This is a genomic window from Pseudarthrobacter sp. MDT1-22, assembly GCF_054511035.1.
On the sequence record NZ_JBTNDK010000025.1, the window covers coordinates 1 to 53,040 of the forward strand.

The 53,040-nt window shown below is 66.6% G+C and carries 41 protein-coding genes, 3 tRNA genes, 1 pseudogene and 1 riboswitch; of the genes and pseudogenes, 24 read left to right on the forward strand and 21 right to left on the reverse strand.

Translation table 11 applies throughout. The features are described 5' to 3' along the window. The 5 genes from ACX80M_RS16865 to ACX80M_RS16885 all read left to right on the forward strand — a co-directional run. The coding region (locus ACX80M_RS16865) for an HNH endonuclease signature motif containing protein (protein WP_459310017.1) at positions 1-1,189 on the forward strand (1,189 nt) is incomplete at its 5' end. Positions 1,190-1,384: 195 nt separating this feature from the next. Then, positions 1,385-2,416, forward strand: a complete 1,032-nt coding sequence (locus ACX80M_RS16870; RefSeq protein WP_252599832.1) for a dehydrogenase — start codon at positions 1,385-1,387, stop codon at positions 2,414-2,416. A 3-nt stretch (positions 2,417-2,419) separates the two neighbouring features. Next, positions 2,420-2,815 (forward strand): 6-pyruvoyl trahydropterin synthase family protein, encoded by a 396-nt coding sequence (locus tag ACX80M_RS16875; RefSeq protein WP_252599768.1) that lies wholly within the window; start codon positions 2,420-2,422, stop codon positions 2,813-2,815. A gap of 4 nt (positions 2,816-2,819) precedes the next feature. Further along, positions 2,820-4,061: a glycosyltransferase gene (locus ACX80M_RS16880; protein ID WP_459310018.1), complete on the forward strand. Its 1,242-nt coding sequence runs from the start codon at positions 2,820-2,822 to the stop codon at positions 4,059-4,061. 3 nt (positions 4,062-4,064) lie between these two features. After that, the gene (locus ACX80M_RS16885; RefSeq protein WP_459310019.1) at positions 4,065-5,363 is read left to right on the forward strand and encodes a DNA glycosylase AlkZ-like family protein; all 1,299 of its coding nucleotides are present in this window, start codon (positions 4,065-4,067) and stop codon (positions 5,361-5,363) included. A 65-nt stretch (positions 5,364-5,428) separates the two neighbouring features. Here the strand turns inward: ACX80M_RS16885 and tadA are convergent, their stop codons facing one another. Next, positions 5,429-5,935, reverse strand: coding sequence for a tRNA adenosine(34) deaminase TadA (gene tadA / locus ACX80M_RS16890; RefSeq protein WP_252599764.1), 507 nt, complete (start codon positions 5,933-5,935; stop codon positions 5,429-5,431). 122 nt (positions 5,936-6,057) lie between these two features. Here tadA and ACX80M_RS16895 point away from each other — a divergent pair, with 122 nt between their 5' ends. From ACX80M_RS16895 to ACX80M_RS16910, 4 genes and pseudogenes are all read left to right on the forward strand, one after another. Next, entirely contained in the window at positions 6,058-6,750 is a 693-nt protein-coding gene (locus tag ACX80M_RS16895; RefSeq protein WP_459310029.1) for a phosphatase PAP2 family protein, read from the forward strand. A gap of 42 nt (positions 6,751-6,792) precedes the next feature. Further along, positions 6,793-7,428 carry a uracil phosphoribosyltransferase gene (gene upp / locus ACX80M_RS16900; RefSeq protein ID WP_056342624.1) on the forward strand — a complete coding sequence of 212 codons (636 nt, stop codon included), beginning with the start codon at positions 6,793-6,795 and terminating at the stop codon, positions 7,426-7,428. 62 nt (positions 7,429-7,490) lie between these two features. Beyond that, a pseudogene (locus tag ACX80M_RS16905) lies at positions 7,491-7,865 on the forward strand (VOC family protein). Between the two features lie 30 nt (positions 7,866-7,895). After that, positions 7,896-8,576, forward strand: coding sequence for an HAD-IA family hydrolase (locus ACX80M_RS16910; RefSeq protein ID WP_459310020.1), 681 nt, complete (start codon positions 7,896-7,898; stop codon positions 8,574-8,576). Between the two features lie 70 nt (positions 8,577-8,646). Here ACX80M_RS16910 and ACX80M_RS16915 read toward each other — a convergent pair whose 3' ends face one another. The 3 genes from ACX80M_RS16915 to ACX80M_RS16925 all read right to left on the reverse strand — a co-directional run bounded on the left by ACX80M_RS16915 (position 8,647) and on the right by ACX80M_RS16925 (position 11,934). Continuing rightward, a complete protein-coding gene (locus ACX80M_RS16915; protein WP_252599761.1) occupies positions 8,647-9,375 on the reverse strand; it encodes an aggregation-promoting factor C-terminal-like domain-containing protein in 729 nt (242 codons plus the stop codon). A gap of 5 nt (positions 9,376-9,380) precedes the next feature. Continuing rightward, positions 9,381-9,533, reverse strand: a riboswitch (cyclic di-AMP (ydaO/yuaA leader). Positions 9,534-9,632: 99 nt separating this feature from the next. Further along, positions 9,633-11,186, reverse strand: a complete 1,554-nt coding sequence (locus tag ACX80M_RS16920) for a sensor histidine kinase (RefSeq protein WP_459310021.1) — start codon at positions 11,184-11,186, stop codon at positions 9,633-9,635. A 7-nt stretch (positions 11,187-11,193) separates the two neighbouring features. After that, complete coding sequence (locus tag ACX80M_RS16925; protein ID WP_459310022.1) at positions 11,194-11,934, reverse strand: response regulator transcription factor; 741 nt, start codon at positions 11,932-11,934, stop codon at positions 11,194-11,196. A 619-nt stretch (positions 11,935-12,553) separates the two neighbouring features. Between ACX80M_RS16925 and ACX80M_RS16930 the strand changes: the two genes are divergently transcribed. Together ACX80M_RS16930 and ACX80M_RS16935 are read left to right on the forward strand one after the other, a co-directional pair. Then, on the forward strand, positions 12,554-13,420 hold the full coding sequence (locus ACX80M_RS16930; protein ID WP_252599758.1) for a winged helix-turn-helix domain-containing protein: 867 nt from the start codon (positions 12,554-12,556) through the stop codon (positions 13,418-13,420). Positions 13,421-13,773: 353 nt separating this feature from the next. Then, entirely contained in the window at positions 13,774-14,301 is a 528-nt protein-coding gene (locus tag ACX80M_RS16935; RefSeq protein WP_056342603.1) for a SixA phosphatase family protein, read from the forward strand. Here the strand turns inward: ACX80M_RS16935 and ACX80M_RS16940 are convergent. Beyond that, positions 14,279-15,259 carry a LysR family transcriptional regulator gene (locus tag ACX80M_RS16940; protein WP_252599756.1) on the reverse strand — a complete coding sequence of 327 codons (981 nt, stop codon included), beginning with the start codon at positions 15,257-15,259 and terminating at the stop codon, positions 14,279-14,281. The two genes, ACX80M_RS16935 and ACX80M_RS16940, sit on opposite strands and share 23 nt — an antisense overlap. Before the next feature lie 72 nt (positions 15,260-15,331). Between ACX80M_RS16940 and ACX80M_RS16945 the strand changes: the two genes are divergently transcribed. Further along, on the forward strand, positions 15,332-16,360 hold the full coding sequence (locus ACX80M_RS16945; protein WP_252599754.1) for an EamA family transporter: 1,029 nt from the start codon (positions 15,332-15,334) through the stop codon (positions 16,358-16,360). Positions 16,361-16,904: 544 nt separating this feature from the next. Here ACX80M_RS16945 and ACX80M_RS16950 read toward each other — a convergent pair. The 5 genes from ACX80M_RS16950 to ACX80M_RS16970 all read right to left on the reverse strand — a co-directional run bounded on the left by ACX80M_RS16950 (position 16,905) and on the right by ACX80M_RS16970 (position 22,358). Further along, complete coding sequence (locus ACX80M_RS16950) at positions 16,905-17,519, reverse strand: TetR/AcrR family transcriptional regulator (protein WP_252599830.1); 615 nt, start codon at positions 17,517-17,519, stop codon at positions 16,905-16,907. 113 nt (positions 17,520-17,632) lie between these two features. Then, positions 17,633-19,669: a YhgE/Pip family protein gene (locus ACX80M_RS16955; protein ID WP_252599753.1), complete on the reverse strand. Its 2,037-nt coding sequence runs from the start codon at positions 19,667-19,669 to the stop codon at positions 17,633-17,635. After that, positions 19,666-20,373 carry a sugar ABC transporter ATP-binding protein gene (locus ACX80M_RS16960; protein WP_252599752.1) on the reverse strand — a complete coding sequence of 236 codons (708 nt, stop codon included), beginning with the start codon at positions 20,371-20,373 and terminating at the stop codon, positions 19,666-19,668. Before ACX80M_RS16960 ends, ACX80M_RS16955 begins: the two co-directional genes overlap by 4 nt. A gap of 124 nt (positions 20,374-20,497) precedes the next feature. After that, a complete protein-coding gene (locus ACX80M_RS16965) occupies positions 20,498-22,003 on the reverse strand; it encodes a dihydrolipoyl dehydrogenase family protein (protein WP_459310023.1) in 1,506 nt (501 codons plus the stop codon). A gap of 281 nt (positions 22,004-22,284) precedes the next feature. Beyond that, positions 22,285-22,358, reverse strand: a tRNA-Arg gene (locus tag ACX80M_RS16970). Positions 22,359-22,634: 276 nt separating this feature from the next. Here ACX80M_RS16970 and ACX80M_RS16975 point away from each other — a divergent pair. Then, positions 22,635-24,461, forward strand: a complete 1,827-nt coding sequence (locus ACX80M_RS16975; RefSeq protein WP_459310024.1) for a phosphoenolpyruvate carboxykinase (GTP) — start codon at positions 22,635-22,637, stop codon at positions 24,459-24,461. Positions 24,462-24,611: 150 nt separating this feature from the next. Here the strand turns inward: ACX80M_RS16975 and ACX80M_RS16980 are convergent, their stop codons facing one another. From ACX80M_RS16980 to ACX80M_RS16995, 4 genes are all read right to left on the reverse strand, one after another. Next, complete coding sequence (locus ACX80M_RS16980) at positions 24,612-25,772, reverse strand: globin domain-containing protein (protein WP_252599747.1); 1,161 nt, start codon at positions 25,770-25,772, stop codon at positions 24,612-24,614. A gap of 141 nt (positions 25,773-25,913) precedes the next feature. After that, positions 25,914-26,363, reverse strand: a complete 450-nt coding sequence (locus ACX80M_RS16985) for an RrF2 family transcriptional regulator (RefSeq protein WP_252599746.1) — start codon at positions 26,361-26,363, stop codon at positions 25,914-25,916. Positions 26,364-26,380: 17 nt separating this feature from the next. Next, positions 26,381-26,890 carry a hypothetical protein gene (locus ACX80M_RS16990; RefSeq protein ID WP_459310025.1) on the reverse strand — a complete coding sequence of 170 codons (510 nt, stop codon included), beginning with the start codon at positions 26,888-26,890 and terminating at the stop codon, positions 26,381-26,383. Beyond that, positions 26,877-28,295: a phosphomannomutase/phosphoglucomutase gene (locus ACX80M_RS16995; protein ID WP_459310026.1), complete on the reverse strand. Its 1,419-nt coding sequence runs from the start codon at positions 28,293-28,295 to the stop codon at positions 26,877-26,879. Before ACX80M_RS16995 ends, ACX80M_RS16990 begins: the two co-directional genes overlap by 14 nt. 96 nt (positions 28,296-28,391) lie before the next feature. Between ACX80M_RS16995 and ACX80M_RS17000 the strand changes: the two genes are divergently transcribed. Continuing rightward, positions 28,392-30,572, forward strand: a complete 2,181-nt coding sequence (locus ACX80M_RS17000) for a RecQ family ATP-dependent DNA helicase (protein WP_459310027.1) — start codon at positions 28,392-28,394, stop codon at positions 30,570-30,572. Here ACX80M_RS17000 and ACX80M_RS17005 read toward each other — a convergent pair. From ACX80M_RS17005 to ACX80M_RS17015, 3 genes are all read right to left on the reverse strand, one after another. Further along, complete coding sequence (locus ACX80M_RS17005; protein WP_459310028.1) at positions 30,496-31,977, reverse strand: MFS transporter; 1,482 nt, start codon at positions 31,975-31,977, stop codon at positions 30,496-30,498. The two genes, ACX80M_RS17000 and ACX80M_RS17005, sit on opposite strands and share 77 nt — an antisense overlap. A 271-nt stretch (positions 31,978-32,248) precedes the next feature. Continuing rightward, positions 32,249-32,336, reverse strand: a tRNA-Ser gene (locus tag ACX80M_RS17010). A 135-nt stretch (positions 32,337-32,471) separates the two neighbouring features. After that, entirely contained in the window at positions 32,472-34,742 is a 2,271-nt protein-coding gene (locus tag ACX80M_RS17015) for a prolyl oligopeptidase family serine peptidase (protein WP_252610818.1), read from the reverse strand. 75 nt (positions 34,743-34,817) lie between these two features. Between ACX80M_RS17015 and ACX80M_RS17020 the strand changes: the two genes are divergently transcribed. Beyond that, positions 34,818-36,854: an FAD/NAD(P)-binding protein gene (locus tag ACX80M_RS17020; protein WP_252610820.1), complete on the forward strand. Its 2,037-nt coding sequence runs from the start codon at positions 34,818-34,820 to the stop codon at positions 36,852-36,854. Positions 36,855-37,038: 184 nt separating this feature from the next. Here the strand turns inward: ACX80M_RS17020 and ACX80M_RS17025 are convergent, their stop codons facing one another. The 3 genes from ACX80M_RS17025 to ACX80M_RS17035 form a co-directional block, all read right to left on the reverse strand. Beyond that, positions 37,039-41,598, reverse strand: coding sequence for an ExeM/NucH family extracellular endonuclease (locus ACX80M_RS17025; RefSeq protein ID WP_252614965.1), 4,560 nt, complete (start codon positions 41,596-41,598; stop codon positions 37,039-37,041). 238 nt (positions 41,599-41,836) lie between these two features. Then, the gene (locus ACX80M_RS17030) at positions 41,837-42,604 is read right to left on the reverse strand and encodes a VOC family protein (protein WP_252610831.1); all 768 of its coding nucleotides are present in this window, start codon (positions 42,602-42,604) and stop codon (positions 41,837-41,839) included. Between the two features lie 148 nt (positions 42,605-42,752). Next, positions 42,753-42,840, reverse strand: a tRNA-Ser gene (locus ACX80M_RS17035). 109 nt (positions 42,841-42,949) lie between these two features. Between ACX80M_RS17035 and ACX80M_RS17040 the strand changes: the two genes are divergently transcribed. The 9 genes from ACX80M_RS17040 to ACX80M_RS17080 all read left to right on the forward strand — a co-directional run bounded on the left by ACX80M_RS17040 (position 42,950) and on the right by ACX80M_RS17080 (position 52,680). Further along, complete coding sequence (locus ACX80M_RS17040; protein ID WP_141139438.1) at positions 42,950-43,933, forward strand: NAD(P)H-quinone oxidoreductase; 984 nt, start codon at positions 42,950-42,952, stop codon at positions 43,931-43,933. A gap of 121 nt (positions 43,934-44,054) precedes the next feature. After that, positions 44,055-44,666, forward strand: a complete 612-nt coding sequence (locus ACX80M_RS17045; RefSeq protein WP_252599828.1) for a PadR family transcriptional regulator — start codon at positions 44,055-44,057, stop codon at positions 44,664-44,666. Then, complete coding sequence (locus ACX80M_RS17050) at positions 44,663-45,400, forward strand: ABC transporter ATP-binding protein (RefSeq protein WP_252610833.1); 738 nt, start codon at positions 44,663-44,665, stop codon at positions 45,398-45,400. The genes ACX80M_RS17045 and ACX80M_RS17050 overlap by 4 nt, the downstream gene beginning before the upstream one ends. 1 nt (position 45,401) lies before the next feature. Next, positions 45,402-48,296, forward strand: coding sequence for an FtsX-like permease family protein (locus ACX80M_RS17055; protein ID WP_252599734.1), 2,895 nt, complete (start codon positions 45,402-45,404; stop codon positions 48,294-48,296). A gap of 138 nt (positions 48,297-48,434) precedes the next feature. Continuing rightward, positions 48,435-48,719: a DUF1540 domain-containing protein gene (locus tag ACX80M_RS17060; RefSeq protein ID WP_252599732.1), complete on the forward strand. Its 285-nt coding sequence runs from the start codon at positions 48,435-48,437 to the stop codon at positions 48,717-48,719. Positions 48,720-48,919: 200 nt separating this feature from the next. Continuing rightward, positions 48,920-51,223, forward strand: a complete 2,304-nt coding sequence (locus ACX80M_RS17065) for a carbon starvation CstA family protein (RefSeq protein WP_252610835.1) — start codon at positions 48,920-48,922, stop codon at positions 51,221-51,223. Continuing rightward, positions 51,220-51,423 (forward strand): YbdD/YjiX family protein, encoded by a 204-nt coding sequence (locus tag ACX80M_RS17070; RefSeq protein WP_252599729.1) that lies wholly within the window; start codon positions 51,220-51,222, stop codon positions 51,421-51,423. Before ACX80M_RS17065 ends, ACX80M_RS17070 begins: the two co-directional genes overlap by 4 nt. A gap of 82 nt (positions 51,424-51,505) precedes the next feature. Next, on the forward strand, positions 51,506-52,192 hold the full coding sequence (locus tag ACX80M_RS17075) for a bacterial proteasome activator family protein (protein WP_252599728.1): 687 nt from the start codon (positions 51,506-51,508) through the stop codon (positions 52,190-52,192). 8 nt (positions 52,193-52,200) lie between these two features. Continuing rightward, entirely contained in the window at positions 52,201-52,680 is a 480-nt protein-coding gene (locus tag ACX80M_RS17080) for a hypothetical protein (protein WP_252614967.1), read from the forward strand. Between the two features lie 19 nt (positions 52,681-52,699). Here ACX80M_RS17080 and ACX80M_RS17085 read toward each other — a convergent pair whose 3' ends face one another. Further along, a complete protein-coding gene (locus tag ACX80M_RS17085; RefSeq protein WP_252614968.1) occupies positions 52,700-52,885 on the reverse strand; it encodes a hypothetical protein in 186 nt (61 codons plus the stop codon). Positions 52,886-53,040: the final 155 nt, after the last annotated feature.

A 53,040-nucleotide genomic window follows, 5' to 3' on the forward strand; every position in this document is an offset into this window, starting at 1 on the left:
CGCCGAAGCCCACGCCCTGACCACGGCCCTGCCGCTGACATTCTCCGCGCTGCAGGCAGGGACGATTTCGTGGCAGCACGCCCGGATCATGGTCGACGAAACCGTGAACCTGGACCCTGCCGGCGCCCAAGCCCTCGAAGCGCATTTCCTGGACCCAGACGCACCGAACCCGGCGAGGAGTGGCCCGGCCGGTGAGCTCATCCCCGGGCGGTTTCGGCACCAGGCCCGGACCTGGCGGGAACGCCAGCACCCGGTCAGCATCGAAAAACGCCACGCACGCAGCACCGCCGATCGGCGCCTGGAATATGCCCCGGACCGCGACGGCATGGCCTGGCTCTCCGCCTACCTCCCCGCCGATCAGGCTGCCGGAATCTGGAACCGCACCACCACCGCAGCCCGCGCCCTCCAAGGACCTCATGAGTGCCGGACCCTCACGCAGCTCCGCGCTGACAGCGTCGCCGCCTGGCTCCTCGGTGCCACAGATAATGCGGCCGGGGATGCAAATGGGAATGACCGTGTTCCGTCACCGCGGGCACAGGTCCTCGTTACCGTCCCGGTGTTCTCGCTCCTAGGCCTCACGGATGAACCGGCCATGCTCGACGGGTACGGGCCTATTCCGCCGTCCGTGGCCCGCCAGCTGGTCGCCGACGGCGCCGAATCCTTCCACCGCGTCCTCATCGACCCCCGCGACGGAGCACCCCTGGAGATCGGCAGAACCAGCTACCGCGTGACCAAAGCCCAGCGCCAATGGCTGCGGTTGCGCGACGGAAAGTGCCCGTTCCCCGGCTGCAGCAACCACTCCCTCGAGAACGAAGCAGACCACCTCCTCGCCTGGGCCCGGGGAGGATCCACCGGGATCAACAATCTCGGCCAACCGTGCCACAAACACCACAGACTCCGCCACACCACAGCTTGGAAACCCACCACCGCCACCAAGAACGAACCACCCGGCTGGATATCACCCACCGGACGCCACTACAAAAGCGAACACCCAGACTGGGAACCACCGGAGTGGCCAAAACATCTACCCGGCAATGAACTGCCCGACTGTGGGCTGCCATCGGACGACATCGTCCCAGACGACGCGCTGCCGGACGGGCCCGTGCCCGAAGACCCCTACCCGAGCTGGGACTTCACTGCTCACAGCACTGTCTGGCCGCCAGCGCCAAGCGACGCCAGCGCCAAGTGACGGCAGGGCCAACGTGGGCAGGGTTAGGGCACTGGCAGGGCCAAGACGGGCAGAACTGGGCTTCTCTCCCATCGGGCTCTCCTCTCATCAACGGCGCGAACGGACAGTTAGGGCCCGGATTTCAAGGGCCGCAAGTGTTCGTTCGCGCCGGGTGGGTGTCGCGGAGAGCCCTCACGGACTAGATTCATGAGCAAGATGACCAAGTCACGCAGAGAAGCGCAGGCGACCGCATACTGGACCACGGGCCCGGAACACGGCGAGCTCCGCAGCGAGGCCCTGCCCGCTCCCGGGCCCGGCGAAGTTTTGGTCCGCACGCTGTACTCAGGCATCAGCAAAGGCACGGAAATTGTGGTGCACAAAGGCTCCGTCCCGCCCCGCGTGGCTGCGGAAATGCGCGCCCCGCACCAGGAGGGTACCTTCCCGTCGCCCGTGAAGTTCGGATATCTCTCAGTGGGCGTTGTGGAGGAGGGGCCCGAAGGTTGGGCGGGCCAGAAGGTCTTCTGCCTCAATCCCCATCAGGACCGCTATGTCATTTCCGCCGACGCCCTCACCAGGATTCCCGACGGCGTCCCCGCCCGCCGCGCCGTCCTGACCGGCACCGTTGAAACGGCCATTAACGCCCTCTGGGAAGCCGGACCGAGGCTGGGGGACCGGGTCGCCGTCGTCGGCGCGGGTCTGGTGGGAGGCATGGTGGCGACACTGCTGCGGACTTTCCCGCTGGCCCGCCTCCAGCTCGTGGACCTGGACCCGGAACGTAAGCACTTGGCGGACAGGCTCGGCGTGGAATTCGCCCGCCCGGATGATGCCAAACCCGACTGCGACATCGTGTTCCACTGCTCCGCTTCCCCGGAAGGCCTCGAACGCAGCCTGCAGCTGGCCGGCGATGAGGGGGAGATCATCGAGATGTCCTGGTACGCCAACCGCAAGGTCACGCTGCCGCTGGGTGAAGACTTTCACGCACGCAGGCTCTCCATCCGGGCCAGCCAGGTGGGCGTGGTTGCCCGGGCACGGCGACACCGCCGGACCACGGCCGAGCGCCTGGAATTGGCTGTTGGGCTCCTCACGGACCCCGTCTTCGATGCCTTCCTGACCGGCGCCTCTCCGTTCACGGACCTGCCGGCCGTAGTGCAGAACCTCGCGGACGGCACGCTCGAAGCCCTGTGCCACGTGATCGAATACCCCAACGCAGACAGTCCCGCGGAAGCCAACCCCAAAGACAGGAAGTAGCCCGTGTTCAGCCTGACCGTCCGACGTCATTTCATGATCGCCCACAGCCTCCCGCGGGACGTATTTGGCCCGGCCCAGGCCCTCCACGGGGCGACGTTCGTGGCGGAGGTGACGTTCCGCCGTCGTGCGCTGAACCAGGACGCGATCGTCCTGGACATCGGGGCCGCCGGCGGCATCATCGAGGACGTGCTGTCCGGCCTCAACTACAAAAACCTGGACGAACACCCGGACTTCGAAGGGAAGCTCAGCACCACCGAGGCGCTCGCGGAATACATCGCCCACGCCGTCGCAGCCAAGCTCACGGATGACGACGACGGCCGCGAGCTCGCCGGGATCGACGTCACCCTGCGCGAAAATCCGGACGCCTGGGCCACCTACACCCACTACCTGTCCGCCTGATCCCATGCTGATCAGGTTCCTGGTCCCCGCCAACATCCGCCACAACTCCGGCGGCAACGTCTACAACGCGCGGCTCACCCAAGGCCTGAGATCCTTGGGGGTTGCCGTGGAGATACTGGCGGTGGAAGGTTCGTGGCCTGACGCCAGCGCTGGACAACGACGGCGGCTGGGCGGCCTGCTGGGCGCCTGGGACCCAAGGGTGGACTCACCGCAGGCGAACATCACCCCAGAAACGGTCACCTTCGTGGACGGGCTGATTGCGTGCGGTGCGCCTAGCGAACTGGAGTACGCCGCGGCCGCCGGACAACACGCGTGGGTCCTGCAGCACATGCCGTCGCCCAGCCACCCCGACGGCGAAGGGCGGGCACTGCGGGCGGCCGCCGGAGTGATCTGCACCAGTTCGTCCGCAGCGGCCTCGGCGGCAGAAAAGCACGGGCTTCCCGCCAGCCCGGTTGCCTTGCCCGGGACGGATCCTGCACCGGTGGCGCCTGGTTCGGCCCCGCCCCACATCATCGCGGTGGCAGCGCTGCTGCCCAACAAGGACCAGCTGCTGACCGTGGCCGCGCTGGCCAGGCTCCAGGACCTCGCTTGGACAGCGTCCCTCGTGGGAACGGACGACGCCGATCCCGCCTACGCGGCGCAGGTCCGGGCAGCCATTGCCTCCTCTGGAATGGAGGACAGGGTGCGCATGACCCGCCAGCTCGCCGGTACCGCCCTGGCGGACGAGTGGAGCCGGACGGACCTGAGCCTTCTTGTGTCCCGGGCCGAAGCCTTTGGGCTTGTGGTGACGGAATCGCTGGCCCACGGGATTCCCGTCATCGTGCGGGAGGGAACCGGCGCCGTGGACGCGTTGGGACTCGCCCGAAGACTCGCCGGCAGGCTCGCGGGAAGACCGGACGGCGAGCGTGGTGGTGAACGTGATGCCGGGACATATGCGGTGCCAGGTGCCGCCGTCGGACTCGCCGGACCCGAAGGCGACGCACCTCGTGGCAACGGACCTGAAGACCACCACGCGGACGTGCTCGCTGCCGTGATCCGGCAGTGGCTGGTGGACGGATCCCTCCGAGCCGGCTGGCGTGCCGCTGCCCTGGCGGCACGGGAACAGCTGCCCGGCTGGGACTCCACTGCCCGGAACGTCCTGGAAATCCTCGGCGTGCCTGCTAAAAAGCCTGCTGCCAAAACGCCTGCTGAAGAAACCCCAGCCGAGGGGATGCCTACCGCTGCGCGTACGGCCGGTGGACAATAAGCCATGACCACGCTCCCGACCTCCGCCGCCGTATTGACCCCACAAGCCGTGATCCCACAAGCCGTGATCCCACAAGCCGGGACCCCACAAGCCCTGAGCCAAGATGCCCCGGATCCGCAGGTGCTCACTCCGGAGCTCCTCAGGGCATGGGCCTGGCATAAGCAGGGCCTCGACGGCTCCCTGCAGGGCGCGGATGCCGCCGACGTGTTTAGCAGAGCGGGCTGGGCCCGTTCCGTCGGCGGCGCCAACCCGTACCTCACTCTCTTTGCCCGCGCCGGCACTAGCCGCGCGCAGGCGGATGCCGACGTCCTGTCGCTGAACATCCATGAGTTGCCCACCGCCCGCGGCTGCACCTATGTGCTGGGACAGGGTGACTTTGCGTGGGGCCTCCAGATCGGCCGGGACGCCGCCGTGGCGCCGTTCCGTGTGCTGGCAAGAATGAGCGTCGAGCGCGGCGAGATCACGCTGCTGGAGGAGGAGATCCTCCACGCCCTCGCCGAGGCCGGCAACCCGCTGGACCCCAAACAGCTCAAGGATCTCCTGGGCGATTCGGTCCGGAACCTCGGTGAGGAGGGCAAAAAGAAGGGCGCCGCCACCACGTTGCCCACGGCCTTGGGCCTCCTCCAGGCGGACGGCCGGATACGGCGCGTGCCCGCCAACGGCCGGCTGGATCAGCAGCGCTACGCCTACACACTGTGGGGTTTGCCGCCCACCGCCATGGACGACGACGCCGCCCGCAGCCTCCTGCTGCAGCGCTATCTCGGCTGGACTGGCGGTGCCACGGTCAAGCAGTCGCAATGGTTCACCGGGTTCACCCTGGCCCACACGAAGGCAGCGTTGGCCGCCACTGGGGCAGTGGAGGTTCCCACCGCCAACGGTGAGGTGCTGTGGATGATGCCCGACGACGTCGGGCGGCTTGCGTCGTTCGAGGCGCCGGCGGAGGAACAGATTCAGCTGCTGGCCGGCACGGATTCGTTGGTCCTGCTCCGCAGGAACTCGGGGGAGCTGTTTGCCGAGGAGGACAAGGGAAAGCAGGTCCTGGGGTCCACGTTGGCGTTGCAGGCTGACCTGCCGGACCATCCCATCTTCGACCGCGGCCGGATCATCGGGCTGTGGCAATACGATCCCAGGAAATCACGGATTGTCTATTGGCTCTTTGACGGGGCCACACCCGCAGTATCCCGGCGCATCGCCGAGGTAGAGGCCTGGATCCGGGACGAACTGGGGGACTTCCGCTCGTTCAGCCTGGACTCGCCGGCCTCGCGCCAGGACAGGATCGACGCCCTGGATGCCGCAGGCTGAGAGTCGTGCAGGCAGGTGAGAGCGCTACAGCAGGCCCGAGACAAATTGCAGCCCCCTACGACCCGTTACAGCCGGCTGCGGTGCGCTGCGAAGAAGTCCCTGAGAACCGCACCGCACTCCTCTTCCCTGACCCCGCCGTACACCTCAACCCAGTGGTTGAGCCGGCGGTCGCGGAGGATATCGAATACCGAGCCCGCCGCTCCGGCTTTCTCATCCCAGGCACCGAAGACCACTCGGGGAATCCTGGCCAGGACCACCGCGCCGGCGCACATGGCGCACGGCTCCAGAGTGACCACCAGCGTGCAGTCCGCCAGCCGCCAGCCGTCCCCGGCGCCGCCGTCGAGCTTGGACAAGGCACGCAACCTGTCCGCCGCCTGGCGGATGGCCATCACCTCGGCGTGGGCGGTGGGGTCTCCCAGGTCTTCCCGCTGGTTTCGTCCAGACCCCAGGACGGCGCCGTCGGGCCCTATCACGACGGCGCCGATGGGCACATCCTCGGTGTCCAGCGCGCGCTGGGCTTCGTTCAGGGCAAGACCCATCCATTCGAGGTGGATCTTTTCTGCGGCGACCATGGCTCAATGATAGTTTCGAAGGATATCCAGCCTGCAAAGCATGGACGCCGGGAGGCATAGTGGACACATTCAGGGACCGTCTGGGCCAATGGTTCAAACCATATGCCGCGCTGTGGCTCACCATGATGGTGGGCGGCGCCTTGGTGGTCACCATGGCGCTCCTGGGTGCCGAGGTCTACAGCAACGTGGTGGATGAAGAGGGACTGGCCGCCCTGGACCTGCCCGCGCTGGAGCTGTCCCAGGGCCTTCGGAACCCCGCACTGGATGCCGGGGTGACGGCTTTCACCAACATCGGCGGGGGCATCGGCATGCCCATCCTGGCCAGCATCCTGACAGCCTGGCTCACGTTCCTAAGCCGGACCTGGCGGCCCATCGTCCTGGTGGGCGGCGCCGCGGCCGTCTCCACGCTGGCCACCACGGTGGGCAAGCGGCTGGTGGGCCGCACCCGCCCGGACCACGCCGAAGCTGTCCCTCCGTACGAGACTTCGCCGTCCTTCCCGAGCGGCCACACCCTGAATACGACGGTGGTGATCGGTGTCCTGGTGTACGTCATGTGCCTCCAGTTCGAAATGCTGTGGGCGCGCATCACAGCCATCACCGCCGGGGTGATCTTCATCATCGCGATGGGCCTGAGCCGGGTGTTCCTGGGCCACCACTGGCTGACCGATGTGATGGCCGGCTGGTTCCTGGGCCTTGCCTGGGTGGGCATCGTGATCCTGGCGCACCGGCTGTTCCATGTGCTGCGGAAACGCGAGCACGCGGGCCCGGCACCCACGTTCGAACACCCCGCCCTGCGGGAGGATCCGTCGAGCTGATTCCCGGCCGGAGGCCCTCCGCGCGGGTGATAGTTTTGACGCATGCGCACTCTCGTTGTGGACCACCCGCTGGTCGCCCATAAGCTCACCGTCCTGCGGGACAAGAACACTCCGTCACCGGTCTTCCGGCAGTTGACGGAAGAGCTGGTGACCCTCCTGGCCTACGAAGCCACCCGTGAGGTCCGCACCCAGCCGGTCACCATCGAGACGCCGGTCAGCACCACTGTGGGCACCGCTTTCACCAAGCCCACGCCTCTGGTGGTCCCCATCCTGCGCGCCGGGCTCGGCATGCTTGAGGGCATGACCAAGCTGGTCCCCACTGCTGAAGTGGGTTTCCTGGGCATGGCCCGCGACGAAGAAACCCTGGACATCATCACCTACGCGGAGCGGCTCCCGGAAGACCTGACGGACCGGCAGATCTTTGTGCTGGATCCGATGCTTGCCACAGGCGGAACCCTGCGCGAAGCCATCAAGTTCCTGTTCAAGCGCGGCGCCTCCGACGTCACGTGCATTTGCCTCCTGGCCGCGCCGGAAGGCCTGGCCAAGCTCGAAGAGGAACTTGCCGAGGCCAACGTGACCATCGTGCTGGCCTCCATTGACGAACGGCTCGACGAGAAGTCCTACATCGTTCCCGGGCTCGGCGACGCCGGCGACCGCCTGTACGGCATCGCCGGCTAATTCGGGGCTGCTTCGGATTTCAGGTCTTCCGCTTTTCTGCCGCCGCCGTTAGCCTGTGGCGCATGGACTGGAAGCTTGAACTCGTTTTTGTGCCCGTATCCGACGTGGACCGCGCCAAGGATTTCTACGTCAGCAAAGTTGGATTCAACCCGGATTTCGACGAGTGACCCATGGATGGCATCCGCTTCGTCCAGCTGACCCCGCCGGGATCCGCCTGCTCCATTTGTATTGGCGAGGGCCTCAATGTCGCCCCTCCGGGTACGGCCCCAAGCCTGCAGATGGTGGTCAGCGACATCCAGGCTGCCCACGACCACCTCAAGGGCAACGGTGTGGAGGTCAGCGACATAGACATCCAGGGCTGGGGGCACTTCGTCTACTTCGCGGATCCCGACGGAAACAAGTGGGCGGTGCAGTACATCCCGGGCCGTGACGCCTAAGCCGGTGACGCCTGGGGCAAAATAGGCAGCATGAACATCCCCACACCTGCCGCCACACGAACACTGACCTGCCGGGCCGTCCTTTTCGATATGGACGGCACGCTGGTGGACTCCACGGCAGTAGTGGAGGAGGTCTGGGGAGAATTCGCGGCCCGGTACGGCCTGGACGTCGCCGAAATCCTGCGCACTTCGCACGGCGTCCAGGCTGCCGATACCGTACGCCGGTTCGCGCCGGGGGGAGCGGACGTCGCGGCCCTCACCGAGGAACTGGGTGCGATGGAACGGGTGCGGACGGCCGGTATCGTCGCGTTGCCGGGGGCTGCCGACCTGCTTCGCAGCCTCCCGGCTCAGGCAGTGGCGCTGGTGACTTCAGCGGACAGGACCCTGGCGGACATCCGCATGGACGCTGCCGGGCTGGACATGCCGGCCACGGCCGTGACGGCGGACCTGGTCACACGGGGCAAGCCGCACCCGGAGGGCTATCTGATGGCCGCCGGGCTGCTGGGCGTGGAACCGGAGGACGCCGTGGTGTTCGAGGATGCGCCCGCCGGAATCGCGGCAGGCGTTGCTGCGGGTATCCGGACGGTGGCCGTGGGTCCGAATGCGGGCGAATTGCCGGCAGGCGTGCTGAATATCGCGGATTACCGCGCCGTAACCGCCTCCGTGGAAACGGACGCCGCGGGACGGCAACTCATTTCTTTCCGGCTTTGACGCCGGCGGATCACCTTCGTAATCCGCCGGCGCAGCTCAGCGCCGCGGCTGCCGGCGAGGCTCAGTCGGCCTAGTACCAGTTGTGCGACAGGTGGAAGTTCAGCGCGCCGCACGGTGACTGGTAGCGCTCCTGGATGTAGTTCAGGCCCCAGTTGATCTGCGTGCGGTAGTTGGTGACGTAGTCCGCGCCGGCGCTCGCCATCTTCTCAGCCGGCAATGACTGGACGATGCCGTACGCGCCGCTGCTGGCGTTGGTGGCCGTGGTGGTCCATTCGGATTCCTTGGTCCACAGCGTCTGCAGGCACTGCATCTGGTCAGCGGACCAGCCGTACGTCGCCAGCTGGCCAGCAGCGTAGGCCTGCGCTCCTGCGGGGTCGTTGACGGCCACAACGGGCGTGGGTGCAGGTTCCGGAGCCGGGGCCGGAGCGGGCTCCGGGGCCGGGGCAGGTGCCGGTTCGGCGGCCTGGGGCGCGACGTTGATCTCGGCCGGCGCAGCTTCCGGGGAGGCCGGGGGCTGGATCTCGGCTGCCTCGAAGCTCAGCTTCGACTGGGCGCTGGCTTCTTCGGCGGCCTGGTCCGCGCTGGCCGCAAGCGACGCAGACTCGGAAGCGTGTGCTGCGGCGCTGACGCCGACCAGCAGGGCGCATGCCGTCGCGAACACCGCGACGCGCTGGCCCACGGAGGGAATCCGGGCCGCCTTGGACAGTGGGGACATAGCTGCACCGAAGCGGGACTGCTTGCGGTGGCTGTCGGACTTTGTGTCGCCCTGCGGGCGCGTTTGTACCTTGAATTCAGACATGATGGATCGCCTCTCACACCTGCGGAGTTAGCTGTCGGGTTCGGATGAGGGCATCCGGCCACACGGCACAATCACGTGTTGGCTTAACCCCAAAGGGCACTTGGTGCCCGGGACGGTGGGTCCCCCGCCTCTGCCTCTGAAAACGGAATCCGGGAAGCGGCAGAGCTTGGCGTCATCCGGATATGCGGCCCAACGGGAACCACACGTCATCGACGCTACAGGAGCTGGACGCTTAAGTCACATTTTGGTAACAGGAATCACGACGACGGTGTGTCGCCTTGCTGGGCCCGGGCGTCAGTGGGTCGCGCGAGCGCGCCGGTAGGGAAGAGTAACGCGAACTCGGTCCGTCCGGCCCGCGATGTCACCTCCACGCTACCGCCGTGGGCCTCCATGATCGACTGGACAATGGACAGGCCCAAGCCACTAGTGCCTTCGGAGGCCCCGGCGCCCGAGGCCGGCGCTGTACCCTTGCGCGCCGCGTCTGCGCGGGCAAACCGGGAGAAAACGTGGTCAACGAGTTCCGCAGGGATGCCCCCGCCGTCGTCCGTTACCGTCACCGCTGCGTCGCCATTGGCAGACTTCGTGACAGCGGTGACCACGGTGGTCCCCGGCGGCGTGTGCTTGCGCGCATTGGATAGCAGGTTGACAAGCACCTGACGCAGTTGGGACGCATCACCCGTGACGGCGAGCGGCTGGTCAGGCAGTTCAAGGCGCCAGTGGTGGTCCGGGGCGATGACCTTCTCGTCACTGACGGTTTCGATCACGAGTTGTGTGAGGTCAACTTCGCTGAGCTTCAGGGGCTGGCCCTCATCGAGCCGGGCGAGCAGGAGCAGATCCTCCACCAGGGTGGTCATGCGTTCGGACTGGCTTTGGACCCGGGCCAGGGATTTCCGGCCGTCCGGCGTGAAGCTCTCGGTCATCCGCATCAGCTCCGTGTACCCGCGGATGGCAGTCAGCGGCGTGCGCAGCTCATGGGAAGCATCGGCTACGAACTGCCGCACCTTGGTCTCGCTCCGCTGCCGCGCCTCGAGTGCGCTGGCGACGTTGTCCAGCATGAGATTGAGGGCGTGCCCTACGCTGCCCACTTCGGTTCCGGGATTGGAGTTCGACGGCGGGACGCGCACCGCGAGTGCCACCTCGCCCGCGTCCAGCGGCAGCCTGGCCACACGGGTTGCAACCTCGGAAAGCTGCTCCAGCGGCTTCATGGTGCGCCGGATCAGCACAGTTCCTGCCAGTCCGATCAGCGCCAGGCCGCCCAGGGAAACGAACACAAAAGTCCAGACCAGCGATGCCAAAGTACTCTCCTTGGCAGCGAGCGGAAGGCCCGTGACAAGGACATCGCCGTAGCCGGTTTCCACGGCCACAATCCGGTAATCCCCGTTGGACAGCGAGCGGTTCACGGGAAGGCCGTTCCGCGTCAGCGCCAGCAGGGTCTGCTTGTCTTCGGCGTCGAGGGCCAGACGCGTGGTGTCCGAGTCCAGGAAACCGCCACTGGGGATCTGGCCGTCCAGGATCCGCGCATTCAGCGTTCCGACACTCTGCCCGCGGGAGTCAAGCGGGTCCGGCCTGCCGTTGAATCCGCCCAGGGGCGGGCGGCCCGGATCGTTCGACCGTTTGGCGGCCTGGCTCAGCTGTTCATCCAGCTGCCCGGTGAGAAAGGAATCCATGGAGGCGTAACTGAACAGCCCCACGGCGCCGCAGATGGCCACCAGCAGGGCCATGGCCAACAGGATCAGGCGCGTGCGCAGATGCCAGGTGTCCGGTTTCAGCCAGCTCCGGGCTGGCGCTGGGGTTGCTCGCGGCGAGGACATCGAGCTGCTACTCAGCCGGCTTGATGACGTAGCCGGCGCCCCGCACGGTATGGATCATGGGCGGGTGCACTGCATCCACTTTCTTGCGCAGGTAGGAGATGTAGAGCTCCACAATGTTGGCCTGGCCGCCGAAGTCGTAGTTCCAGACGCGGTCCAGGATCTGGGCTTTGCTGATGACGCGTTTGGGGTTCTCCATGAGGTACCGGAGCAGCTCGAACTGGGTGGCGGTGAGCTGGAGGGCGTCGCCCGCACGGGTCACTTCGCGGGTGTCGATGTTGAGGACAAGATCGCCCACCACAAGTTCGGCAGTGTCCATCGCGGCAACGCCGGAGCGCTGGACAAGGCGGTGCAGCCGCAGCAGGACCTCTTCCATGCTGAACGGCTTGGTCACGTAGTCGTCCCCGCCGGCCGCCAGGCCCACGATCCTGTCCTGGACAGCGTCCTTGGCAGTCAGGAAAAGCGCAGGTACCTCGGGCGCGAAGGCACGGATCCTGCCCAGCAACTCAACGCCGTCGAACCCTGGCAGCATCACGTCCAGCACCAGGACGTCCGGGCGGAACTCCTTGGCAAGCTTGACGGCCTCCGGGCCATCCGAAGCCACGGCAACATGCCAGCCGACCATGCGCAGCCCCATGCTCATGAGCTCGGAAAGGCTGGGCTCGTCGTCAACCACCAAGGCTCGGATGGGGGAGCCGTCCGGGTGGGTCAGTTGCGGAAGGTTGTTGGTCATGGAGTGCGAAGTGGCCATGGGACAACTCTCCGATCAATCGGTTAGCCCGCGCTATGGGGTTCCTGTGCGCACGCTGTGAATCCCAGCCTAGCGAGCTGGATGGGCGATCTGGGTGGCCGGGCGGGACGCCGACCATCCGCAGGCGGCCGCCTTCTCCGCTGGACAGGCGGCAAAACCCAGCAGGGAATCTCGGCAAGTCATTGGCCGGTGAATTTCAAGGTCTTGGTATGGCGAAAGGGCGAACATTGTTCGCCGGAGAGGGCCATTTGCGCACCCTTGGCGGACAACAACTCCTATTTTGCCGCCAAATCAGAATGGTGATCTGTAACACAAATCTGCATTTTGTCTCAGTATGCGGAACGTTGCACCCATTGTTACTTGCAAGTTCTCATTGTTACGTTGCACACTTTCAATTGTGAACAAGAACTCAACAGCACCTGCAGCCGCAGAATATTGGCCCAGCACATCCGCTGCTGCCGACATGCGCTGTTGTCGAATGCACGCCTGATCTTCAGACCCCGCGAAGTTCTTAGGCATTCGCCCCCAGCCCAGCGTAGGGCGCCATCCCCAGATTTCATTGCGGGGACAACCAGCATTCGAGCCGCGATGACGGCCATTCACATTGAGGTAAGCATTCATGTCAGTTGCATCTGGATACGTCCACATCTCCGTCCGTAACGCAGGCAAGGCCGGCCAGGCTTCCGGCCTCCGCCAGGGGTTCGGTGCCCGACCGGCATTCGCCCCGGCTGCCCCCGGAGCCAGCTTTCCTGCTCCCGGCTACGCACCCCAGGGCTACAACCCCAGTTCCTACGGACAGCTCCGCGCGGTCCAGCCTGCCGAAGCCGCGCCGCTGACCGCGCCCACTCCGGTTATCGCGGGACCCAACGCTGTCCGCCCGGTCGCCAATGACACCGTGGCCCGCGGATTTGTCCTCTACATGGGCATCAACGAGGAGACCGCAGCGGCTGCCGGAACCTCCATTGCCAAGCTTGCCCAGGAAATCCGCGCTTACGCACAGTCACTCGTGACTGGTGCTGAAAGCTACGCGGCCGTGGCCGTGGCCCCGGCCGGCACCCCCGGTTCCGCGCTCGACGTCGTCCGTTCCACCTTTGGTGACCCCACCGTGAACGCGCAGAAGCGCACCGAGACTGCCCGGCTGCAGCAGCCTCAGGACCCGCGCCCGTCCGGCGTCCTGATCGACCTCGCCCGCCGCGAAGTCCACCTTGACGGCGAATCCCTGAACCTGACCTTCAAGGAATTCGAACTCCTGAACTACCTGGTGGAAAACGGCACCCGCACGGTTGGCCGCGATGAACTGCTTGAGGGCCTGTGGCGCAACGCCGAGGAAGTCCCCAACGAACGCACCATCGACGTCCACATCCGCCGTCTCCGCTCCAAGCTGGGCCGCCTCGCCAACACCGTCCGTACCGTCCGCGGCCAGGGCTACCGCTTCTACGAGCACCCCGAAGTTATTGTCTGGGCCGCTCCGGAATACTCGATCTAGGCCTTCAGCGACGCACCAAAGCGGCATTTCGCCGTGCCTTAGACACCTCCTTCGTTCCTCCCCACCGCCTCCCTCGCCTCGCAAGCTCGGCCAGGGAACCCTGGCGGCGTGGGCCCCGGCGATGCGGCACTACGCGAAATGCCGCTTTCGTGCGTCCGTGCTCGCGAGTGTTGGCCTCCGCGGCTATGGTTCGACGGCGGTGCGGCCCAGCCGGGGTGTCACGGGGAGCATGCTTTTGGCGTCCTGACCGCGGCTCTGGCCCGTCATTCCGCGGGCCGGGACTGTTGGTGCGGCCAACAGCGTGCTGGGCGTGACGGGCGGCGCCGTGGGTCTTGCGGGTCTAGGCTTGGGGGATGAGCGACCACCACATCAAACGCCTGGTGATCATGCGGCACGCCAAGTCCGACTGGCCCGGCGGTGTGGCGGATCATGAGCGCCCGCTTGAGGAACGGGGGCACCGCGAGGCGCCTCTTGCCGGCAAGTGGCTGGTCAAACACGGCATCCTCCCGGACTTCATCCTGTGTTCCAGTGCGCTCCGCACCCGCCAGACCTGCACCTGGGTGTGCTCAGAACTGGGGGACAAGGCCCCGACGCCGAAACTTGAGGACGGCCTCTACGCCGCCTCTGCGCTGCGGATGCTCGCCGTGGTCAACCACGTGCCTGACACCGTCACCACGCTGATGCTCATCTCGCATATGCCTGGCGTCCAGGACCTCGCCATGCACCTGGCCTCACGGGACTCAAACCACGACGCCTACATGGACGCCGCCACACGTTACCCCACCAGCGCCCTCACGGTGCTGGAAACGGAAAAATCCTGGGCCGAGCTGGACGGGCAGGACGCCCGGCTGACCAAGTTCAAGGTCCCGCGAGCCCACTAACGCCACGGGATCCAGTGACCCCATGGGACCTACCGACCTCATGGGACTCGCTGACCCCAAGGGAACCGGCGACCTCCCGCAGCAGTCCGGCGACGTGCTGGATGCCCGGGCTGGCCGCCATGGTGCGGCGGTACACGATGCCCACCTGCCTGACCTGCGTGGGGTTGACCAGGGGCAGGGCGACGACGTCCGCAGGCAGTGCGGGCCGGCCGAGGCGGGGGACCAGCGCCACCACGGCTCCCTGCTCCACCAGTGCGAGGTGGGTTGCGAAGTCTGGATCGTAGACCCTGATGTCCGGCACCCGGCCAAGGTCGGCGAAGATCCTCAGCAGCGCCTCGTTGCAGATGGCTCCGTGCGGCGTGCTGATCCAGCATTCGTCCACCAGGTCCGCCGGTTCCACCTGGCCGCATACTGCCAGGGGATGGTCGCGGTGCACCAGGACGTCCGCAACGTCCTCGCACAGCCATTCGAGGGTCATGTGCTCCGGTATGACCAGCGGGACGGAGTTCCAGTTGTGGACCACACCCAGGTCCGCCTCCCCGTTGGCCACCCGCGCCACGGCTTCCCGCGGGTCCTCGGCCAGCACGCTGAGGTCCAGGTCCGCTCCGGACGAAGCCAACCGTCCCAGCAGTGGCCCCACGAGGCCCCGGCAGGCAGTGGAAAAGGAAACAACCCTGAGGTGCCCGGTGGGCTTGGCCGGATCCGCCAACAGGGTGGATTCCAGTTCCTCGAGCTCCGATAGGATGCGCCGGCCGTACGCTGCCAGGGTGAGCCCCCGCTCGGTCAGCAGCACCCCGCGGCCGCGGCGTTCCAGGACGGGGAACCCGGTCTGCTTCTCCAGCTTCTTGATCTGCTGGGAGACGGCCGACGGGCTGAAGCCCATCACCTCCGACGCCGCTATGACCGAACCGTGCTGTTCAATCGCCGCCAGTGCCCGCAGCGAACCAATCTCAATCATGAAGCAAACGTACATGATTCGACGCGGAATTCAACGCTGGTGCTTCATCTGCCGTTCTGCAAGAGTGGGACCGTGAATCTCCGACACTCCGTCCTCGCTGCCTTGGTCGCCGTTCTCTGGGGCCTGAACTTCGTGGCCATCGACTTCGGCCTGCATGCGAACGGCCGTGAGGTTCCCCCGCTGCTGTTTGTGGCCATGCGGTTCCTCTTGGTGGTCTTCCCCTGGATCTTCTTCATCAGGAAGCCTGACGTCAGCTGGAAGGCGATTATCGGCGTCGGCGTCTTTATGAGCGCGGGCCAGTTCGGCCTCCTCTACCTCGCCATGGCGCTGGGCATGCCGGCAGGCCTCGCCTCCCTGGTCCTCCAGGCCCAGGTGCTCCTCACCATCCTCCTGGCCGCCGGGTTCCTGCGCGAGCGCCCCAGCCGGAGCCAACTGGCCGGCGTCGTTCTTGGCGTTGCGGGGCTGGCCGTAGTGGCCGTCGGCCGCAGTGCCGTGGCACCGGTGCTCCCGCTCATCATCGTCCTGGGAGCCGCGCTGTCCTGGGCGGCCGGTAACGTCGTTGCGCGGAAGGCCAAGGCCGCCTCCGGGCTGGGGCTGGTGGTCTGGTCCGGCGCAGTGGTTCCGCTGCCACTAGCCGGGCTGTCGCTGCTGGTGGACGGGCCGGACGCGGTGTTCGGCACCCTGGCAGACCTCCAGCCGGCCACGATCCTGAGTGCGCTATACACAGCCATTTTCGCGTCTCTGGTGGGGTATGGGATCTGGAACCGGCTCCTGGCCAGCTATCCGTCGTCGGCCGTGGTGCCCTTTACCCTGCTGGTGCCCGTGGTGGGCATGAGCGCGGCCTGGCTGGCGTTGGGGGAGGTGCCCACGCCGGCGGAACTGGCTGGCGGATTGCTCCTCCTGGGCGGGGTGGCGACTGCCGTGCTCGCCGGCCGAGGCCGGCAGGTTCTGCGGCGCGGTCAGCGGCGGGGCGCCGGTTTGGCGCCCGTCTTGGTGCCCGGTTTGGGTGCCGGCTTGCGGACCGGGGAGGCGGACGACGACGGCCGCTTGGCTGCTGAGGCTGGCATCCGGGCTGGCGCGCGGGAGCCTGACGCGCGCTGACCGGTGGCGGCACCCCGGGGTGCCGCGCCCCGGGCCGCGGTGGCTCCGGTTGCCGGGCGCCGCGCAGCAGGGCGGCCAGTGCCGGAAGCGGGCCGCCGCTTGGCTGGCGAGGGCCTCCGTTTGGCAGTCCCCAGCCGCCTGCCCGCCGGCCAGACTGCGCCAAGGAACAGGACCGCTAGCGTGGCCACCGCTGAGGCCCCACCCCAGTAGAAGTAGTTGTCCGGATCCCCGGTGGGGAGCGGTGTGCCGAAGATCGACGACTGCTCGGCGAAGGCCAGCTCCCAGGTGCTGACGAAGGCCAGTGAGAAGGCAATGGTGAGGCTGGATCCCACAGCCGTGGCAACCAATACAAAGTGGCGCCCGCGGGCCAGGACCTCCGCCACGGCCGCAACATAGGCCAGCGCCACCAGGCCCAGGAACGTGACCATCACGGCCTCTTCCAAGGTGATGGCGGTGAGCACCAGCATGCCCAAGGCGGCGACGGCCGCGATCACGGCGAACTTCCCGCTGTTACCCATGTGGCGCATGTGTCCAATCATCCCTGCTACTTCACGACATAGCCGCGCATGATGGCCATGATTGCTGCAACGCTTTGGTCACGGGTGCGTTCCGGGTTGTAGGTCTGCCGGTCAAGCCCCACCACAAAGCAGGCGCCAAAGATCGCCGTTTCGAGGCTGCCCCGCGAGATCGATTCGTCCACCGGATAGACGGCAGCCACGTTCTCTATGGCAGCGCCGATGACCGCCAGGAGTTCAGACCGGAGCACCGCGAACGTGTCCCGCCATTCGCTGGGAGTCCGCCAGTTTTCGCTCACCCACAAACGGGCGAAGGACGGGTAATCGTCCATAAAATCCATGGCCTGGCCGATCATTGCCTCCATGGCCACCAGTGGATCGGCCCCGGGCTGCCCGGCCTCGCTAAGCAGGCGTGCCTTCAGGATTTCCACGCCGTGCCGCAGCAGCTGCGCGATCAGGTCCGACTTGCTGCCGAAGTTGTAGTAGACAGTGCCCTTGGAGACGCCCGCCGCCGCGGCGATCTCGTCCACAGTGACACCCGCTGCGCCACGCTGGCCGATCAGCTCCATGGACGCGTCGAAGAGCTTCTGCCGGGTGGCATTGGTCCGGGCCGGGCGGAGTTTCTTCTCGGCGGGACCGTGCATGGCGGGATCGTGCCCCACGGGATCATGCACGCCAGGATCATGCACGCCAGGCTCGTGCACCCCAGGCTCAGGCACGCCAGGATCGTGCACCCCAGATCCCGGCGCGGGCGGGCTCATACCGCGATCTCCGGTTTGAGCGTTTTGAGTGTCCAATACTTATGCTTCCGGACAGCAAACGTGGACATCGCCGCGCCCAGCAACGTGTAGCCGAGCAGCCCCAGGACAGTGGGCACGATCCCGGACAGGTCCGCGCCGTAGATGAGGTGCCGCATGCCCGTGACCACGTAGCCCATGGGCAGGATTTCGTGGACAACATGGAGAGGCTGCGGGGTGGTCTGCCAGGGGAACGTGCCGCCCGAGGACACCAGCTGTAGCACCAGCAGGATCAGCACCACCAGCTTGCCGGGTGACCCCAGCAGCGCCACGATGCCTTGGATGATGGCGCTGAAGGCCATGGCCGCGGCCAGCATAAACAGCCACATCAGCACCGGATGCGCGGGGTTGAGGCCCAACGCCAGGTTCACCACGAGGGTCAGCAGGCTAGCCTGCACCACCGAAACGGCAAGGAACGGAAGCCAGCCGCCGACGGCGATTTTCCAGGCCGGGGCGTTCGACGCCAGGGCCCGCTGGGTGATGGGCCGCATCGCCTGGACCAGCATGAAGATGCCGATCCACAAGGCGAGCGTCAGGAAGAACGGTGCCAGCCCCGCGCCGTAGGAGTCCGCCTTTGCCTGGGAGACATTGCTGACCGCAACGGGATCGGCAATCACCTCTGAGAGGCTACTCTTCTGCGAATCGTCCGGGTTGGGCACCTGCCCGGCTCCCTTGGAAATTTCGTCGGTCAGCGTCCGTGAGCCGTCAGCGGCAGTGCCGGCCCCGGCTTCCAGCTGCCCCGCACCGGCGTCGAGCGTTTGCGCCCCTTCCGCGAGGCGTCCGGCGCCGTCGAGCGCAGTCTGCTCGCCGGTGGCCAGCGTGGCCGCCCCGGTGTGGAGCTGGTCAGCGCCACCGGAAGCCTGAATAATGGCGTCCTTCAGCGCAGGGGTGGCCGTGGCCAGCTGGGCTGCGCCGACGCTCACGGCTTCGGAGCCGTCCGCGAGCTGCTGGATCTGGGTGGCGTCGGCCTGGATCCGGGTTTTCGCCGCGGCTACGGGGCTGGAGGCTGCCACCGTATCGAAGTCGGCCAGGATTTTGTCTGCCTGCACCTGGGTGATCACTTCGGAGGCGACCAGGCGGGCATTCGATTCGATCACGCGCGTCCGGAGTCCTTGGTCCGCGGCATCAAGCTGCGTGACGACGTCCTGGACCTTGGTATTGAGCTGGGCGTTCCCCGCGGCAACCTGGGCCGCGCCGTTGGCCAGCGTCCGGGTGTCGGTGGGCAGCGTGGCGGTGCTGTCCTTCAGGACGGAGAGCCCGCTGCTGAGCTGCCCGGCGCCGTCGGTCAGCTGATTGGCCCCGTCCCGCAATTTCAGCTGCCCGTTGTACAGCTCACCGGCTCCTGCGCTGAGCTCGCTGGTGCCCGTATGCAGGGTGACCGTCCCGTCGCGGAGGTTGGCCATGCCGTCCGTCAGCTGCCCGGCGCCGTCTGCGGCCTTGAGCATCTGGGCGTGGATGGTGCCGAACCCGGTGAGCAGCTGGTTCGCCGTCTCTTCACCCACTTCCTTGGCCACCGTTGTGTGCACCGCGGTGGTCAGCTTGTCCACGATGGTGCTCAGCAGGTAGTTGTTGGCATCGTTGGTGGTGACGTTCAGCATCGCCTGGCTGGCCGAATCGAAGCTGCCGGGCGAGACCAGGTTTGTGGAGAATTCTGCCGGGATTTTCAGTGCAAACGCGTACTTGCCGCTGCTGACCCCTGCGTCGGCCTCGGCCGCCGAGGGGACCGCCTGCCAGTTGAAGACGTTCCCCTCCACCAGGCCGTCCGCCACCTTCTTGCCCGCCTGGAGCTCGGTGCCGTCGCTGGACGTGGCGCCGGTGTCTTCCACCACCAGGGCGGCCTCGATCTGGTTCAGGTTCCCGTAGGGATTCCAGTTGGCGTACAGGTACACGGCCCCGTACAGGAGCGGCACCATGATCAGGGCCAGGATGGTCAGCTTCGGCAGCAACCCGCCGGTCATCCGCTTGAGTTCGGAACGGGCCAGCCGCAGCACGGTCACTTGGCATCCTCGGTTTCGAGTAAGAGGGATTCGGTTTCTTCGTCTGTGAGAGTCGGCGCATCGGGGGCTTCGTCCACGTCCGGGACGGCGTTACCGATCACCGTGGCCGGTCCCGTCCACCCTGCCGGGAGGGCAGTAACGGTGACGACGACGGCGAGCGGCCGGCCGGCGTCGTACGCCAGCTCCTCAAGCCGCGGGAGCCAGTCCGCAGCGTGGGCACCGTGCCTGTCGGGGGAGTCCACCACCAGGAGGTCCGTGTGCGGGTTGGCGAGGGCCAGGGCCGTCAGCAGTTCAATGCGCCGGTCCGGCGCCAGCTGCTCCGTCCACAGGTCCGCGATGTCCTCGAAACTGTTGACTTTGAGCCAGGGCTTGCTCAGCAGCGCGCCGCGGTAGCGGCGGGGAATCAGGGCGAGGTCCTCGGTGACAAGGTCCCGGACACTGAGGTGCTGCTCGGGCTCATTCACGTTGGGGGAATCCACCAGGGCGCTCGCGAGGCGGAGGGATTTGGTGCGTTCGTTGGCGTCCCAGGACATCCGGCCGCCAGTGGGTTTCATGCGCCCGCTGATGGTCAGGGCAAGGGCTGTCCGCTGGTCCTGGCGTTCGGCGGTGACGAGGAGGAGCTCACCCCGGCCGACCCGCAGAGAGGTGGGCGGAAGCAAATCGTCGCGCCGGCCCTTCACAAGGAGCTGCTGTACGGAGAGCAAAAATGGCCTTTCGACGGTGTATGTCCACCTTCAGCCTAACTGAACTGACTGGTCAGTTCAAATAGTGAGTGTGGAGGAGGCGCGGGTGAAGTAGGCCAGCGCGAGCGGACACTTGCGGCCTCTCCTACAAGCCGTACTTCTCCAGGAGCCGCAGCCACACCTCGCTGACCGTGGGAAACGATGGCACCGCATGCCACAGCCGCTCCAGCGGGACCTCGCCCACCACTGCGATGGTGGCCGCGTGCAGCAGTTCGCCCACGTCCGGGCCCGCGAAGGTGGCGCCGAGCAGGACCCGCCGGTCCTCGTCCACCACCAGTTGCGCCCAGCCTTCGTAGTGTTCCGAATGCAGGGACGAACCCGACACTTGGATTGGCAGCTCCACGGACGACACGTTGTAACCGTCCTGCTTTGCCTGCTCCACTGTGCGCCCGACGGCCGCCAGTTCGGGATCGGTGAACACCACGTTCGGGACGGCATGCTGGTTGGCGGTCTGGGCGTACCGGCTCCAGGCCGCGGGGACGCCGCTGAGCTCGCCCTTGGCTCGGGCCGCGATGGCGTCGCCGGTAGCCCGGGCCTCGTACTTGCCCTGGTGCGTGAAGAAATTTCTGCCGGCGACGTCGCCAACAGCGTAAAGCCAGGGGTTCTCGCCTTCCACGCCGTTCTCGCCCGGGGTACCCGGGACGTCCGGGACGCCCTGGACTAGTCCAGTGGAGTCGGTGGTGAGTTTCAGTGGCTGCACGTCCTGCGCCTCGAAGCCCAGGCTTTCCAGGCCGAGGCCTTCGAGGGCGGGATGCCGGCCTGTTGAAACGAGGACTTTGTCCGCAATGACGGTGGTGCGGCCGTCCGGCGTCTGGTCCTGAAGTGTCAGGGTGAACGTGCCGTCGTCGTTTTCCCGGACACTTTCGGTGGACGTGTTGAGGCGGACCGCCACGCCGTCCGCGCGCAGCCCCGCGACCACAAGTTTGCTGGCCTCTGCGGGGAACGTGCCCAGCAGGCCGCTCCTGGCCACCAGCGTCACGTCCGAGCCCAGGCGTGCGAATGCCTGCGCCAGCTCGCTGCCCGCGACGCCCCCGCCGATTACAGCCAGGCGCTCCGGTACCTCCTTGGCCGAGGTGGCTTCGCGTGTGCCCCAGACCTGCAGGTCCGCCAGCCCGTCGATGGGAGGTGTGGTTGGCGTAGAGCCGGTGGCGAGTACGACGGCGTGACGCGCCTTGAGCTCGTAAGTGTTGCCGTCCAGCCCGGCTACTTCAACGGTGCGCGGCGCGGTGATCCAGCCGTGGCCACGGATCAGCTCAATCCCGGTATCTTCCAGCCACTTCACCTGGCTGTCGTCCTGCCAGTTTGCGGTGAAATAGTCCCGGCGCTTCAGGACTGCCGCTGCATCCAGTGTCAGGGTGACGGCTTCCGCCGCGCCGGGTACCGTCTGTGCGCCGTGCAGGGCGGTGCCGGGGCGGAGCAGGGCTTTGGACGGCATGCAGGCCCAATACGAGCATTCGCCGCCCACCAGTTCGGCTTCAACAAGGACAGCCGTCAGGCCGCCCTGGACCACCCGGTCGGCGACGTTTTCCCCCACGGCACCAGCACCGATCACAATGACATCGAATTCACGTTGCAGCGTTTCAGGCGTCATTCGTCCAGCCTACGCCCGCCTCGCGGGAGGCGGGGAGCGCCGTCGTCGTCATTCCGGTGACTGCAGAACTGCGTAACTTTTGACCGTGTTAGGGCGGGCTCGCCCGCGCGAATCCAGGGGCAGCGCGGGGGTTTGCTACCAAAAGTGACGCATTTCCGCTGGGAAGCTGGCAAGGCGCGGGTGGCCGGGCTGTTCCTGAAGCTGAGGCCGGTGGCAGGAAAGCGGCGCTGCGCTTAACGACAAAAGGCCTGTATCGGCGAACCGATACAGGCCTTTCTCTGTGCGCCCAGAGGGATTCGAACCCCCGGCCTTCTGTTCCGTAGACAGACGCTCTATCCAGCTGAGCTATGGGCGCATTTTGTGTTTCGCGGAGTTTCTTGCTCCCCGAACCTCGAATTACTTTACGCGAGGGTTGCCCGGAGTACCAAATCGAGAGGCATGTAATCTAGCTGACTAGACCGGTCTAGGAGACCTTCGTCACTTAAATACAGTCGTTTGGGCGTGGTTTTCCTTGAATTTGCGCGGTTTTCGGCTCCAACGATCACGAACGTGCACCGCTGACCTCCCATCGCGCCCTTGGGCGGCCAATAGCATTTAGTCCACACCGATGACCCCGAGGAAGGGAACCGCAATGGGCGATCTCGCACGACTGCCGCTGCTTGAGAAAGCACCCACCACGCATGCTGGCCTGCTGGCATGGGTCGAAGAGGTTGCTGGACTCACGCAGCCCGACCGGATCCACTGGGTTGACGGCTCCGAACAGGAAAACACGCGTCTTACCGATGAACTCGTCGCAGCAGGAACGCTGACGCGCCTGAACCAGGAGCTCTTCCCCAACTCTTTCGCTGCATTCTCTGATCCCGCGGACGTAGCCCGTGTGGAAGAACAGACCTTCATCTGCTCCGAGAAGAAGCACGACGCCGGCTTCACCAATAACTGGATGGCCCCGGCTGCGATGAAGGAAAAGCTGCGTGGGCTCTTTGCCGGCTCCATGCGCGGACGCACCATGTACGTCATCCCGTTCGTGATGGGACACCTCGACGCTGAGGATCCCAAGTTCGGCGTGGAGATCACCGACAGCGCCTACGTTGTTGCCTCGATGCGCATCATGGCCCGCATCGGCACCGACGTGCTGAACCGCATCACTGAGACCAACGCATTCTTCGTGCCGGCCCTGCACTCCCTGGGTGCGCCGCTCGAAGCAGGCCAGGCGGACGTGCCATGGCCGTGCAACACGGACAAGTGGATCGTTCACTTCCCGGAGGAGCGCTCCATCTGGTCCTTCGGCTCCGGCTATGGCGGAAACGCGCTGCTCGGCAAGAAATGCTACGCCCTCCGTATCGCCTCTGTGATGGCCCGCGACGAAGGCTGGCTGGCCGAGCACATGCTCATCCTGAAGCTGACCTCGCCCGAGCAGAAGACCTACTACGTCTCGGCTGCCTTCCCGTCCGCCTGCGGCAAGACCAACCTCGCGCTGCTCGATCCCACCATCGAAGGCTGGAAGGTGGAGACGCTCGGTGACGACATCACCTGGATGCGTTTCGGCAAGGAAGGCGAGCTCCGCGCCGTCAACCCCGAGGCAGGCCTCTTCGGCGTGGCTCCGGGCACCGGCTGGGGCACCAACCCCAACGCGATGCGCGCCATCGCCAAGGGCAACAGCATCTTCACCAACGTGGCACTGACCGACGACGGCGGCGTGTGGTGGGAGGGCATGACTGAGGAAGTGCCCGCTCACCTGACCGACTGGCAGGGCAACTCCTGGACCTCGGATTCGGACAAGCCCGCAGCCCACCCGAACTCGCGCTTCTGCACGCCGATCGACCAGATCGACATGCTGGCCGAGGAGTACAACAACCCCGACGGCGTGGAGCTTTCCGCGATCCTGTTCGGCGGCCGCCGCAAGACCACCATCCCCCTGGTGACCGAGGCGCGCAGCTGGTCAAACGGCATCTTCATGGGTTCCACGCTGTCCTCCGAGACCACTGCCGCGGCAGCCGGTGCGGTGGGCGTGGTCCGCCGCGACCCCATGGCCATGCTGCCGTTCATGGGCTACGACGCCGGCGACTACCTCAACCACTGGGTGAACCTGTCCGCCAAGGGCAACCCGGAGCGCCTGCCCAAGATCTTCCTGGTCAACTGGTTCCGCCGCACGGCCGAGGGTGGCTTCGCCTGGCCCGGCTTCGGCGACAACGCCCGCGTCCTCAAGTGGGCCATCGAACGCCTGGAAGGCAAGGCAGACGCCGTCGAGACGCCGATCGGCTTTGTTCCCACCGCCGAATCCATCGACCTCAAGGGCCTGGACATGACGCCGGCCCAGGTCGAGGAAGCTGTCCGCGTTGACCCGGCCGAGTGGGCCACCGAGCTCGCGTCCATCGAGGAATGGTACGCCAACTTCGGCGATTCCCTCCCCGAGGCGCTGCAGTCCGAGTTTGCCGGCCTGAAGGCCCGCCTGGGCTGATCCCCACTGCAAAGTACAACGGCGGCCCCGCACCTTTTGCAAGAAAGGTGCGGGGCCGCCGTCGTCCGTCTCCATGAGTTTTTGTCCAGATAATCCCGCCAAATGCCCCGCTTGGACGCGATATCTGGACAAAAACTCCTATGAGCGGGGTTAGGAAGCCAGCCAGATGTCCGGTCCGAAGACCTCGTAGTGGATCCTCGTGGCCGGGATGCCGGCGTTGATGGCCTCGTTGCGGATGTGCTTCATAAACGGCAGCGGTCCGCAGAGGTACAACGACGCGTTGGCCGGCAGGTCGACTTCACGCAGTGACATAAACCCCTCGTTGGCCCCGGGGCGTGGCTCTTCAAGCCACAGCTGGAGGTCGGCACCCGCTAGGCGTTCGACGTCGTCCGTCATCTGACCGCGCAGCGCCCAGCTGTCCAGTGTGCTTTCCGCATGCAGCACCAGCACCTGCCGGTCGGAGCCCGACTCGGCGAGTGACCGGAGGATCGACGCCGTCGGCGTGCAGCCGATGCCGGCCGATGCCAGGACCACCGGACCGTCGCCGTCCTTGAGGGTGATCTCGCCGTAGGGGTTGGAGAGTTCCAGGATGTCACCGACTCCGACGCCGCGGTGCAGCACCGGGGACACCTCGCCGTCGTCGTCCAGCTTGGTGGTGAAGGTGCGGCCGGTGCCGGCGTCATCGGAGAGTGAGTACTGCCGGACCTGGCGCAGCCCGTCCGGGAGTTGCACCTTGACGCTCACGTACTGGCCGGGCAGCGCGCGGGTGATGGGGGTGTCGTCCGCGGGTTCAAGGGTGAAGGTCATGGCGCCGGTGCCCGCAAAAGTCTTGGAGGCGACCCGCCACGGGGTCCACATTTTGTCGTTCGCCTGGATGGCGTAGAGGCCCTTTTCGATCTTGATCAGGGCATCGGCCATCAGCCAGTAGACCTCGGTCCAGGCCTCGGCGATTTCAGGCGTGATGACCTCGGCGAGGTCCTCGGCGATGGCGGCGAAGAGGTGCTCGTAGACCACCTGGTACTGGGGCTCAGTGATGCCGAGCGACGCGTGCCGGTGGGCGATGCGGGAAAGCACGGTTTCGGGGAGGGTGCCGGGGTTGTTGACCAGGTGCGTGGCGAAAGCGGCGATGCTTCCGGCCAGCGCCTGCTGTTGGTTGCCCGAGCGCTGGTTGGAGCGGCTGAACAGGCCATCCAACAGTTCCGGGTGGGCGGCGAACAGCCGTGCATAGAACTTGGGAGTGATGGCGCCGATCCGGGAACCGACGAGCGGCAGGGTGGCTTCAATGACGGGGCGGGATTTGTCCGAGAGCATGTGTACTCCTGCGATAGGGGACCGGGTTTTCGTCCGGTCAATATGAATACTTACATTTGAAATGCGTATATTCGTACCCCAAGTTCTACACCTCGTAGAAGTTGGAATCAAATCGGTGGGGGATGTGGGCTCGGCGCCGGGCTACAGGCCGGGGCGCAGGCCGATCATCTGGAAGACGGGTGTCATCTGCCGCGAGCCTGGAAGTTCGGCCACAACCACTGCATCAAGTTCCCGGTAAAACGCTTCACGGGCGCGGGCCAGCGCGGCGCGAAGCCTGCATTCATGGATCAGCGGGCAGTCGCCGCCCGGAGCGACACAGTCGGCGGCGTCCGTCCGGGTGTCCAGGGCCCGCAGGACCTGGCCCGCCGTTGCCCGGCGGCCAGCGGAGCTGAGCCTGGATCCGCCCGACCTGCCACGCTCTACCTCGATCAGGCCCAGGCTGCGCAGCCTGGCCATCGCCTTGCTGACGTGGTTGTACGGTGTGCCCACGGCATCGGCGATGTTCTGCGTGGTCAGGAGGGTCGCCCCGGGCGCGGCGGCCAGAACCATCAGCGCCCGGAGGCTGACGTCTGCGAAGGCGTTGATTTTCATGGCAACCGGGGTGCGGTCTAGTCCACCCAGACGGTGGGTTCGCTGGTGTCAGCGGCGAGCTGGCCAAACTCCCGTTCGTGGGTCCCGGTGTTGGCGGCGTAAGGGAGGACCGCGGCGAAAATGGATCCGTCGCGGTGTTCAGCAGCTACATGGATGGCATCTGTTTCTTCCTCGACCAAGAGGATGTCGCAGACAATTGCGGCTGCGCGGAAATCAGCACGGTTCTGCCGGAGCAGTTCGGTGAGGTCGCTGATCATCGTGTCCGCGTCGAAGTCACCGTCGGAGCCGTCCTGGGCATCAGCCGGTGTGACGGCCACGAGGCGGACTTCGCCGTCGTTCTCCACCACCAGTGCGAACGGCAGGAAGCCGCCGTTTCGCTCGAGCTGTTCCTGGGCTGCGCCGACGCCTGTGCCCAGCAGGTTTTCCAGGTCCGTGGCCGAGGCCTCCGGAACGGAATCCCGCCACGAAGCCACCGCAGCCGGGCCGTCCGTGGCTTCGTGGGCCAGCTCCGGCTTAGCGCCGGACATTGGACAATACGCGGTCGCGGACGCTTTCCATCATGGCCCGGTCCGTTGCTTCCACGTTCAGCCGGAGGAAAGGCTCCGTGTTGGACGGGCGCAGGTTGAACCAGAAGCTGCCATCATTTGCCGTGAACGTGCTGCCATCCATGGTGTCCACGGTGATGTCCTCGGCGGCGAAGTCGGTGCGGACGCGCTCCACGGCTCCGGCCTTGTCCTCGATCTCGGAGTTAATCTCACCAGAGGAGACATAGGGCTCGTACTCGCGGCCGAGCTCGGACAGCGGTCCATCCTGCTCGCCGAGGGCAGCGAGCACGTGCATTGCTGCGAGCATCCCGGTGTCTGCGTTCCAGAAGTCGCGGAAGTAGAAGTGGGCAGAGTGCTCGCCGCCGAACACGGCACCTTCCTCGGCCATGACTGCCTTGATGAAGGAGTGGCCCACGCGCGTGCGGACGGCGCGGCCGCCGTCGTGCTCTACCAGTTCCGGCACCGCACGGGAGGTGAGCAGATTGTGGATGACGGTGGGCGTTGCCTCGCCCTGCGCCTGGGCGCGGGCGATTTCGCGGCGTGCCACCATACCGGTGACGGCCGACGGCGACACGGGCTCACCCGTCTCGTCGATGACGAAGCAGCGGTCGGCGTCGCCGTCGAATGCCAGGCCGATATCGGCGCCGTGCTCAATGACGGCGGCCTGCAGGTCGCGGAGGTTTTCCGGCTCGAGGGGGTTGGCCGGGTGGTTCGGGAAGGAGCCGTCCAGCTCGAAGTAGAGTGGAATGATCTCGAACGGCAGCTTGGGCAGGAGGGCGTCGCCGAGTACCGCCGGGGTGGTGAGGCCGGCCATGCCGTTGCCTGCGTCCACAACTACCTTGAGCGGCCGGGATCCGGAGAGGTCCACCAGCTGGCGGAGGTACTCGGAGTAGTCCTTCAGGACGTCGTGGACACCGATCAGGCCGCGGGCGGGGGCCGCCGGGATGGAGCCTTCGTTGAGGTACTTCTCGGCGAGGGCCTGGATCTCTTTGAGGCCTGATTCGGAGGAGATGGGCTGCGCGCCGGCCTTCGACATTTTGATGCCGTTGTATTCGGCAGGGTTGTGGCTGGCGGTGAACGTGGCGCCGGCAGCGTTGAGGGAGCCGCAGGCGTAGTAGAGCTCATCGGTGGAAATCAGGTCAAGGAGCTTGACGTCGGCGCCGCGGGTGGCTGCGCCGTCGGCGAATGCCTTGGCGAACTCGGGGGAGGAGGGACGCATGTCGCCGCCTACCAGGATCGTCTGGCCCTCCAGTTCCAGCACATCAACGAACGCGGCGCCCACGGCTTCGACGATTTCAGCGGTGATGGATTCGCCCACGATGCCCCGGACGTCGTAGGCCTTGAAGGATGCCGAGAGGTCAAAAGTCTTTGTCTGTTCGCTAGTCACGGGTCTTATCTTACGTGGACCCGCGGACGTTCCCGGTTGTCCACATACGGAGGTCCCGGCTTTATGGGTGTCGGTGGGGGCTGGGATACTGAATCAATGGTCGATACCCAGAACGCCGCCCTTCTTTCCGTTTCCCCTGACTCACCGTCCGCCACAAAAAGCCAGGCGCTGGAGGTTCTCCGCGAACTTGTCGGGCATCCGGCGGCGGATTTCCACGACGGACAGTTTGAGGCGATTGAAGCACTGGTCGACGGCGGCCGGCGGGCTTTGGTGGTCCAGCGCACCGGTTGGGGAAAATCGGCCGTGTACTTTGTGGCGTCCCTGCTGCTCCGGCGCCGCGGGGCCGGCCCTACTCTGATCGTTTCGCCGCTGCTCGCCCTGATGCGGGACCAGGTGGCTGCCGCCGCCCGCGCCGGAGTGCGTGCAGTGGCCATCAACTCCGCGAACCAGCTGGAATGGGACACCGTCCGGGAACAGCTCGCCGCTGATGAAGTCGACGTGCTGCTGGTTTCGCCGGAACGGCTCACCAACCCGTCCTTCCGTGAGAACCAGCTGCCGGAGCTCATCCGGCGGACGGGCCTGCTGGTTATTGACGAGGCACACTGTATTTCGGACTGGGGCCATGACTTCCGGCCGGACTACCGCCGGATCGCTGACCTGATCACCCAACTGCCGGAGTCCGTCCCTGTCCTGGCCACCACCGCCACGGCCAACTCGCGCGTGGTCCACGACATCGAGGAACAGCTGGGCGCGGGCGTCCTCACTATCCGCGGAACCCTGGGCAGGGATTCCCTGCGCCTGGGCGTCCTCACCTTGCCGAATTCCCGCGAACGGCTGGGCTGGCTCCTGACGCACCTGGCCGATCTGCCCGGCAGCGGCATCATCTACACGCTGACAGTCTCAGCCGCGGAGGACACCGCCAGGCTTCTCGCCGAAGCCGGGCACACCGTGCAGGCCTATACCGGCAGGACCGATCCCGCGGACCGGGAGCGCGCAGAGCAGATGCTCAAGGACAACCAGGTCAAGGCGTTGGTTGCCACCTCGGCGCTCGGCATGGGCTTCGACAAACCGGATCTTGGCTTCGTCGTCCACCTCGGGGCGCCGTCCTCCCCGGTAGCGTACTACCAGCAAGTGGGCCGTGCGGGCCGTGGCGCGGCGAACGCAGATGTGCTGTTGCTGCCGGGTTCTGAAGACCGGGATATCTGGCAGTACTTCGCCACCGCTTCCATGCCATCGGAGGAGAAAGCCACAGCAGTGCTGACAGCGTTGGCTGAAGCCGGAACTGCCGTGTCAACGGTTGCGTTGGAGGCCCGGGTTGATCTCCGCCGCACCCCGCTGGAGCTGCTGCTGAAGGTCCTGGCCGTGGATGGCGCCGTGGAACGTGTCGGCGGCGGGTGGCGTTCCACCGGCCAGCCCTGGATCTACGACGCTGAGCGTTACCGCCGGATCGCCGAGGCCAGGGTGGACGAGCAGGACTCCATGGTGATCTACCAGGACACCGCCGGGTGCCGGATGGAATACATCACCTCGGTCCTCGACGACGAGACGGCGCATCCCTGCGGGAAGTGCGACAACTGCGCCGGCCGCTGGTTCCGGGCCGATATCGCCGACGACGCCACGGCAGCGGCGGGTCAGACGCTCACCCGCGCCGGTGGTGTCCTGGAGGCACGGCTGCAGTGGCCCAGTGGCATGGACCGTTTGGGCGTTCCGGTCAAGGGAAAAATCAAGCCCGACGAAGGACTGGCGGACGGCCGGGTGCTGGCAAGGCTTACCGATCTCGGCTGGGGCGGGGCGCTGCGGGAACTCTTTGCGGCTGGCGCCGCAGACCAGCCGGTGGATCCTGCCATGCTGCAGGCCTGTGTCCAGGTCCTGCGGGAATGGGCTACCGGTGACGGCCGGAACCCGGGCTGGAGCGGTGCAGGCCGGCCGGCCGCGATCGTCAGCATGCCTTCCCGCAGCAAGCCCGAACTGGTCCGTTCCCTTGCCCAGGGAATTTCGGAAATCGGCAGGATCCCCTACCTTGGCGAGCTGGCCCTGGGACATGGCGGACCCACTGGAAGCCGTGGCGGGAACAGCGCGTACCGGTTGGCGGGCGTTTGGGACCGCGTCATGGTGGGCCCGGAATTGGAGGCCGCCATGGCAACACTTCGTGGCCAGGGCGTGATGCTGATCGACGACCTCGTGGACAGCCGGTGGACCGTTACCGTGGCTGGACGCGCCCTGCGCCAGGCGGGGGCGGGGGCTGTTCTTCCGCTCGTGCTTGCCCAGGCCGGCTGACCTCTGCGCCGGCCTGCCGGTGCAGTGACAGGCTGTCCGCCGTGCTGAAGAGCATCAGGACGGCCATGGTGAGGAAGGCTCCGCGGAAGGGGCCAGCGTGATCCGCGGGGAAGGCCGCCACGCCGTCGAAAATCCGGATCAGCAGGGCGCCAACTGCGATGCCCGCGCCTGCGGCGAGCTGCACCAGGGTCGCCGACACGGAGTTGGCCGACGTCAGCTGGGCGGGTGCGATGTCCGCGTACTGCACCGACGCGTAGGCGGAGAAGCCAATGGAGCGGAAGGCCCCGCTGCACACGAGCAGGGCGAAGATCAGGGCCTGCGGCGTGTCCGGAGTGAGCAGGGCGCACAGGGCGAAGGTCACCGCCGATGCCAGGGAGCCGAAGACCAGCATGGCCCGGAAACCGAAACGCCGGATCAGCGGCGTGGTGGCCGGCTTGATGCCGATGTTGCCGATGAACACGGCCGCCACCATGATTCCGGCGTGCAGCGGTGACCAGCCGAAACCGGTCTGGAACATCAGGGGCAGGAGGAACGGCACCGAACTGATGGTCAGGCGGTAGACGAACCCGCCGGTGGCCATGGCCCGGAATGTTCGGGTGGAAAAAACACTGAGATCAAACAGAGGGTTTTTGGCGCGCCTCATCCACAGCACGGCGGCCGCGAGGGCGCATACCCCTGCAGCAGCGCCGATGGCTGCCCATGGACCGTCGGGGTGGGCAGTGGCCAGCTCAAGGCCCACCACCAGGGCGCCCACTCCGGTGGTGGTGAGGAACAGGCCCAGCCAGTCGAGCCTGCGTGCCCTGTCTCCGGCGCCGGCTGGTACCAGACTGAGTGCGGCGATGAAAGCGGCCGCCCCCAATGGCAAATTGATGAGGAAGATCCAGTGCCACGACAGGTAGGTGGTCAGCGCGCCGCCTACGAGCGGCGCCAGTACGGGCGCCAGCAGCGCGGGCCACACCAGGAAAGCCGTCGCCCGCAGAAGCTCCGATTTGGGTGTGCCGCGCAGTACCAGGAGGGTGCCGACAGGAACCATCATGGCCCCACCGGCGCCCTGCAGGATCCGGCTCAGCGTCAGCACGGTCAGGTCGGGGCTGATGGCGCAGGCCAGTGAAGCCAGTGTGAACAGGGCGATCGCGAAGCAGAATACTTTGCGGGCCCCCACGCGTTCAGCAAGCCAGCCGCTGAGCGGGATTCCCATGGCCACGGTCATGAGGTAGGCCGTCATGGTGATGTTGACGTCGGCGGCTGGAACGCCAAAGTCGCTGGCGATGTTGAGGATGGCGGTGGTGAGGATGGTGCCGTCCAGGAACTCCATAAAGAATGTGGCAGCCACCAGTAGCGCCAGGCGTGGATTCCACGCCTGGCTTGTGCTGGATTCCGCGCCCGGGGAATTGCTTACTGCCATTCCACCATCCTGCCACCGGCTGCACGGGTGGAGCCTCGTGCGTCCGCACCCCGGACCGCCAGCCTGTCCAGCCCACCCCACTTTCCACGCGCCACGCACCACGCCCGTCTCCCGCCCGCGCACCACGCCCGTCTCCCGCCCATGTAGGTAGCAGTAACTGTCGTTATGAGCGCTCATAACGACAGTTACTGCTACCTAGTTTGGGTTTGGTGGCATAAAAGCACTTCCCCAGGGAACGCAAAAGGCCCCGGTCCAGGACCGGGGCCAAACGCGGAGACGGGGGGATTTGAACCCCCGGTGGAGTTGTGCCCCACACTTCATTAGCAGTGAAGCCCATTCGGCCGCTCTGGCACGTCTCCAGTGGCTATTACTAGCCCACCAAGGATACGCAGAACGGGGCACGCAGTGCAAAACGGCCACCGAACGCTTGTCTCAGCCCCGGCGCCCTGCCCCACGGTATGCCTCGCGCCGGGCCCAGGAACAGTGCCCTGGGCTCAACCCCCTGCCAGCGTCCGCCAAAGGAAGTGCTGGCTGCGGGCCTGCAGGGCGGCGGCCTGCCGGTTGTCCGAAGCTCCGGCGTGGCCGCCTTCCAGCGCTTCGTGGAACCAGACATTCGGGATGCCCATCGCCTGCATCCGGGCGGCCATCTTGCGGGCCTGGACCGGTCCCACCCTGTCGTCCGATGTGGCCGTCCAGATGAATGTTTCGGGGTACTCCACGCCGTCCTTGAGCAGGTGGTACGGGGAGAAGGTCTTGATGTACTCCCATTCCGCCGCCACGTCCGGGTCGCCGTATTCGGCGATCCAGGAGTGCCCGGCGGAGAGCTTGGTGTACCGCCTCATGTCCAGCAGCGGAACGCCGCAGGAGATAGCCCCGAAAAGTTCCGGGTAGGTGGTGAGCATGTTGCCCACCAGCAGCCCGCCGTTGGACCCGCCCACGCAGCCAAGCCGCTCCCGGGAGGTGACGCCACGGTGGACGAGGTGCTGCGCCACGGCGGCAAAGTCCTCGAAGGCGCGGTGCCGGTTTTCCTTGAGCGCGGCCCGGTGCCAGGACGGCCCGTATTCGCCGCCGCCGCGGATGTTGGCCACAACGTAGACGCCGCCGCGGGAGTGCGCTGCCTCGCCGGGCCCGCCGGAGGTGGCGGTCCTGCGCTCCAGCCAAGCCCTGCCGACGGTTCCGCTGTACGCAGGGGTCCGGGAGACTTCGAAGCCGCCGTAGCCGGAGAGCTGCGTGGGGTTCTGCCCGTCCAGGACAAGGTCCCGCGAGGCCACCTGGAAGTAGGGGACGCGGGTGCCGTCTGCGGAGACGGCGAAGTGCTGCTGCACCTCGTACTGGTCGTCATTAAAGAACGACGGCGACGCCTTGACTGCCGCATGGCTGCTCACCACGCCAGCCGTCCCGGCAACGCCCCCGCCGGAGCCGGCGGTCCCGGCAGGATCCCGCGTGAGGCTTCCGCGCATCAGTGTGCTGGGGGTGGTGAATCCGGTGGCGACCAGCCAGAAGTCGTCGCCCGCACCGCCGTCGGCCGGTCCTTCATCTTCGTCGTCCACCGCGTAGGCGTTGACGTCGTGCAGCGGCGGGCAGGCATCCAGCAGCGACGAAGCCCAGGCGCCGCCGTCGGCCGCACTCCCGTCGGCCGCACCCCCGTCGGCCGCAACGCTTGGAACAGAGGGATCCAGCACCCGGATCTCGGACGAGACGTCCCGCAGCAGGTTCAGCAGCAGGAAATTCCGCGTCCAGCTCCACGACTGCAGCGAAATGTGCGCATCCGGCGTAAACAGCACCAAGAGATCCCGCGCCCCGGCAAGGTAGTCCTCGAACTTCGCAGCCAACAGCGACCCGGCGGGGTACGTGTTGCCCTCAAGGGACCAGTCCTGCTGCGGCCGGAACAGGAGCCATTCGCGGTGCGCACTGAGGTTAACATCTGTCGGCGCATCGATCTCGAGCCAGGCGTCGTCCCAGCGGATGAACGTGCTGCGGTTGTAGAAATCGATGTAGTCCACGGCGAACGTGCGCTCGAAACCCGGAGTGGAATCGTGCGCCACCACGGCCATCATGTGGTCCTCCGGCACCTCAAAAAGCCGGGCGGCCGCGGAAAGGGCGTTGCCGCGTCGCAGGGTGACAGCCGTCCGGGCATATGAGGATGCGGTTCGCGGCAGGTCCCCGGCCGTGGAGGCAACCAGCAGCGTGTCCGCGTCCAGCCACGAGACGTTCCCCTTCGCCGTCGGCAGGTCAAAACCGCCGTCTGCCGGGTCAACAAAGGTGCGGGTCCCGACGTCGAACTCGCGGTAGCGGTTGGCGTCGCCGCCGTCGGGGGAGAGCGCCAGGAGCGCGAGGCGGTACGGGTCGCCAGCGGCGGGGCGCAGGAACGTGGCACCGTGGAAGACCCACTCCTCACCTTCGGCGGCGGCGAGGGCATCCACATCCAGCAGCACGTCCCAGGCGGGGGAGTCCGTCAGGTAGCTTTCCCAGGTGGTGCGGCGCCACAGCCCCTTCGGGTTCGCCTGGTCCTTCCAGAAGTTGTAGTACCACTCGCCGCGCTTGCCCACCATGGCGATCCGGTCCGTGGAGTCCAGCACCTCCAGGATGCTTCCCTCCAGGCCTACGTAATCGGCGTCCTCCAAAAGGTCCTCGGTGCGGGCGTTCTGCTCCCGGACCCAGGCAAGCGGTGCCCCGCCGTAGATCTCCTCCAGCCAGACGTTCTCATCAGTGGGTTCGGGGGCGGGCGATGAACCGGGCGCTTGATCAGCTGCAGTGGTGGTCATGCGCCCCATCCAAACAACATTTTCGCTCCGCAAGCAAGTCAAGTGCCTGCGGCGCATGCCGATACTCTGGATGCCGTGGGTAAATCGAAGAGCATCCGGACAGCCATCATCGGCGCCGGACCGCGGGGAACCAGTGTGCTGGAGCGCCTGCTCGCACACGCCGCCGCCCACGCCGCCGCCCACGCTGCTGCCCACTCCGGCCCCGCATCCCTCCATATCGACGTCATCGACCCTTATCCGGCAGGTCCGGGGCACGTGTGGCAGGCCGGCCAGTCCCGGCTGTACCTCATGAACACCCAGTCCTTCTATCCCACGGTCATCCCTGAAGACCCCAGGCTGGCGCCGCCCGTCGCGGGCACCACGTTCGACCGCTGGCGTGCCCGGCAGCAGCGTGAGCCGATGCCTGCCCTGACGCTGGACGAGCGGTCCGAACTGGCTGCCTTGGGATCGCGGGACTTCCCCAGCCGGGCACTGTACGGCCGCTACCTGCGCTGCACGCTGGACGAGCTGACGGCAAAACTGCCCGACGGCGTCACCATCAGTTTCCACGAAACGACGGCCGTGTCGGTGCGCCCGTCGCGCGACGGAACAGCGGGGACGCCAGGGGACGGCGCCCCGGCGGACGGCTCTCAAGGGGACGGTACCCCAGGCGGGACAACCCCCAGCACCGGAACGTTCGACGTCGGACTCGCCGGCGGCGGTTCCCTCACGGTCGATTCCGTGGTCCTCGCCTTGGGGCACCTGGCGTCCCGGCTGAACCCGGAACAGCGGGAACTCCAGGCAGCGGCCGCACAGCTGGGCCTGAGCTACTTCCCGCCGGCCGTCCCGGCGGACGTCGACTGGGCCGCGGTTCCGGCCGGCGAACCGGTCCTGGTCCGGGGCATGGGGCTGAACTTCTTCGACGCGATGGGCCAGCTCACGGAGGGCCGCGGCGGAAAGTTCATCGACGCCGGAACCCGGCTCGAGTATCAGCCTTCCGGCCAGGAGCCCCTGATCATTGCGGCCTCCCGCCGCGGCACCCCGTACCGGGCCAAGGCCGCGCTGGCCGGCTACTACCCGGCGGCGGTTACCCTGCGGTACCTGACCGAGGCCGCGCTGGAACGGTTCGCGGCCACCGGAATCCGGCCGGGTTTCGACCACGATCTCTGGCCCCTGCTGCACCGAGACACCCTCTGGGCCTACTACTCCACCCTGGTGCGCTCGCAGCCGGCCGCCGTCCCCGACGCGTCCGAGTTCCTGGCCGCGCTGGAGGATGCGCTGCGGCCGCATGCCCACAGCGCCGCCAACTGGGAGGCCGCTGTGGAGAGCGTCCTTGCAGTGCACGTCGGGCCGCGGCACCGGCTGGACCTGCCGGGCCTCGCGTCTCCCCTGGTGGGCAGGTCCTTCGGATCGCGCGCTGAACTGGATGCCGCCGTCGTCGAGTACTTGCTGGATGACGCCCGCCGCTCAGCACTGGGCGAGCAGGATCCGGTAAAGATGGCCATCGGCGCGCTGCACCATGGGCGCGCGGTGCTGAAAACGGCAGTGGCCGACGGCGGCATCACCGATGAGTCCTGGGTGGCTGGCCTGCGTGGCTGGTTTGAGTCGTTTGTGGAGGGCCTGGCCAGCGGGCCGCCCGCGCTGCGCGCTGAACAGCTGGCTGCCCTGGCGCGCGCCGGCGTGGTCAGTTTTGTAGGGCCCGATCCCCGGTTCAGCGTGGACCGCCGGACAGGCCGCTTTACCGCCGTCTCTCCGTGGGTGAAAGGCCCGCCGGTGGCGGCGAAGACCATGGTGGAGGCCCTCGCGCCGGCGAACCGGGTGTCGGCGAACGCTTCACCGCTGCTGGAACAGCTCCTCGCGGACGGGATGGTGCGGCCCCGGCTGATGATGACGGCGGAAGGTGCGCCGGTGCAGGCCACCGGGCTCGACGTGGCGCCCCACCCGTACCGGCCGGTGGCGGCCAACGGCTCGGTGACTGAGGGTCTCTATGTGCTGGGCCTCCAACTTTCGGCCACCCAGTGGGGCACGGCCATCGCCGCGGAAGCGCTCCAGCCGGGCGGCCCCACGTACGCCAGCGGGCAAAGGACACTCCGCGACGCCGACGAAATCGCGCAGGCGATCCTGGGACACTGAGGCGAAATATTCGTCCTCACGTCCCCTGAGTTTTTGTCCACATAACGGCCCCTTCGCCCCCGGAAAAACGGATCATCTGGGCAAAAACTCGAGAGGAAGAAAGTGTCCCTCCCCAACTGCTTCAGCCGGGGAGGGGCGCCTCTCTGTTTAAAGCTGGCCCGCCGTCAGGCGCTCCAGATTAGTGCTAGCCGCGCAGGCACTGCTGGTACTGGATCCAGGCAACGCCGTAACGGATCCACCCCAGGACGTCGTACCACTTGGTGGGCGGTACCGGTGCCGTGCAGACCGGCGGAACCGGTCCGCTGGCAGCCACCTGGACTGCCGCCTTCACCACAGTGCCGGACTCGGCAGCCGTGAGCGCCAGGGTTCCGGATCCTGAAGCAGCGCCGGCAGGAACGGCGAGATTCACGGCGGCGGCGCCGGCAGAAACCGGCACCGTGCCAAGGTCCGTCACAGTCCCGGCGCTGTCGGTGAACACCGCAGCCAGCGACGTATTCACCGGGCTGCCCAGCGAGGTGAGGTCCAGTTTGGAAACCGCCAGGGTGATGGCGTCCCCGGCCTTGACCTCGGCTGCCGTGGTGTTCACCGCGGCCACCGTCCGCCGGGCGAAGTCCGGCGACACGGGGTTGTGACCCTGCAAGTACGTGATCCAGGCGTCCCGGTCCACCAGACCCGAATCCTTGGTGCCGGTTCCGTCCTTGAAGACTCGGAAGTTGTCGCCACCGGTGGCCAGGAAGCTGAACGTCCCGATCCGGTAGGACTTCGCCGGATCGATCAGCGCATCGGCCACCCGGATGGAGGTGATCCGGTCACCGGCGGCGCGGGTGGCGTCGTACGTGTAGTTGACGTTCCTGGACAGGCCCAGCTGCTGGTAGGCGCGGCTGGGGACCGTGCCGTCAGCGTTGGTCTGCCACTGCTGCTCCAGGAGTGCCTTGAACTGCGCACCGGTCACGGACGTGGTCCACAGGTTGTTCACAAACGGCAGGACCGAGTTGGCCTCCGAGTAGGTGATGGTGCCGTCCGGGGCGTAGTACAGCTCGTTGCGGAGGCCGCCGGGATTGACGACGCCGATTTCCGCGGCGCCCAGCTCAGCCGGCTGGAGCGACTCCAACAGTGAGTCGGCCACCAAGTTGCCCAGCGTGGATTCGCTCGCACGGTCATCGCGCTTGGCGGGGCCGCCGGCGGGGTCCGGGGTGAACGCTGTCGTGATATCTGCGGTCAGTGCACCCACCGGCTGGTTGCCGATCGCGGCGGCGTCGGCCAGGGCTTTCTTCACAATGGCATCTACCGCTGCCACCCGCGGGTAAGCGGCTACGAGGCCGGCGGCGGCATCTGTGGTCCGCCTGACGTTCCCGGCCTTCGAGGCGGTGACTTCCTTGGTGGCCGTATCCACCGTGAGCTGGATCTGGCCGATGTTCTCGCCGTAATTGCCGGTCTGGACAATCGGACGGGTCTTTCCGTAAGCCCCGGGGACCGGTGCGTTCCAGGCGTATTCCTTGTGCGTGTGGCCGGTGAAGATGGCGTCCACCTCGGGGGAGGTTTCGGTGACCAGCTTCGCGAACGGGCCGCCCGCTGCCACTTCCTGCTCGAGGGTGGCGCCGTCCGGCGTTCCTGAACCGGCGCCGTCGTGGTTTTCCGCGATGATCACGTCGGCGAGGTTCTCCGCCGTGATCCTGGCAGCCACGCGGTTGATGGCGTCCACAGGATCGCCGAATTCAAGATCGGCGATGCCGGCAGGCGTCACCAGGGACGGGACTTCCCGGGTGACGGTGCCGATGACGGCGACCTTCACGCCGTCCATGTCCAGCACGGTGAATTCCGGCAGGACCGGTTCCGTGGTTCCCTTCTTGTAAACGTTCGCCCCGAGCAGCGGGAACGTGGCGTTGGTGCCGCCCGCGATGACGCGGTCGCGCAGGTCCGCCCAGCCGCCGTCGAACTCGTGGTTGCCCACGGCGGAAGCGTCCAGCTCCAGCGCGTTCAGCACATCGATGGTGGGCTGGTCCTTGGCAACGGCCGAGGCGAACAGTGATGCCCCGATGTTGTCGCCGGCGGACAGGAAGGCCGTGGCCCCGGGTGCGGCGGCGCGCAGCTTCTCGATGGTGCCGGCGAACAGCACCGTGTTGGTGTCGATGCGGCCGTGGAAATCGTTGATGCCCAGGAAGTTCAGCTCAACGCTGGCCGGCGTGACCGGGCCGGCAGGCAGGTCAAGGCCCACCACCACAGGATCGTGATCGCTGGCGCGGTACTGATCCGGCGCATAGTAGTTGGTCACATTGTTGTTATACCGGCTGTACTCCAGCGCCACGGACTCTACGGAGTTGATGTTCCAGATGTCCGCGCCGGTGACCACCGCATCAGCGCCGGGGGAGGCCAGGATGTGGTCCAGCGAACCCGCCAGGCCGCCGAAAAGGTAGGAGTGCTTCGCGGAGCCGTCGGCGTTCGTCGCTTTGCCGTCCTGGTTGACGTAGCCGGCGTCCGTGAAGACATTCATCGGGTCTTCCTGGGCGTAGGAGTTGAAGTCGCCGATCAGGAAAACCTTGTCCGTGCCCTTGGTTGCCTGCAGCCCGGCGGCGAAGTCCAGGAGCGACTTGGCCTGGGCGGTGCGGGCGAGGTTGGACGCGCCCTGGCCCTTGTCCGTGTCATCCGGCGTTGCTGCCGAACCCTTGGACTTGAAGTGGTTGGCGATGGCGATGAATTTCTTGTCGTCCCCGGCGCCTACGGGCTTGAAGGCCTGCGCCAGCGGCTTGCGGGCGTTGGCGAAGGCGACAGTGTCGTTGTGGATGATGGACTCTTCCACAGGTTCGGCCACGGCCTTCTTGAAAATGAACGCGGTGCGGATCATGTCCTCGTCGGCCAGCGGGGGAGCGTTGGCGGGTGTCCGCACGTAGTCCCAGATGCCGGGGGTCGCGATGTTGAGGGCGTCCACCAGTTTGGCCAGGGCGTCGTCGCGGTCCTTGCCGAACTGGGCGGAGTTTTCAATTTCCATGAGGGACACCACGTCGGCGCCGGTCTTGGTGATCGCGGCGACGATCTTGTCCTGCTGGCGGAGGAAGTTCTCCGCGTTTGCCGCGCCGCGGGCATCGCAGCCGCCCTGGACCGTGATGGGGTTGCCGTTGCGGTCCTTGTAGAAGGAACAGCCCGTGAGGGTGTCGCCGGTGGTGGGGAAGTAGTTCAGCACGTTGAAGGAGGCGATCTTCAGGTTGCCGCCCACGCTGGCGGGAGCCTCGGTCCGGGTGGCGCCGAAGCTGGCCGGCTGGACCGTGCCCTTGTTGGCCTCGGTGAGATGGGTCAGCGGCTGGAACTTCCAGGCGTTGTTGGCGTAGCTGAGCACCACGTTGGTAGCGAACGTCACCGGCGAGCCCACCCGGACCGGGTCCGTGGCCGTCAGGTACGGCAGCACCTGGGCTTTGGTGGTGGCGTCCTTGAGGAAAGTGGTGGTGGAGCCGTCGTCGAGCTTGATGCCGCGGGCAGCGTTGTCCGCCACGGCGGCCTGGTATTCGGCCGAGCCGTAACGCGCGACGGCGGTGGGCTGCACCAGCGTGGTGGTCCCGCCCGAGAGGCCGATTTCGCCGTATTGGTTCAGCGAGTAGTTGTCGGTGACGGTGACGGGCCCTTGCGGTGCCAGCAGCATGCCCTCGAGTGCCTCGCGGAAGGACTCGGCCGCCGGGAGCGTGAAGGCGGTGGCCTTCACCTCGGGGGCGGCGTCGGTGAGCTTGGTCAGCCCGGCGGCGTCCGCCACACTGACCTGGGTCATGCCGAAGAACTCGGAAACCGTGCCGGAGACTTCCACGAAGTCGCCGGTCTGCACGGAGCCTGCGGTGGCCGGGGAGTAGACAAAAACAGCGTCCGACGCCGTGTGGCCGGCCGGGGTGAGGTCGCCGCCGGTGCCGGGGGTCTGGACGTAGTAGCCGGCGAAACCGCCGGTGGGGAAGGCCGCGGTGACTTTGCCGCGCGTTGTTACGGCAGTGCCGGCCAGCGGACTGGCGGTGCCGGTGCCCTGGATTTCGGCAATGGTTTTGGTGCCGGGGACCGGGTCCGGTGTTGGGTCGGGGTCCGGCGTTGGGTCCGGGACGGGGTCCACGGTGCCGCCCGCCGCCGTCGGCGTGACGGCGGTGTTCAGCGTGAAGTCTGCCCGGTTGCTGTTGCTGTCCGTCCCGGCGCTGCGGTTCAGGCTCTTGACGTCGGTGTTGCCGGCGGGCGCTACGGCGGCCTGCGTTTCAAAGGTGTTGGAGGAACCGTAGCCGAGGAGGTCTGCCACGCCGGCCGGTTCAATAACGGATCCGGTGGCGAGCGGGGCGGCGGCGGCCTGCTTCGCCAGGATGATGGTGCCGGCGGAGCCGCTGAAATTCAGGGAGGTTGCCACAAGATCCGGAGTCGGCAGGTCCGCACCTTCAACCCCGCCGTTGTTGCTGCCGCCCTGGATGAGGTAGTGGCCCTTGGCAGGGATGGAACCGGTGAGGGCAGCCACGCTGGTGGGCGCCGCAGTTCCCGCGCCTGAACGGTACTGGACTGACCAGCCGTCAAGGGAGACCGCGGCGTCGGAGGTGTTGTAGAGCTCAACGAACTTGCTCTTGTACGCTGCGCCGGAACTGCCGCCGCTCAGGTAGGCCTCGTTGATGACAACGGGTGAAGTGCCGGCTGGTGCTGCGTCGACGGCGAAGGCGGGGACCGCTGCCAACGGAGCTGCGATGAGCCCCGCAGACACCGCTGTTCCCAGAGCTAATTTCCAAGGTGAATGGTGCATCCGCTCTACTTTCATAGGGGCGTCCCGGTAGGGGACCCGATGGAGTGTGTCCGGGTTGTACCGACGGACAGTGTCCGGACTCCACGTTTGATCAGGTGGTGTCCGGCACAGCAAAGCAGCGCCGCATGAACGCAAGGTTGATGGTGCGTGCACTTGGCGAAACGTCCGTGGGGCAAAACAATACCGGCCGGTAGCTTTAATGAAAGCTGCCGGCCGGTATTTCGTCGAAGGAATTTACTTATGCGATGATCTTGAACATTGCACCGGTGGGGTCGGCCAACGAGGCGAGGCGGCCGAACGGAGAGTCCTCCGGTCCGTCAATGACGGTGGCACCGAGCGAAACGGCCTTCTCAATCGAAGCGTCCGCATCTTCGACGTTGAAGTAGACCTGCCAATTGGACGGAACGTCGGCCGGCAGATACCCGGAGGCGTCCATGATGCCGGCCTTGGCGGAGTCCCCGGCGCCCAGGGTGGTGTACCGGAAGTCCGGTGTATCGCTCATAACATCCGTATCCCAGCCGAACACCTCCTCGTAGAACTTCACGGCGGCGTCGTAGTCCTTGGTGTGGAGCTCGTGCCAGGCGGCGGCGCCGGGCTCGGCAACGAGCTCATACCCCTTCATCTCGCGCGGCTGCCACACGCCGATTGCCGCTCCGGCGGAGTCGCCGAAGATGGCCATGTGGCCCTGTTCCGGAACATCCATGGGCGGCATGTAGACCTGGCCGCCGTTGGCCGCGACGGCGGACGCGGTGGCCTCGGCGTCGTCCGAGCGGAGGTATGTGGACCAGACGTCGGGCATGCCTGCCTGGTCCTCGTCCTTCTGCATGAGTCCGGCCACGGTCTTGCCGTTCTTCCGCGCGGTGGTGTAACCGCCGTATTTCTCCTCGTCTCCGGTCTCGTACTCCCAGCCGAAGAGTTCGCCATAGAACTGGCGGGCCTTGTCGATGTCTGACGTCATGAGGTCGATCCAGCAGGGTGCGCCGGCGGTGATCTCGGGTGAAGGCATGATGGGCTCTTGCTGTCGATGGGTGACAAAAGGAACGACCCTATGTCCGGGCTCGGACAGTTTCAATGGTTTAGCTCCGGCGGACCCTGTGCCGGTTAAACGAATAAGCCCCGGTCCGCCATCATGTGGCGTACCGGGGTTCCATTCGCGGAAGGTAAGAGATTCGAACTCTTGGTACGGGGTTACCGCACACTAGTTTTCAAGACTAGCTCCTTCGGCCGCTCGGACAACCTTCCCTAACGAGTAGTGTTTCATAGGCAGTTGGCTGCAACAAAACAGAGTCTGCCGTGCGTCCGGTGCACACTGGTTCTGGGGCACGAGTCAGCTAGAAAACGGGAGTTCTCCATGAAAGCCGTCTACATTGCAGAACCCGGTGGTCCGGAGGTTCTGGAAGTCCGCGAAGTGGACGCGCCGGTGCCCGGGCAGGGCGAGGTGTTGATCGACGTTGTCGCCGCCGGCCTGAACCGGGCGGACGTGCAACAGCGCAGGGGCTTCTACCCGCCCCCGCCCGGCGCGTCCGAGATCCCGGGGCTGGAAGTCTCGGGGCGGATCGCCGGTTTCGGTCCCGGCGTCACCAAGGCATTCTCCGTGGGGGACAAGGTGGTGGCGCTGCTGGCCGGCGGAGGCTACGCGGAGCAGGTAGCGGTGCCGGCGGAGCAGGTGTTGCGGATTCCCGACGGCGTTGATGTGGTCACCGCTGCGTCGCTGCCGGAAGTCGCAGCCACGGTCTACTCCAACCTGATCATGACGGCTCAGCTGCAGGCGGGCGAGACTGTCCTAATCCACGGCGCCACCGGCGGGATCGGCACCATGGCCATCCAGCTGGCCAAGGCCTTCGGCGCCAGGGTCGCCACCACCGCGGGAAGCGCGGAAAAGGTGGGGACCGCGAAGGCTTTCCTGGGCGCGGACATCGCCATCAACTACACCGAAGAGGACTTCCCCGAAAGCCTCCGGCGGCAGAACGGCGGCAAGGGCGCCGACGTGATCCTCGACGTTGTGGGTGCCAAGTACTTGGCGCAGAACGTTGATGCGCTCGCGGACTACGGCCGGCTCGTTGTCATCGGCCTGCAGGGCGGAGCCAAGGGTGAGCTGGATCTTGGCCAGCTCCTGCGGAAGCGCGCGGCAGTGGTTGCCACGGCACTGAGGCCGCGCCCGGTGGCGGAAAAGGGCGCCATCATGAACGCCGTGCGCGAATCCGTGTGGCCCCTCATCACGGACGGCCGGATCCGCCCGCTGGTGGCCAAGACCTTCCCGCTGGACCAGGTTGCGGCCGCCCACCGGTACTTCGACAGCGGCGACCATGTGGGCAAGATCCTGCTGGTAATGTAGCCACGGTAGATACTGAGTATTGCTTTGCGCCGTGGACTGGCTTAGCCTCACTCTATACGCGGTATGCACGGGTCTTGGGGGGTCCGTGCATACCGACGCTGACGCCACCGCTAGGAGCACCATGTCCATCCGCCACAGCCTCCTTGCCCTGCTGCAGGACCAGCCGCGTTACGGCTACCAGCTCAGGGTTGAGTTCGAGAACCGCACCGGGTCCACCTGGTCCCTGAACATCGGGCAGGTGTACACCACGCTGGACAGGCTCGAACGCGACGGCCTGGTCAGCAATGACGGCAGTGACGGCGAAGGCCACGTGATCTACAGCATCACCGCCGCCGGCAAGGCGGAAGTGCGGAACTGGTTTGCCGCCCCCGTGGAGCGCAACAACCCGCCCCGGAACGAGCTTGCCATCAAACTGGCGCTCGCGGTCACGCTGCCAGGCGTGGATGTGCAGGCCATCATCCAGGCCCAGCGGGTGGCGTCCATCCGTGCGCTGCAGGACTACACCAAGGCCCGCCGCGACACGGCCGCCAACCAGCGGGCGGCGGATACCGCCTGGCTGCTGGTGCTGGATTCGCTGATCTTCCAGACGGAAGCGGAGGTCCGCTGGCTGGACCTTTGCGAGGCGCGGATGCTGCAGCAGGCGCAGACCGCGGGCCAGGCAACACCACGCAAATCGTCCAACGGGGTCACTGTGGAAGAGGCAGCCCCGCTCATCGCGGATAGCCGCCGGTGAGCGTCCAGGGGCCGCATCAGGTCCTGGAACTCGCCAAGGTCAGCAGGACGTTCGGTGAAGGCGCGACGGCGGTCGCCGCGTTGCGCGAGGTGGACCTCAGTATCAGAGCCGGAGAGTTCGTCGCGGTGATGGGTCCGTCAGGTTCCGGAAAATCCTCCCTCCTGGCACTGGCCGGGGGACTTGACCGGCCGACGTCGGGCGGTGTCTTTGTGGAATCGACACCACTGGGCGGGCTGGGACTGAACGAACTCGCCCGGTTGCGCCGCCGCGCCGTCGGCTATGTCTTCCAGGACTTCAACCTTGTCCCCACGCTGACGGCTGCCGAGAACGTGGCGCTGCCGCTGGAGCTGGACGGGACGGCCGCCAGGAAGGCGCAACGCCAGGCCATCGATGCGCTGCGGCAGGTGGGCATCCCGGAACTCGCGGACCGCTTTATGGACCAGATGTCCGGCGGACAGCAGCAGCGGGTGGCCATCGCACGGGCCATCGTGGGCAACCGCAGGCTGATCCTAACCGACGAACCAACGGGAGCCCTCGATTCCACCACCGGCCATGGCGTCATGGAGGTGCTCCGCGGACGTGCCGATGCCGGTGCGGCCGTGATGCTGGTGACCCATGAGGCCCGGCATGCCGCGTGGGCTGACCGGGTGGTGTTCCTCCGGGACGGCCGGATCGTGGACCAGGCAGCTGCCATGCACGATCCCGCCATGCTCCTGACGCAGGCCGGCCACTGACGTGGCACTCACCCTCGCACCGGCGCCTGGCGGGCGCCGGCAGGCTTTCCGCGTCGCCGTGCGGATGGCGCGGCGCGATATCCGCCGCCACAAGGGGCGTTCCCTTCTGATCATCCTGCTCATCATGCTCCCCGTGGCGGGAATGACCGGGGCGGCCACGTTGGTCCAGAGCATGCAGGAGACCGCGGCCGAACGCGTGCAGTACCAGCTCGGTACCACCCAGGCGCGGTTCCGGCCCATGCCCATGGCCAACGGGATCATGGTCCAGGACCCGGTCGAAGAGCTGCACATCACCACGAACAACTGGGACACTAACCCCGACTTCACGCCTACTGATCCGCAGGATGCGATTCCAGCCGGCTACGACGTGCTCACAGAATCCACGCTGGACCTCACCGCCGAGTCGGGTGCGGCGCACGTGCGTTTGGTGGGCCGGGCAGTGGACGCCATGGCCCCGGCATTTGCCGGAAAATACACGCTACTGGACGGCAGGGCCCCCGGGACCGATGCCGAGATGCTCGTATCGCCGGGGCTGCTGGAGCGGTTCGGGCTGGAACTGGGGGAGGAACTGGCGACGTCGGCCGGGACGTTTGTCGCGGTCGGAACGCTCCGCGATGCGGGCTATTCGGACAGCAACTCCATCGTCTACCTCAGGCCCGGCCAGGGCAGCGTTGGCGCCCCGGCGCCTGCCTCCGCCGGTCCGCCGCCGACCGCGTCGGCCATCAAGGCCACCATGTATTACCTGGTGGGTTCCGAGCCGGTGACCTGGAGCCGGGTCCTGGCGGCCAACGCCGTGGGTGTCACGGTGCTGTCCAGGTCTGTGGTGCTGAATCCGCCGTCCCAAGAGGAACGCGGGCCGGAGGGCGCAGGGACCTCATCGAGCGCGTCGCTGCCCCTCACCACCTACGCGGCCGGGGCGCTCCTGGGCGCCCTCGCATTGCTGGAGGTGGGCCTGCTGGCGGGAGCCGCGTTCGCCGTGGGCGCCAAGGGGCAGGTCCGGGAGTTGGCCCTGCTCGCCGCGACGGGGGCCGAAAGCCCCACTATCCGCTCGGTGGTGATGGCGGCTGGCCTGTGGCTCGGCGGCCTTGGCGTGGCGGCCGGCGCTGCTGTGGGACTCGTAGCCGCCGCCGTGGTGGTGATCGTGGCACGCCTGAACGGATCGGTCCGTTTTCCGGGCTTCCATCCGGACGCTTTGTTGACGGTCCTGGTGATGGTCATGGGCTACGTGGCGTGCCTGCTGGCTGCCTTGGCCCCTGCGCGGCAGGTGGCGCGCCAGGCCGTTCTGGGCGCGCTCAAATCGGGGCGGGCCCCGGCGTCGGCCGGCAAGGCGTCCACCGTGGTGGGTGCTGCCCTGCTGGGCGTTGCCGCCGCGGCCCTCGCCGCCGGCACGTGGCTTGCCGCCAACAGCGAAGACCCCGACGTGTTCATTTCCAGGACTCCGGTCATTGCCTGGTTCCTGCTGGGAGGCGCGGTACTGGGCGTCACATCGCTGGTGCTGCTGACCGGCAAGCTGGTGGCCCTCCTGGCCAAGCGTGCCGGACGGCTCCCCCTGGCTGCGCGAATGGCCGCCCGTGACTCGTCCCGCAACCGCAGCAGGACAGTTCCGGCGGTTGCCGCAGTCCTCGCGGCCGCCACCCTGGCCAGTGCCGGCATGGTGCTGGCCGCCAGCCAGCAGGCGAACGAGCAGCAAAACCACTACTGGTCCGCGTTGAAGAACCAGGCTGTCCTGCCGCTGTCCGTGTGGCAACCCCCACTGGCTGACGGAACAATGCCGGATCCGGCGCGGATTGACCCTGCTGCGGTGGCGTCCGCATTGGATGGGGCGGTGGACATCGTCGAATGGACCGCGGTAGTGCGAACTTCCGCTACCCGGAACTGCGAAATGCGGCCCGAACTGGCCGACGCGTCGCCGGCACAGACGCCGACGTCGAGCTGCCTGCAATATTCGCTGGCCACGCCGGAGGGTAACGCGTGCCCTGTGACCGCCGGCCAGCGCGTCCTTGATCCGGAGGATTGGCGTTGCCGGGGAGCGATGCGTCCCTACGAGACGCAGGGACGTATCAACTCCGTCATCGTCGGAAGTGCCGATGACGTGGAAAGGCTCTTCGGAACGGCTCCCACGGCGGAAGCCCGCGACGTGCTGGCGGCCGGAGGCATGGTGGTGACCAACCCGGTGTTCGTCCGCGACGGGCATGCGTCCCTGGTGGCGGAGGACGTTCGCAAACCGGCGCCCGGCGACCCCGCCACTGGCGCCTTCCTGGGGTACCAGGAGACGGGGCGGACGGATGTGGCTGCGGTAGTGCTGGAGCCGGAAGTCGACGTGCAGTATTACGGCGTTGTGTCCCCGGAGGGTGCCGCGGCCGCAGGGATGCGCCTGGATGACAGCGCGCTGCTGGTCCAGCTCACCGCCTACCCGGATGCCGCCCAGATGGACAAGGTGTCTGCCGCCCTCGCCGGCGTCTATGCGGGCCGCTACGGGTCAATGTACGTGGAGCCCGGAGCCGAGCGGGACGCCTCGCTGATCCTCTGGGCCATCGTGGGCCTGGGCGCGGTGATCACACTCAGCGCGGCAGGCATCACCACGGGCCTGTCCATGGCGGACTCGCGGAAAGACCATGTCACCCTTGCCGGGGTGGGTGCGGCCCCGCGCTTGCGAAAGGCGCTCGCGGGTTCGCAGGCGCTGATGACGGCGGGGCTCGGAACTGTGTTGGGAAGTGTTGCCGGGATAGTGCCGGCCGTGCTGCTGGTGACCGCAACCGGGATGGCGCGGACCGCCGTCGTTCCCTGGCTCCAGCTCGTGGCGCTGCTGATCGCGGTGCCGCTCACCGGTGCGGCCTTGGCTTGGCTGTTTACGCGGGCGGGGCTTCCGGTGTCCCGCCGGGAGGTGGGGACCTGAGCGGTACGGGGGGGAGCTGAGCAGGGGAGCGCCGTAATTAGGTCACACAGTTGGGTCTTTTTGATTGGGCCCAACAGGCCTACCGTGGGGCCTAGGACGCTGTCCGTCCCGGACGGCCGAAATACGGAGGGACCTCTTATGACAACGCATGTTGCCGATTGCAGTGTTACCCGTTGCTCGTTTAATGACCACGAAGGCTGTACGGCCCACGCCATCACGGTGGGCGGAAGCAAAGACCACGCCAGCTGCGCCACGTTCATCGACACGGGCATCCATGGCGGGCTGCCCAAGGTCTTGGCAGATGTCGGAGCATGCCAGCGCTCCGAGTGCATCCACAACGACCACCTGATGTGCAACGCCCCCGAAGTCCATGTTGGCCCGGGCGCTGACAACGCGGACTGCCTTACTTACGCACACGCGTAGCAACGGCTCCCGCTCGGGATTAGTCACGAAGGCCTCCGTCCAGGAAACCTTGAACGGGGGCTTTTGTGCGCTCGGCGACTCCCGCCTGCCGTTCACCGCAATGACACGCGGCGCGGGGACAATGCCGCGTCCTCGTTGGTGAGGCGTTGGTAGGGTGCCTTTGAGCAACTCACTGAAGCACCAATTCTCAAGGAGGAGACATGGCCAGCAGGCCTGACGAACCGGTACGTGCAGCGAAAGGAAGCGGCCCATTGACCGCCGATCCGAAGCTTCCGCCAACGGCAGTGGATGAGGCCGTCCGCGAGGCTGAGGACAAGAAATGGACCCCGGCCAAGATCGCCCTGTGGGCAGCCATCGCACTGCTCGGCGGCGTCGCCTGGTTCATGCTGGCCATCGTCCGGGGCGAAACCGTCAATGCGATCTGGTTCGTTTTTGCCTCGGTCTGTACCTACCTGATCGGTTACCGCTTCTACTCCAAGGTGATCGAACGCCTCATCACCAAGCCGGATGACCGCCGCGCCACGCCGGCGGAATACAAGGCTGACGGCAAGGACTATGTCCGCACGGACCGCAACGTGCTGTTCGGCCACCACTTCGCCGCCATCGCGGGTGCCGGCCCGCTGGTCGGACCCATCATCGCGGCCCAGATGGGCTACCTCCCCGGCACCATCTGGATCATCATCGGCGTTGTGCTCGCAGGTGCTGTCCAGGACTACCTGGTGATGTTCTTCTCCATGCGCCGCGGCGGCCGTTCCCTCGGCCAGATGGCCCGCGAAGAACTGGGCGTCATCGGCGGCACGGCAGCACTGATCGCCACGCTGCTCATCATGGTGATCATCGTGGCGATCCTCGCGCTCGTCGTCGTCAACGCCCTGGGCGAAAGCCCGTGGGGCGTGTTCTCGGTGGGCATGACCATCCCGATTGCGCTGTTTATGGGCGTCTACCTGCGCTACATCCGGCCGGGCAAGATCATGGAAGTCTCCCTGATCGGCTTTGTGCTCCTGATGGCCGCGATCATCGGCGGCGGCCTGGTGGCGGAGACCGAATGGGGCTCCGCGTTCTTCACCCTGGACAAGGTGACCATTGCCTGGGGCCTCATTGTCTATGGCTTCATTGCCGCCATCCTTCCGGTCTGGCTGCTCCTGGCCCCCCGCGATTACCTCTCCACGTTTATGAAGATCGGCGTGATCGTGATGCTGGCACTGGCCATCATCGTGGTCCGCCCGGAGATCACTGTCCCGGCCTTCAGCGAGTTCGCCAGCAGGGACAATGGACCTGTCTTCCCCGGTGCCCTGTTCCCGTTCCTGTTTGTCACCATTGCCTGCGGGGCCCTATCCGGCTTCCACGCCCTGATCTCCTCGGGCACTACCCCGAAACTCATCGAGAAGGAACGCCAGACCCGTTTCATCGGTTACGGCGGCATGCTGATGGAGTCGTTTGTGGCCATCATGGCGCTGGTCGCGGCCATCTCCATTGACCGCGGGCTGTACTTTGCCATGAACTCGCCGGCCGCCCTGACCGGCGGCACGGTGGAAACCGCGGCCGCCTGGGTCAACAGCCTTGGCCTCGCCGGAGTCAACGTCAACCCGGCCATGCTCGCGGAGACGGCAGCCAACGTCGGGGAGCAAAGCATTGTGTCCCGGACCGGCGGCGCGCCCACACTTGCCGTGGGACTCGCCCACATCATGCAGCAGTTCATCGGCGGGACGGCCCTGATGGCGTTCTGGTACCACTTCGCCATTATGTTCGAGGCGCTGTTTATCCTCACCGCGGTCGACGCCGGTACACGCGTTGCGCGCTTTATGCTGCAGGACTCCATCGGCAACTTCATCCCGAAGTTCAAGGAGCACTCGTGGCGGCCGGGAGCCTGGCTGTGCACCGCCGTTATGGTGGCCGCCTGGGGTGCCGTGCTGCTCATGGGCGTGACCGATCCGCTGGGTGGCATCAACACGCTGTTCCCGCTGTTCGGCATCGCCAACCAGCTGCTGGCCGCGATCGCGCTGTCTGTGTGCCTGGCCATCGTCGCCAAGCGGGGGAGTTTCAAGTACCTCTGGATCGTGGCCGTACCGCTGGCGTTCGCCGCCGTGGTGACTATCACCGCGAGCTACCAGAAGATCTTCTCGTCAACGCCTGCCGTCGGCTACTTCGCCAACAACGCAGCCTTCAGCAAGGCACTCGCGGACGGCAAGACCGAGTTCGGCACAGCCAAGAGCGTCGCGGCCATGGAAGCCGTGGTGCGCAACACCGCCATCCAGGGCTGGCTGTCCGTCATCTTTGTGGTGTTGAGCATCATCGTCATCGCCATGGCCTTGGTGGCCACCATCAAGGCCTTCCGCAACCATTCGGCTGGGTTGCCGAACGTTGACAACGAGGACGAGGCCCGGCCGTCGAAGGTCTTCGCACCCGCCGGGCTGATCCCCACACCCGCGGAACGTGAGCTGCAGGCCGAGTGGAACAAGCTGCCGGCCGAGCTGCGGTTCGAAAGGGCAGGTCACCACAAATGAGCCCCGGTCTGGCCGCGGTCGCAACAGGGTTCCGGGGTTTCGCCCGGTTCCTCGGCGGCGTGCTCGGTGCTGATGCGTACGCCAAGTACCTGGAGCACCACCACGCGGCCGGACACGGGGAGCCACCTCTGACGGAACGCGAGTTCTGGCGGGACCGGACGGACCGCCAGGACTCCAACCCGCAGGGCCGGTGCTGCTGACGCTGACGGCCGGCCAGCCTTCACCGGCTGGCCGGCTTCATCAACTGGACTGCCCGTCCTCGGCTCGTGAGAGTATGAACGCATGAGCGATCCGACAGACACTCAGCCTGATGACGTACCCGTTGAGGGCAGGACCCTCGACAACGGCGAACCGGCCATGCCGGCTGTGCCCATCCCGGCTGGAGCCGGCCCAGGCGCTGCAGGTCCGGCAACTACAGGCCCGGCGGCGTCGAGCACGTCACTCGGGAGCAAGGCCAAGGGCAGCAACCTGCAGGACCTCGTGGACGAGCCCGCGAAAGTCATGCGGATCGGCACTATGATCCGGCAGCTCCTGGCAGAGGTTAAGTCGGCACCGCTGGACGACGCCGCGCGCGAACGCCTGGCCGAGATCCACGAACGTTCCATCAAGGAGCTGGAGGACGGGCTGGCACCGGAGCTCGTTGAAGAACTGGAACGGATCAGCCTGCCCTTTCCGGAGAACACCACACCGTCCGACGCCGAGCTTCGGATCGCCCAGGCGCAGCTGGTGGGGTGGCTGGAAGGCCTCTTCCACGGCATCCAGACGGCCATCGCCGCCCAGCACGCCGCACGGGAGCAGGCCGCCGCGCAGCTGCACCTGAAGCAGCTTCCGCCGGGCACCATGATCGCCCCTGGCGTGGTTATCGGGGAGAACGGCGAGCCGCAGAGGGCCGCCGCCAGCCAGCATTCCGGTCCGGTGCAGTCAGGCCGGCCGGAGGACCCGGACCACGGTCCCGGCCAGTACCTCTAGGTTCCTGCGTGGGATTCTTAACTGCCGCCCGCCAAGGGCGCAAAGACGATGCTGAGCTGGGGAAGGGCCTTTGGCGCCGCGCCCACGATCGCTTCCACCGGGGCCTGGACCGCTATCACCAGGTCCTCGAAGGTGTCGAAGACGAGCAGCTTTATGCCGAACTGGTGGAAGTAGCCAACGAGCTGGCGGGGCTCATGGAGCGCGTCCGTGTTGTTTGCGTCGAAGCCCAGCGGCGGTCGCCCAGCGAAGGTCTGGACATTCCCGGGGACTTGGCAGGTGTACACCGGTCGTTGTCGAAGGCAGGCAATTCGCTGGCCACCACCGCCGAGGCTGCCGCCATGCTGCGGCTTGCCGTCGGTCCCATCCCGGTGGGGGCGGCTTCGGTGCGCCGCCGCGCGGAATCGGTGTTTGAGCAGGTGGCCGACGCCGAACGACGCCTCGCCGAGGATGCCGCCGCGGGTGGCCAGCCCGAAAGCCTTTCCGGCTGAGCGGTATTTCCGGATGACCTCAGGCGGCGATCCTGGCCTGCTCTATGGCAACAGCGTCGATAACGGCCCACGATTCCTCGGTGCTGCAGTTCCGGCTGGCGAAACGCTCGGCGTCCTTCAGGGAATCGAAGCTTTCACTGCTGATCCGGCCGCAATCGGCGTCGAAGTACGTGACAAGAAATTCCTGTGCAAGTTGGTTCTCCATAAGTCCAGTCTGCAACCGGGGTCTGACATTAACCGTTCATCAGTCCCGCGTGGGGTGTGCGTCAGATTTGTAGGTAGTTGTTCGTGGTGGCGGTTTCAGGGCTGTTGGTGGCGCTCAGGCTGCGGTGGCCTGGTGGGTGCTGGCGTTTTGGCAGC

Bases quoted from the DNA above. Each gene is read 5' to 3' on its own strand.
- ACX80M_RS16870 (WP_252599832.1), top strand. From the start codon at position 1,385: ATGACCAAGTCACGCAGAGAAGCGCAGGCGACCGCATACTGGACCACG.
- ACX80M_RS16880 (WP_459310018.1), top strand. From the start codon at position 2,820: ATGCTGATCAGGTTCCTGGTCCCCGCCAACATCCGCCACAACTCCGGC.
- ACX80M_RS16885 (WP_459310019.1), top strand. From the start codon at position 4,065: ATGACCACGCTCCCGACCTCCGCCGCCGTATTGACCCCACAAGCCGTG.
- tadA (WP_252599764.1), bottom strand. From the start codon at position 5,935: ATGGTCGCCGCAGAAAAGATCCACCTCGAATGGATGGGTCTTGCCCTG.
- ACX80M_RS16895 (WP_459310029.1), top strand. From the start codon at position 6,058: ATGATGGTGGGCGGCGCCTTGGTGGTCACCATGGCGCTCCTGGGTGCC.
- upp (WP_056342624.1), top strand. From the start codon at position 6,793: ATGCGCACTCTCGTTGTGGACCACCCGCTGGTCGCCCATAAGCTCACC.
- ACX80M_RS16910 (WP_459310020.1), top strand. From the start codon at position 7,896: ATGAACATCCCCACACCTGCCGCCACACGAACACTGACCTGCCGGGCC.
- ACX80M_RS16915 (WP_252599761.1), bottom strand. From the start codon at position 9,375: ATGTCTGAATTCAAGGTACAAACGCGCCCGCAGGGCGACACAAAGTCC.
- ACX80M_RS16920 (WP_459310021.1), bottom strand. From the start codon at position 11,186: ATGTCCTCGCCGCGAGCAACCCCAGCGCCAGCCCGGAGCTGGCTGAAA.
- ACX80M_RS16925 (WP_459310022.1), bottom strand. From the start codon at position 11,934: ATGGCCACTTCGCACTCCATGACCAACAACCTTCCGCAACTGACCCAC.
- ACX80M_RS16930 (WP_252599758.1), top strand. From the start codon at position 12,554: ATGTCAGTTGCATCTGGATACGTCCACATCTCCGTCCGTAACGCAGGC.
- ACX80M_RS16935 (WP_056342603.1), top strand. From the start codon at position 13,774: ATGAGCGACCACCACATCAAACGCCTGGTGATCATGCGGCACGCCAAG.
- ACX80M_RS16940 (WP_252599756.1), bottom strand. From the start codon at position 15,259: ATGATTGAGATTGGTTCGCTGCGGGCACTGGCGGCGATTGAACAGCAC.
- ACX80M_RS16950 (WP_252599830.1), bottom strand. From the start codon at position 17,519: ATGCACGGTCCCGCCGAGAAGAAACTCCGCCCGGCCCGGACCAATGCC.
- ACX80M_RS16965 (WP_459310023.1), bottom strand. From the start codon at position 22,003: ATGACGCCTGAAACGCTGCAACGTGAATTCGATGTCATTGTGATCGGT.
- ACX80M_RS16975 (WP_459310024.1), top strand. From the start codon at position 22,635: ATGGGCGATCTCGCACGACTGCCGCTGCTTGAGAAAGCACCCACCACG.
- ACX80M_RS16980 (WP_252599747.1), bottom strand. From the start codon at position 25,772: ATGCTCTCGGACAAATCCCGCCCCGTCATTGAAGCCACCCTGCCGCTC.
- ACX80M_RS16985 (WP_252599746.1), bottom strand. From the start codon at position 26,363: ATGAAAATCAACGCCTTCGCAGACGTCAGCCTCCGGGCGCTGATGGTT.
- ACX80M_RS16990 (WP_459310025.1), bottom strand. From the start codon at position 26,890: ATGTCCGGCGCTAAGCCGGAGCTGGCCCACGAAGCCACGGACGGCCCG.
- ACX80M_RS17000 (WP_459310027.1), top strand. From the start codon at position 28,392: ATGGTCGATACCCAGAACGCCGCCCTTCTTTCCGTTTCCCCTGACTCA.
- ACX80M_RS17005 (WP_459310028.1), bottom strand. From the start codon at position 31,977: ATGGCAGTAAGCAATTCCCCGGGCGCGGAATCCAGCACAAGCCAGGCG.
- ACX80M_RS17015 (WP_252610818.1), bottom strand. From the start codon at position 34,742: ATGACCACCACTGCAGCTGATCAAGCGCCCGGTTCATCGCCCGCCCCC.
- ACX80M_RS17025 (WP_252614965.1), bottom strand. From the start codon at position 41,598: ATGCACCATTCACCTTGGAAATTAGCTCTGGGAACAGCGGTGTCTGCG.
- ACX80M_RS17030 (WP_252610831.1), bottom strand. From the start codon at position 42,604: ATGCCTTCACCCGAGATCACCGCCGGCGCACCCTGCTGGATCGACCTC.
- ACX80M_RS17040 (WP_141139438.1), top strand. From the start codon at position 42,950: ATGAAAGCCGTCTACATTGCAGAACCCGGTGGTCCGGAGGTTCTGGAA.
- ACX80M_RS17045 (WP_252599828.1), top strand. From the start codon at position 44,055: ATGTCCATCCGCCACAGCCTCCTTGCCCTGCTGCAGGACCAGCCGCGT.
- ACX80M_RS17060 (WP_252599732.1), top strand. From the start codon at position 48,435: ATGACAACGCATGTTGCCGATTGCAGTGTTACCCGTTGCTCGTTTAAT.
- ACX80M_RS17065 (WP_252610835.1), top strand. From the start codon at position 48,920: ATGGCCAGCAGGCCTGACGAACCGGTACGTGCAGCGAAAGGAAGCGGC.
- ACX80M_RS17070 (WP_252599729.1), top strand. From the start codon at position 51,220: ATGAGCCCCGGTCTGGCCGCGGTCGCAACAGGGTTCCGGGGTTTCGCC.
- ACX80M_RS17075 (WP_252599728.1), top strand. From the start codon at position 51,506: ATGAGCGATCCGACAGACACTCAGCCTGATGACGTACCCGTTGAGGGC.
- ACX80M_RS17085 (WP_252614968.1), bottom strand. From the start codon at position 52,885: ATGGAGAACCAACTTGCACAGGAATTTCTTGTCACGTACTTCGACGCC.